The sequence below is a fragment of the Eisenbergiella tayi genome (genome assembly GCF_001881565.1).
GTDB lineage: Bacteria > Bacillota > Clostridia > Lachnospirales > Lachnospiraceae > Eisenbergiella > Eisenbergiella tayi.
Window position 1 is genome coordinate 115,344 of the sequence record NZ_MPDJ01000010.1, and the last position, 57,671, is coordinate 173,014.

Annotated in this window: 51 protein-coding genes, 2 pseudogenes and 2 riboswitches (2 of these 55 cut by a window edge); of the genes and pseudogenes, 8 read left to right on the forward strand and 45 right to left on the reverse strand. The window is 43.9% G+C overall.

Annotated features, from left to right (window positions below; all coding sequences use genetic code 11):
* The 3 genes from BLA28_RS27720 to BLA28_RS27730 form a co-directional block, all read right to left on the reverse strand.
* On the reverse strand, nucleotides 1-763 hold the 5' portion of the coding sequence (locus BLA28_RS27720; RefSeq protein WP_050018784.1) for an LCP family protein. It extends 350 nt beyond the left edge of the window; 763 of the gene's 1,113 nt are visible here — the first part of the coding sequence; its start codon is at nucleotides 761-763; the stop codon falls past the left edge of the window.
* 118 nt (nucleotides 764-881) lie between these two features.
* Complete coding sequence (locus tag BLA28_RS27725; protein ID WP_069424385.1) at nucleotides 882-2,294, reverse strand: sugar transferase; 1,413 nt, start codon at nucleotides 2,292-2,294, stop codon at nucleotides 882-884.
* Nucleotides 2,295-2,319: 25 nt separating this feature from the next.
* Nucleotides 2,320-2,826: a VanZ family protein gene (locus BLA28_RS27730; protein WP_069159569.1), complete on the reverse strand. Its 507-nt coding sequence runs from the start codon at nucleotides 2,824-2,826 to the stop codon at nucleotides 2,320-2,322.
* 388 nt (nucleotides 2,827-3,214) lie between these two features.
* Here BLA28_RS27730 and BLA28_RS34330 point away from each other — a divergent pair, with 388 nt between their 5' ends.
* Both BLA28_RS34330 and BLA28_RS34335 read left to right on the forward strand, forming a co-directional pair.
* Nucleotides 3,215-3,721 carry an AAA family ATPase gene (locus BLA28_RS34330; protein ID WP_242880668.1) on the forward strand — a complete coding sequence of 169 codons (507 nt, stop codon included), beginning with the start codon at nucleotides 3,215-3,217 and terminating at the stop codon, nucleotides 3,719-3,721.
* Between the two features lie 90 nt (nucleotides 3,722-3,811).
* Nucleotides 3,812-4,369: an ATP-binding protein gene (locus BLA28_RS34335; protein ID WP_242880667.1), complete on the forward strand. Its 558-nt coding sequence runs from the start codon at nucleotides 3,812-3,814 to the stop codon at nucleotides 4,367-4,369.
* Nucleotides 4,370-4,711: 342 nt separating this feature from the next.
* Here the strand turns inward: BLA28_RS34335 and BLA28_RS27740 are convergent, their stop codons facing one another.
* From BLA28_RS27740 to BLA28_RS27870, 27 genes and pseudogenes are all read right to left on the reverse strand, one after another.
* Nucleotides 4,712-5,047, reverse strand: coding sequence for an ATP-binding protein (locus BLA28_RS27740; RefSeq protein WP_069159568.1), 336 nt, complete (start codon nucleotides 5,045-5,047; stop codon nucleotides 4,712-4,714).
* A 74-nt stretch (nucleotides 5,048-5,121) separates the two neighbouring features.
* The gene (locus tag BLA28_RS27745) at nucleotides 5,122-5,337 is read right to left on the reverse strand and encodes a defense against restriction DarA-related protein (protein WP_069159567.1); all 216 of its coding nucleotides are present in this window, start codon (nucleotides 5,335-5,337) and stop codon (nucleotides 5,122-5,124) included.
* Between the two features lie 349 nt (nucleotides 5,338-5,686).
* The gene (locus BLA28_RS27750) at nucleotides 5,687-5,977 is read right to left on the reverse strand and encodes a hypothetical protein (RefSeq protein ID WP_069159566.1); all 291 of its coding nucleotides are present in this window, start codon (nucleotides 5,975-5,977) and stop codon (nucleotides 5,687-5,689) included.
* Between the two features lie 23 nt (nucleotides 5,978-6,000).
* Nucleotides 6,001-7,112, reverse strand: a pseudogene (gene glf / locus BLA28_RS34735) (UDP-galactopyranose mutase).
* 29 nt (nucleotides 7,113-7,141) lie between these two features.
* Nucleotides 7,142-8,140, reverse strand: coding sequence for an acyltransferase family protein (locus tag BLA28_RS27760; protein ID WP_069159565.1), 999 nt, complete (start codon nucleotides 8,138-8,140; stop codon nucleotides 7,142-7,144).
* Between the two features lie 15 nt (nucleotides 8,141-8,155).
* Complete coding sequence (locus BLA28_RS27765; RefSeq protein WP_141703006.1) at nucleotides 8,156-9,340, reverse strand: hypothetical protein; 1,185 nt, start codon at nucleotides 9,338-9,340, stop codon at nucleotides 8,156-8,158.
* 77 nt (nucleotides 9,341-9,417) lie between these two features.
* Complete coding sequence (locus tag BLA28_RS27770; RefSeq protein WP_069159590.1) at nucleotides 9,418-10,890, reverse strand: flippase; 1,473 nt, start codon at nucleotides 10,888-10,890, stop codon at nucleotides 9,418-9,420.
* Between the two features lie 7 nt (nucleotides 10,891-10,897).
* The gene (glf, locus tag BLA28_RS27775; protein WP_069159563.1) at nucleotides 10,898-11,995 is read right to left on the reverse strand and encodes a UDP-galactopyranose mutase; all 1,098 of its coding nucleotides are present in this window, start codon (nucleotides 11,993-11,995) and stop codon (nucleotides 10,898-10,900) included.
* 13 nt (nucleotides 11,996-12,008) lie between these two features.
* Nucleotides 12,009-13,193, reverse strand: coding sequence for a hypothetical protein (locus BLA28_RS27780; RefSeq protein ID WP_069159562.1), 1,185 nt, complete (start codon nucleotides 13,191-13,193; stop codon nucleotides 12,009-12,011).
* A 26-nt stretch (nucleotides 13,194-13,219) separates the two neighbouring features.
* On the reverse strand, nucleotides 13,220-14,272 hold the full coding sequence (locus BLA28_RS27785; protein WP_069159561.1) for a glycosyltransferase family 2 protein: 1,053 nt from the start codon (nucleotides 14,270-14,272) through the stop codon (nucleotides 13,220-13,222).
* The gene (locus BLA28_RS27790; protein ID WP_069159560.1) at nucleotides 14,272-15,531 is read right to left on the reverse strand and encodes a hypothetical protein; all 1,260 of its coding nucleotides are present in this window, start codon (nucleotides 15,529-15,531) and stop codon (nucleotides 14,272-14,274) included. Before BLA28_RS27790 ends, BLA28_RS27785 begins: the two co-directional genes overlap by 1 nt.
* Before the next feature lie 21 nt (nucleotides 15,532-15,552).
* Nucleotides 15,553-16,701 (reverse strand): glycosyltransferase family 2 protein, encoded by a 1,149-nt coding sequence (locus tag BLA28_RS27795; RefSeq protein ID WP_069159559.1) that lies wholly within the window; start codon nucleotides 16,699-16,701, stop codon nucleotides 15,553-15,555.
* A gap of 29 nt (nucleotides 16,702-16,730) precedes the next feature.
* The gene (locus tag BLA28_RS27800; protein WP_069159558.1) at nucleotides 16,731-17,786 is read right to left on the reverse strand and encodes a glycosyltransferase; all 1,056 of its coding nucleotides are present in this window, start codon (nucleotides 17,784-17,786) and stop codon (nucleotides 16,731-16,733) included.
* A 50-nt stretch (nucleotides 17,787-17,836) separates the two neighbouring features.
* On the reverse strand, nucleotides 17,837-18,949 hold the full coding sequence (locus BLA28_RS27805) for a glycosyltransferase (RefSeq protein ID WP_069159557.1): 1,113 nt from the start codon (nucleotides 18,947-18,949) through the stop codon (nucleotides 17,837-17,839).
* Nucleotides 18,946-20,226: a hypothetical protein gene (locus BLA28_RS27810; RefSeq protein WP_069159556.1), complete on the reverse strand. Its 1,281-nt coding sequence runs from the start codon at nucleotides 20,224-20,226 to the stop codon at nucleotides 18,946-18,948. Before BLA28_RS27810 ends, BLA28_RS27805 begins: the two co-directional genes overlap by 4 nt.
* Before the next feature lie 17 nt (nucleotides 20,227-20,243).
* Nucleotides 20,244-21,311 carry an acyltransferase family protein gene (locus BLA28_RS27815; RefSeq protein WP_069159555.1) on the reverse strand — a complete coding sequence of 356 codons (1,068 nt, stop codon included), beginning with the start codon at nucleotides 21,309-21,311 and terminating at the stop codon, nucleotides 20,244-20,246.
* A 32-nt stretch (nucleotides 21,312-21,343) separates the two neighbouring features.
* Nucleotides 21,344-21,544 (reverse strand): acyltransferase, encoded by a 201-nt coding sequence (locus BLA28_RS33260; RefSeq protein ID WP_141703004.1) that lies wholly within the window; start codon nucleotides 21,542-21,544, stop codon nucleotides 21,344-21,346.
* Between the two features lie 832 nt (nucleotides 21,545-22,376).
* Entirely contained in the window at nucleotides 22,377-22,871 is a 495-nt protein-coding gene (locus BLA28_RS27825; RefSeq protein ID WP_069159554.1) for an acyltransferase family protein, read from the reverse strand.
* Nucleotides 22,871-23,374 carry a glycosyltransferase gene (locus BLA28_RS27830; RefSeq protein WP_242880666.1) on the reverse strand — a complete coding sequence of 168 codons (504 nt, stop codon included), beginning with the start codon at nucleotides 23,372-23,374 and terminating at the stop codon, nucleotides 22,871-22,873. The genes BLA28_RS27825 and BLA28_RS27830 overlap by 1 nt, the downstream gene beginning before the upstream one ends.
* Nucleotides 23,362-23,829: a PssD/Cps14F family polysaccharide biosynthesis glycosyltransferase gene (gene pssD, locus BLA28_RS27835; RefSeq protein WP_069159552.1), complete on the reverse strand. Its 468-nt coding sequence runs from the start codon at nucleotides 23,827-23,829 to the stop codon at nucleotides 23,362-23,364. The genes BLA28_RS27830 and pssD overlap by 13 nt, the downstream gene beginning before the upstream one ends.
* An 18-nt stretch (nucleotides 23,830-23,847) precedes the next feature.
* Complete coding sequence (locus BLA28_RS27840; RefSeq protein WP_069159551.1) at nucleotides 23,848-25,086, reverse strand: nucleotide sugar dehydrogenase; 1,239 nt, start codon at nucleotides 25,084-25,086, stop codon at nucleotides 23,848-23,850.
* A 106-nt stretch (nucleotides 25,087-25,192) separates the two neighbouring features.
* On the reverse strand, nucleotides 25,193-26,242 hold the full coding sequence (locus BLA28_RS27845) for an NAD-dependent epimerase/dehydratase family protein (RefSeq protein WP_069159550.1): 1,050 nt from the start codon (nucleotides 26,240-26,242) through the stop codon (nucleotides 25,193-25,195).
* 441 nt (nucleotides 26,243-26,683) lie between these two features.
* Nucleotides 26,684-27,046 (reverse strand): annotated as a pseudogene (locus tag BLA28_RS27850) (UDP-glucose 6-dehydrogenase); the annotation flags it as partial.
* A gap of 17 nt (nucleotides 27,047-27,063) precedes the next feature.
* Complete coding sequence (locus BLA28_RS27855) at nucleotides 27,064-27,861, reverse strand: hypothetical protein (protein WP_069159548.1); 798 nt, start codon at nucleotides 27,859-27,861, stop codon at nucleotides 27,064-27,066.
* 14 nt (nucleotides 27,862-27,875) lie between these two features.
* The gene (locus tag BLA28_RS27860) at nucleotides 27,876-28,802 is read right to left on the reverse strand and encodes a CpsD/CapB family tyrosine-protein kinase (protein ID WP_069159547.1); all 927 of its coding nucleotides are present in this window, start codon (nucleotides 28,800-28,802) and stop codon (nucleotides 27,876-27,878) included.
* A gap of 130 nt (nucleotides 28,803-28,932) precedes the next feature.
* Nucleotides 28,933-29,670 carry a YveK family protein gene (locus tag BLA28_RS27865; RefSeq protein WP_044971989.1) on the reverse strand — a complete coding sequence of 246 codons (738 nt, stop codon included), beginning with the start codon at nucleotides 29,668-29,670 and terminating at the stop codon, nucleotides 28,933-28,935.
* Nucleotides 29,671-29,747: 77 nt separating this feature from the next.
* Entirely contained in the window at nucleotides 29,748-30,476 is a 729-nt protein-coding gene (locus BLA28_RS27870) for a CpsB/CapC family capsule biosynthesis tyrosine phosphatase (protein WP_069159546.1), read from the reverse strand.
* Nucleotides 30,477-30,821: 345 nt separating this feature from the next.
* Between BLA28_RS27870 and BLA28_RS27875 the strand changes: the two genes are divergently transcribed.
* Nucleotides 30,822-31,172, forward strand: coding sequence for a helix-turn-helix domain-containing protein (locus BLA28_RS27875; protein WP_009256382.1), 351 nt, complete (start codon nucleotides 30,822-30,824; stop codon nucleotides 31,170-31,172).
* A 258-nt stretch (nucleotides 31,173-31,430) separates the two neighbouring features.
* On the opposite strand, the gene queA is transcribed toward BLA28_RS27875, so the two are convergent.
* From queA to pheS, 5 genes are all read right to left on the reverse strand, one after another.
* The gene (gene queA, locus BLA28_RS27880) at nucleotides 31,431-32,465 is read right to left on the reverse strand and encodes a tRNA preQ1(34) S-adenosylmethionine ribosyltransferase-isomerase QueA (protein ID WP_009256383.1); all 1,035 of its coding nucleotides are present in this window, start codon (nucleotides 32,463-32,465) and stop codon (nucleotides 31,431-31,433) included.
* 30 nt (nucleotides 32,466-32,495) lie between these two features.
* Nucleotides 32,496-33,887 carry an aminopeptidase gene (locus BLA28_RS27885; RefSeq protein WP_069159545.1) on the reverse strand — a complete coding sequence of 464 codons (1,392 nt, stop codon included), beginning with the start codon at nucleotides 33,885-33,887 and terminating at the stop codon, nucleotides 32,496-32,498.
* Nucleotides 33,887-34,159, reverse strand: a complete 273-nt coding sequence (locus tag BLA28_RS27890) for a hypothetical protein (RefSeq protein ID WP_009256385.1) — start codon at nucleotides 34,157-34,159, stop codon at nucleotides 33,887-33,889. Before BLA28_RS27890 ends, BLA28_RS27885 begins: the two co-directional genes overlap by 1 nt.
* Before the next feature lie 130 nt (nucleotides 34,160-34,289).
* Nucleotides 34,290-36,710 carry a phenylalanine--tRNA ligase subunit beta gene (pheT, locus tag BLA28_RS27895; RefSeq protein WP_069159544.1) on the reverse strand — a complete coding sequence of 807 codons (2,421 nt, stop codon included), beginning with the start codon at nucleotides 36,708-36,710 and terminating at the stop codon, nucleotides 34,290-34,292.
* A gap of 48 nt (nucleotides 36,711-36,758) precedes the next feature.
* Nucleotides 36,759-37,778: a phenylalanine--tRNA ligase subunit alpha gene (pheS, locus tag BLA28_RS27900; protein ID WP_009256387.1), complete on the reverse strand. Its 1,020-nt coding sequence runs from the start codon at nucleotides 37,776-37,778 to the stop codon at nucleotides 36,759-36,761.
* A gap of 586 nt (nucleotides 37,779-38,364) precedes the next feature.
* Between pheS and BLA28_RS27910 the strand changes: the two genes are divergently transcribed.
* A complete protein-coding gene (locus tag BLA28_RS27910; protein WP_069159542.1) occupies nucleotides 38,365-39,771 on the forward strand; it encodes an amidophosphoribosyltransferase in 1,407 nt (468 codons plus the stop codon).
* 94 nt (nucleotides 39,772-39,865) lie between these two features.
* Here the strand turns inward: BLA28_RS27910 and BLA28_RS27915 are convergent, their stop codons facing one another.
* Complete coding sequence (locus tag BLA28_RS27915; protein ID WP_009251034.1) at nucleotides 39,866-40,375, reverse strand: CAP domain-containing protein; 510 nt, start codon at nucleotides 40,373-40,375, stop codon at nucleotides 39,866-39,868.
* A gap of 114 nt (nucleotides 40,376-40,489) precedes the next feature.
* Nucleotides 40,490-40,574, reverse strand: a riboswitch (cyclic di-GMP riboswitch).
* A 103-nt stretch (nucleotides 40,575-40,677) separates the two neighbouring features.
* A riboswitch (cyclic di-GMP riboswitch) is annotated at nucleotides 40,678-40,761 on the reverse strand.
* 249 nt (nucleotides 40,762-41,010) lie between these two features.
* On the reverse strand, nucleotides 41,011-42,321 hold the full coding sequence (gene aroA / locus BLA28_RS27920) for a 3-phosphoshikimate 1-carboxyvinyltransferase (RefSeq protein ID WP_081365675.1): 1,311 nt from the start codon (nucleotides 42,319-42,321) through the stop codon (nucleotides 41,011-41,013).
* Nucleotides 42,322-42,449: 128 nt separating this feature from the next.
* Between aroA and metF the strand changes: the two genes are divergently transcribed.
* Nucleotides 42,450-43,307, forward strand: a complete 858-nt coding sequence (metF, locus tag BLA28_RS27925; RefSeq protein ID WP_069159541.1) for a methylenetetrahydrofolate reductase [NAD(P)H] — start codon at nucleotides 42,450-42,452, stop codon at nucleotides 43,305-43,307.
* A gap of 122 nt (nucleotides 43,308-43,429) precedes the next feature.
* Here metF and bglX read toward each other — a convergent pair whose 3' ends face one another.
* Genes bglX through BLA28_RS27950 form a run of 5 tightly spaced genes read right to left on the reverse strand, consistent with a single transcriptional unit; the run spans nucleotide 43,430 to nucleotide 50,137 of the window.
* Nucleotides 43,430-45,688 (reverse strand): beta-glucosidase BglX, encoded by a 2,259-nt coding sequence (bglX, locus tag BLA28_RS27930; protein WP_069159540.1) that lies wholly within the window; start codon nucleotides 45,686-45,688, stop codon nucleotides 43,430-43,432.
* Between the two features lie 47 nt (nucleotides 45,689-45,735).
* Nucleotides 45,736-46,749: an NAD(P)H-dependent glycerol-3-phosphate dehydrogenase gene (locus BLA28_RS27935; protein ID WP_069159539.1), complete on the reverse strand. Its 1,014-nt coding sequence runs from the start codon at nucleotides 46,747-46,749 to the stop codon at nucleotides 45,736-45,738.
* 43 nt (nucleotides 46,750-46,792) lie between these two features.
* The gene (gene plsY / locus BLA28_RS27940; RefSeq protein WP_044971980.1) at nucleotides 46,793-47,452 is read right to left on the reverse strand and encodes a glycerol-3-phosphate 1-O-acyltransferase PlsY; all 660 of its coding nucleotides are present in this window, start codon (nucleotides 47,450-47,452) and stop codon (nucleotides 46,793-46,795) included.
* Nucleotide 47,453: 1 nt separating this feature from the next.
* The gene (gene der / locus BLA28_RS27945) at nucleotides 47,454-48,791 is read right to left on the reverse strand and encodes a ribosome biogenesis GTPase Der (RefSeq protein ID WP_009256396.1); all 1,338 of its coding nucleotides are present in this window, start codon (nucleotides 48,789-48,791) and stop codon (nucleotides 47,454-47,456) included.
* Nucleotides 48,788-50,137, reverse strand: coding sequence for a DUF512 domain-containing protein (locus BLA28_RS27950; protein ID WP_069159588.1), 1,350 nt, complete (start codon nucleotides 50,135-50,137; stop codon nucleotides 48,788-48,790). Before BLA28_RS27950 ends, der begins: the two co-directional genes overlap by 4 nt.
* A 222-nt stretch (nucleotides 50,138-50,359) precedes the next feature.
* On the opposite strand from BLA28_RS27950, the gene BLA28_RS27955 reads away from it, so the two are divergent.
* On the forward strand, nucleotides 50,360-51,547 hold the full coding sequence (locus tag BLA28_RS27955; RefSeq protein WP_009256398.1) for a ribose-phosphate pyrophosphokinase: 1,188 nt from the start codon (nucleotides 50,360-50,362) through the stop codon (nucleotides 51,545-51,547).
* 114 nt (nucleotides 51,548-51,661) lie between these two features.
* Here BLA28_RS27955 and BLA28_RS27960 read toward each other — a convergent pair whose 3' ends face one another.
* Nucleotides 51,662-54,256, reverse strand: a complete 2,595-nt coding sequence (locus tag BLA28_RS27960) for a histidine kinase dimerization/phospho-acceptor domain-containing protein (protein WP_009256399.1) — start codon at nucleotides 54,254-54,256, stop codon at nucleotides 51,662-51,664.
* Between the two features lie 54 nt (nucleotides 54,257-54,310).
* On the reverse strand, nucleotides 54,311-55,003 hold the full coding sequence (locus BLA28_RS27965; protein ID WP_009256400.1) for a response regulator transcription factor: 693 nt from the start codon (nucleotides 55,001-55,003) through the stop codon (nucleotides 54,311-54,313).
* Between the two features lie 279 nt (nucleotides 55,004-55,282).
* Between BLA28_RS27965 and BLA28_RS27970 the strand changes: the two genes are divergently transcribed.
* Both BLA28_RS27970 and BLA28_RS27975 read left to right on the forward strand, forming a co-directional pair.
* The gene (locus BLA28_RS27970; protein WP_069159538.1) at nucleotides 55,283-56,098 is read left to right on the forward strand and encodes an AAA family ATPase; all 816 of its coding nucleotides are present in this window, start codon (nucleotides 55,283-55,285) and stop codon (nucleotides 56,096-56,098) included.
* A gap of 12 nt (nucleotides 56,099-56,110) precedes the next feature.
* On the forward strand, nucleotides 56,111-57,328 hold the full coding sequence (locus BLA28_RS27975) for a VWA domain-containing protein (RefSeq protein ID WP_069159537.1): 1,218 nt from the start codon (nucleotides 56,111-56,113) through the stop codon (nucleotides 57,326-57,328).
* 13 nt (nucleotides 57,329-57,341) lie between these two features.
* On the opposite strand, the gene BLA28_RS27980 is transcribed toward BLA28_RS27975, so the two are convergent.
* On the reverse strand, nucleotides 57,342-57,671 hold the end of the coding sequence (locus tag BLA28_RS27980; RefSeq protein WP_069159536.1) for a DUF2087 domain-containing protein. Its footprint extends 444 nt past the window's final position; the window shows 330 of its 774 coding nt (coding positions 445-774); its start codon lies off the right edge, out of view; the stop codon is at nucleotides 57,342-57,344.

A 57,671-nucleotide genomic window follows, 5' to 3' on the forward strand; every position in this document is an offset into this window, starting at 1 on the left:
AAAAAGCTGTCTCTCCCTCCAGCCTCACGTTCTCTCCCGCGCCAAGGGCAGGATCCGCCGCCGTCAAATCCTCGATACATTCCACCTCAACGCCGCCTATGGTGTCATTGATCGTGGGGATTCCATCCATATTGACCGCCAAATAGCCATGAATGGGAAGCTGATACATAAGCGCGGAAACCGCTTTCTCCATCAGTTTGGCACTTTTATCTTTTCCGTCTCCATAAGCATGCTGCAGGGCAATCTGGGCCTTTACCGTGCCCGAATAGGCGCCTGACTGGCCATAGACCTCCACATCCGCCATCGTATCCCTGTTAATCGCTATCAAATCCACCTTTTTATCATGAGGATTCATAACAACAAGAAAAATGGCATCTGCCTGTCCTTTTTGCCCCCCGTTCTCCACGGTTTCCAGCCTGTCCTTTTTATCAATTCCCATAATCAGGAAGGTCATGATATCATCGTTGTACTCATAGATCTTATCCTTGTACCCGATCCACCCCTCCTGCCATTGCTCCACCTTATCCATTACATTTATGTCTGTGGAAATCGCAGGCTCCTGACCGCCGCCCTTACTCATAATGCTGCTTTTTCCCATGGCCCGGACTACCATAAAACCAGTCGTACAGACCACACAAAAAACACACAATACGGTTATAACTGCCATCAAACGCGCCCTGCGCCTCATTTGTTTTCTTTTTTCTGCTTTTTCCGGATTTAATATCGCTTCCTTTTCCAAATCCGCCTTGCTTAATTTTTCCATCCTGTATTTCCTGCTTTCTTTTATCCTGTTTTGTTAATGATAGTTCCTTATTACTTTATCGGCTTTTTTAAAAGTAAATTAATATACGTTTAAAACAGGAATTTTGGGCATAAAAAAATCACCTGGCACCGCTTTCCGAAAAAACAGCCAGAAATGTTTTAATTAAAATTTTAAGATCAAGGCTGACCGACCAGTTATCAATATACTCCACGTCCAGCCTGACAATTTCCTCAAAATCCGTAATATCGCTTCTGCCGCTCACCTGCCACATACCGGTAAGACCCGGACGGAAGCTAAGCCTCTTTTTGTGATAAGACTTGTAATGCTCGAATTCATCTAATGTGGGCGGCCTGGTACCAACCAGACTCATATCCCCCTTCAGGATATTTATAAACTGAGGGAACTCGTCCAAACTCGTTTTACGCAGGAATTTCCCCACCCTGGTGATGCGGGGATCATCTTCCATTTTAAACATCAGCCCATCCATTTCATTCTGGGCCATCAGCTCTTTTTTCCGCTCTTCCGCATCTATATACATGGAACGGAACTTATACATCTTGAATATGCGGCCGTTCCGCCCTACACGCTTCTGCGCAAAGAACACAGGGCCGGGAGAATCCAGCTTAATGACAGGCGCCAGGAATATGGTAAGAATGAAAAGAATCAGACTACCGACAACAGCACCTGCTATATCGATAAGGCGCTTCAGCATCAGCTGGCCGAAGGGCGCCACTTTATTTGCATAAGTAATGGTATGGAACTGTCCAAACTGAGACAAAATACGCTGAGGAGCTTCCGTGAGTTCCAGGACAGGAACCTCCAAATGGATAGTCAGGCCCATAGCAGCCAGATTTTCCAAATCATCTTTTCTGTCTTCCTGCGTCTGCCTGTCCGTACAGAAAATCACTTCATCCAGAGGCGCTGAGAGGCAATACTCAATCAGATCCTTTCCCGAAGCCACTACCGGGATTCCTCCCACCTCTTTTTCATCGCCATCCAACAGGATGATGCCTTTTATCTGATAGCTGTAATCCTTAATGTTCTTCATCTCAGTTACCAGAGCAGGCGCTTCCTTTGCAGTGGCCACAAGAAGCAGCTGACGGGCATTTCCTGCAACCCGGTAAAATACCGGAAGGTACTTTTTATACAGCTGATGGACAAGGAACATCAGTAAAACATCTATGAATACAAAATAAAGGAGCACTTTTCTGGAATATTCGTCGATTACCCTTGTAAAGTATAAAGCAAAGGTAGCGCCGGCCAGAGTCACCAGATTCATCTTGATGATTTCCAGCAGTTCCTGAAAGGGTCCCCGGAGCAGCATTTGCTTGTACCAGTTCTTAAACAGGTTGATTACAAGAAACACCACCAAAAAAATAGCAATCAGAACTTTCATATCAGTAGGATTATTCAATCCTTTGAAGAACTTCTGATGCCTGAGGTAGTTAGCGATACCGAGACTGAGAATAAGGACAAGGCAGTCTAACGATATGATTATTAAATTTTGCAGATTAGACTTCTTCTGGTACATATTCCTCCGGTAAAGCAGAAAACCATTACGCTTCTGCTCCTGCGTTTTTCTTGATTCTGTCTTTATGATGTGCAGTCAGGTACAGTATCATACCGATACACAGATATCCCAGCATGCCGAAGAAAAAGCCTTCCAGGCATTGGGGGAAGGAATAGTGTCTTCCTTCTATAAAGAGCTTCATAAATTCTGTAAAAAAGGCTATGACGAACAGCATGGATGCTGTGGATAGTATGCGAATCTTTGTTGTGACTTTACGGAAGGTGAGGATGATTGCCCAGCTTCCGGTGAATCCTAATGCGAAGAAAAGGATGGCCCTGCCGGCTTGGCGCAGATAGTAGGTGATGGTTAGTATCTGTTCCTGGGTAGGGGTGTTTTTCAGGGTGCCTGTTACCTGGGTTACCAAGGGCTTTTCAAGGGCTTTGGTGGCTGGGCCGCTTTGGAAGGACAGGTATAGGGTTATTAGTAGTATGAATGCAAACATGGTCCATAAGATATATGGAAGCCATGGTTTGGGGCGAGGCGATTGATTCATTTATGAAATCCTTATGTAGTTGAGCTAGTGAACCGGGGTATCTGTATTTTTTAAGTATAATATGTTAAATTCCGTTATGTCAATAGCTTTAGCAGATATTAAGTGGCTGGCTTTATTGAAGATGATATTCGGCGATGTTACTGATCGAGTTATTTAGGTTTTTAAAACTGGTATCTTATCTACGTTTAATGCTCCACCTTGCATACTATAGCATAAATGACTGGATTTTTCTAGTGGTATTTGGAAAATTGTGAAAATTCTTCCGCATAGGCTTGCTCATAATAAAGCATTTTTGAAAAGGAACACCTTGACAAATTACAGCTTTCTTTTATAACAAACTCATAAGTTACCAACTTATAAGTTTGTATTTTTCAAAGGTGGGCATATTATGTTCTATTGCAGAGAAAAAGAGCTGGAAACCATGGAAAAGCATTATCAAAAAGCAGACTTTGAATGCATCGTCATTTATGGTCGCCGCCGCGTAGGAAAAACAGCCCTCATCAACGAATTTTGCAAGGGCAAGCCTGTCATTTACTTCTCAGCGCTGAATTCTTCCGCAGGGGAAAATCTAGAAGCTCTGTCCAAGGCGATTTATTTATACCAAAATCCTACCGGAACAAATGCCCCTGCTTTCCGTAACTTTGAGGACGCTCTGGAAGCGATTACTATCCTTGCCAAAGAACAGCGCATTGTATTTGTTATTGACGAATACCCATACCTTGCAAAAGCGGATAAATCCATATCTTCCCATTTGCAGCACCTAATCGACCATATTGGGCAGAGCAGCCAGCTTTTCTTGATTCTTTGCGGCTCTTCTATGAGTTTTATGGAGTATCAGGTACTGGGATATGAGAGCCCACTCTATGGCAGGCGTACCGCCCAGCTGAAAATATAGGCCTTATCCTACCGTGACATCCGTGCCTTCCATCTGGCGCTGCTCTACGGCATCACGGGCGGAGTCCCGCACTATATCAATAAGCTGGATGTGAATGCTGATTTGAATGAAGCGCTCATGGAGAACCTGTTTGCCCCCTTCAGTTATCTGTTCGAGGAGCCGGAAAATCTGATAAAGCAGGAACTACGTGAGCCGTCAATCTACAATTCCGTGATCACAGCGATTGCCAACGGCGCTTCCCGCTCCAATGAAATCTCCACAAAGGTTTCTCTGGAATCCGGGTTCTGTGCAAAATATCTGCGTGTTCTTCTGGAACTTGGGATTTTGAAACGCGAAACCCCGATTACCGAAAAGCCCGGAAAGAAAACGATCTACCTGATAGACGATAATTTCTTCCAGTTCTGGTATCGGTTCGTTCCTCAGAATATGTCAGTCATCAACGCCGGGCAATTCTCAAGTATATATGACAGGGCCGTAAAACAATATTTTCCTGATTACATGGGGCTGGTGTTTGAGAAAATGTGTCAGGATTATCTGCTCCGCCATGCCGGTGATTTGCCTGTTCTGTGCAGTGAAATCGGCCAGTGGTGGAGCACTCCCAAAGACCCGCAAGCAGGTGCATATCGATATTGTAGGAGCTCCAGTTGAAGGAGATGAATATCTGATCGGCTCCTGCAAGTACAGGAATGATTCTGTCGGTGTGGATGAACTGGAACTGATCCGTTCCTATGCGAAAGCTTTTGGAAAAGGCAGCAAATATCATTACATGATTTTTTCAGGGGCGGCTTCACAGAAGGCCTGAAAGATCTTGCAAAGAAAGGCGAAGTGCGGCTATTCACATTAGATGACCTGTATCTGAAATAATGTCCTCCATCATCTTGTACATGATCTCGGCCCCTTTGGTCATGCCAAAGTATACTTAATGCTTCTTACGCTGCCCTCTGCCTTCAGCTTACCAGTCTCACAAAGTTCTTTCAGCAACCGAAACGCTTATGTTATCCCTACCTCCAACAAGTCTTCTGCTTCTTTTTGAGTGATACTGTTGTTTTCAGTCACATACTGAACATGCAGTCTTTTCTCATAGTCTATGGATTTTTCATTTTCTACTGCTTCCACGAGCTCTATTTCAGGAAGTTTTTGTGCCACCGCTGTCTCGTTCACATTCGGCAATGTCACACGGAACATCCCAGGCGCCGTTTCTAATACGGGCCGCTTGTTAACACCAGCATAATTTCTCTGAATTTTTCCCACGCCTGTACCGTAGCTTTCAGTCAAATGCATACGGAAAAATAGTTGCACCAGATTCGGATTCCTGGATGCAGACATTCTAAAGAAAATCTTCGTTGGATCGTCTTCCGATCTCTTGCCTATGGTTGTTCTCTTGGGATTTGTTTTCTGGATCAGCTTGTCATAAATACGGTTGTATTCATAATAAATATAGTCAACACTGCCTTTTTTCCTATATGTGATTTTTCCATTTTCCTGTTAATGCTTTCCACGTAGAGTCTCTCATCAAAATTGTAAATCTCCCTGACCTTGTGGACGGATGGATATGTCCCCAGTCTGACCGGCCGCTGTGTGCTGTAATTTCTTATTGCTCCATTGTTCTTGCTCATTCTGCTCATCCTTCCGCAGACTGCATCGTCTGCTCAAAAATCTCTTTTACACAATCCCCACAAAGGCAAATTACAGATGCATTCACCTACTTGGTTCTTCGGATTGCCACATCCACAAGGTTCTTTGTTCTTCCTCAGGCAAGGCAGGATTCATCCCTGCGCCTGTTCTTTCTTACTCCAATCATGCCGTCTCCTCCAATCTCTTCATTCCCCAAAGAACCACATGTCCGCTGTCCTTGAAAGTCTGGTCGGCAAGCTTGATCAGGCGCATCCGGTTCTAACAGATTCCAAAGCTTGAATCGTCCGGTTTGCCGATGAACTCGTAAATCGCCACGAGGATTTTCCTGTCCTAATTCTTCGTCGCAAAAATCACATGGTCACCGTAGCGTACCAATGCGCCGTAGCAATCTGCGCTCTGATTGAGGTACTCCAATGTCGTGGTGGCTTCAAAACGCGCGTCTCCGAAAAGCATGTACTGTGCAAGGATGTCAGTGATGATGTTCATCTTCTCCCTTGGTATTGCTTTGCCTGTGTTCCTGAATACCCACAGGCTCCAGCTGTTTGACCGCCGATTTATTTTTATCGGTTTGATAACGGCGCCAATACCGGTTGCCATGATAAGTAGTGTTGTTAATTTCATATAACTCTTTTGTTCTCCCTAAATCATCTCAATTCTTCTTCGCACTTTTCCAGCACAGCCGCGATAACTTGATCCATAACGTAGTACTTGTATTCACCAAGGCGCCCACCAAAGATGACATTAGGTTCTTGATTCGCAAGAGCCTTATACTGCTGATATAGCTTACTGTTCTTTTCATCATTAACCGGATAGTACGGCTCGTCACCAGGCTTCCACTCGGAGCTGTACTCACGGCTGATCACCGTCTTAGACAGGTCATTGCCTTCTGCGTCCTTACCGAACTCAAACCACTTGTGCTCTATAATTCTCGTCCATTGGGTCTCCCGATCTGTGTAGTTCACAGCCGCATTGCCTTGGAAATTCGGTGTGTCCAGTAGTTCTGTCTCGAAGCGGACGGAACGGTACTCAAGATAACCGAGGGAATAATTGAAGTACGCATCAATCGGACCTGTGTACACAACCTTATCTGACAAGGCATCCAGCTCTGTCTTATGCTCCAAGTAATCTGTGTTCAGCCTGACTTCAATGCCATCGAGTAGGTTTTCAATCAGCCGCGTATACCCACCGATCGGAATGCCCTGATAAAGAGCATTGAAGTAGTTGTTATCGAAGGTCAACCAAACTGGCAGGCGCTTGATGATAAACACAGGAAGGTCTTTGCAATCTCGTCCCCATTACTTCTCTGTATAGCCCTTGATCAGTTTTTCAAAGATGTCTCTCCCCACTAAGAAGACGGCTTGTTCTTCAAGATTCTGCGGTTCGTGCGTTATCTCTGTCCGCTGCTCATTGATTTTTCTTCAGCCTTAGCAGGGGTAACTACTCCCCACATCTTATTGAAGGTATACATGTTGAAAGGCATAGAGAAAAGTTTGCCCCTGTAGTTTGCCACGGGGGATTTTGTGAAGTGGTTGAATTCGGCAAACTGAGTGATGTAATTCCAAACCTTCTTATTGTTTGTATGGAATATATGAGTACCGTACTTGTGAACATTGATGCCTTCAATATTCTCTGTGTAGATATTACCTCCGATGTTTGGACACTTATCGATCACAAGAACTGTTTGTCCTTTTTCTTTAGCTTCATGTGCGAAGATGGCTCCGTATAAACCAGAGCCTACTATTAAATAATCATACATAAATATTCCTCCTAAGATATTTTATATTCTTACTTTGCTACTCTGCCACCAATAATGAGTTGAAGAAACCGTGGGAAGAACTTAGTTAAAAAATAATAAGCTCCTATTCCAACACTAAAGGCAAATAAAGGCTTTATTAAATAAACTGAAAACGCGGCAATATCACCGTTGGTATGAAAAACTATGTCAAACAATGTATAAATAAACTTGTGAGTCAAATAAATAAAAAATGTTGTCGGAGCAATTTTGTCAACTAGCTTTCTTCCTATTATATTATCGAGTTTCCCCGATAAATAGACATAAAACAACAATGATATAATAATGAATATCCTGTGCAACGGAGTTACATCCACTATACAATCCAATATGGCACTGAGTACATATATCAAAGTAACTGCGGCCATTTTCAGTCTGTTGTCAAATATAGCAAGCTTTGTACTATACTTCACTAAGTAATAACCTATGGTAAAGAATACCATAACATATGTGTGAATTACAAAGCTCGGCACTCCACTGATCCAAATGAATATGGTTAGCAAAAAAACAATGCGTGGAAATTTATCTATCAGTTTTTTTATTGGAACAGCAAAAAGATTACAAATAAACAAATCACGAACATACCATAATACTGTTAAGGCGGGTTTCCAGCTGGTAGATGGGTAAAGGCCAAAAAAAGCATCTAACCAATCCAAAATGTTATACTCTGAATAATTTGCCTCGCCACCCATGTGCAAAGCATAGACCTTCACGCAGTCTAATAGAATCCATAGTGTCACAAAAATAAAATACGGAACAAGTAACGATCTTGTTTTTTTCTTAACATTTTTCCACCAGTTAAAATCTCCTCTACAATAAAGCAGATATGATGATATGATAGAAAATCCAGGGACAGCACAATCAGCGATTACATTGCTAATAAAAGAAGGTATGAATGCGTAGTTCCCAATATTATTTCTATATGCATGTATATATAAAACAAAAATGCAGAAAATTATTTTTAATATGTCAATTCTTCTTGTTCTCTTCATAACACAAATATCGCCTTACTCAGTAACCTGAGTTGTTGATTTCATAGGTACTGAATACTCCATTGCCAAAATAAATATAATAGAAAGAAAATAAGGAATATTCGATGTGAACATAACCAAAATAAGGATGATTTCAAAAGATATCATAGGAAATTTATATTGAGTGTTTTTTATGGCATGGACAAATGCTAATGCATAAAACAGTACAAGATAAATTCCACCTTCTCCCAAAAGTACAGGTAAACCCATTGCAAACCCCTGCCATTCTAGTACAATTGATACATAATTCGCTAGCGCAGTTTCGTTACCAACCCCAACTCCGAACAACTTATGAGACATAAATGCTTGGAAACAAGCATTTATATTATCCATCCGAACAATGTAAGAACCGCTATCTGTTTTTTGATCGAATATAGCAAATCCAATAATTCCAATAACAATCAAAATAATCGGAAGGAACAATTTTAATACGCTTCGCAAATTAGAACTATACGCAGTTCTTCTACCATATGCATAATTAATAAGGTAAAGACCACTTGCTACCAGTGCAATTATTAAAGCTTTTGTTGAAAAGCTCGTCAATATTGCTAATAGTAATACTCCTATTCTAAATACTGATACTTTTTTAGGAACATGCAACTCGTAAGACAAACTAAATAGCAAAGGAACTGCATAACTTGGCGCCTCACAGAATATCCCGCAGTTTCTAATAAATTCTATTCCAAAAAATTCTTGCGTTTGAGCTTCATACATTAAATGAAAATAGTTTGCAGATTCTGTTGTAACGCCTTTCCATGAATATGAATCTATTGATTGTGGAAGAAAATGAATACAAGTTCCGAGAATATATAATATAATAGAAATCAATGTAAAAAAGATAGTGATATCAGCAAACTTCCTCAAAAAGAATTTCATACGTCCGTTCAACCACTGGTTTGAGCAGTAAAGTACGCAGAGAAAAAACGGAATACACATCTGATAAATAACAACTTGCCACCCCACCTTAGAAAACATCAAATAAACTAAAAGGGTTACAAGAAGCAAAATGCCCCTCTTTAAAGCACTTATAGAAACATTGCGCTCCAGCAGAATTAGCAACCCCATAACTATAGATGCCGCCCATGCAAAATAAATATATCTACTCGCGGAATCAATCATTCTAATATACACAGACTGCCCAAAAAGGAATACAATCAGCATAAACACGTATTCCAGAACATCTCTTATTGAAATTTTCAAACAAACCTGACACTTACTGGGCTGAGTTATCATTTCATTCACCTTGCATGTATTTTTGTTTTTACTTTATAAATAATCATCTTTATGTTCTCAAAAAGAAATTTATCTCGCAAAAGACATAAAATTATTCCATATAACACAGCGCCGTTAATAATCTGCAATACTAAAATCACAAAACTTTTTCCGGGTAAAGTACCCATATACGAAACGAAACAACCCATTACAAGACCAGCAATGGCATACTTCCATCCTAGCTTTATCATAGTCTTAAACTTAAAGAAATCTCGTATCAAATACAAATATCCAATAAGTATCAATGTTTCAGCTAGTACAGAGGCGCATGCTGCTCCAACTGCGCCATAAGTAGGGATTGCCATCAAATTAAATATAAAATTCACTGCGGCTCCTGCTATTAGAACATAATTATTCTTTCCCTGCCTACCACTTGGACCAAGATAATGTGTATTGAGGCAGTTGCTAAGTCCGATAACAATTAATAAAAGAGAAAAGATTTGCAAAAGTATGATGCTTTCCTCAAAACCCTCTCCCAGAAATAGCGGTATAAAGTTAGGCGCAATGCCAATCAATCCTGCTGCCATTGGAATGGAAATCAATAGGATAAAACTAATGGATCGATTAAGTCGCGCTCGCATTTCATCTATTTGCCCATGCTGAAATAAGAAAGACATTCTTGATCTCATAATAGTGTTCAATGAGGTTATTGCGACCAAGAGTATTTGTTCAATTTTATGTGCCTGCTCATAATAACCATTCTGAGCTGTTCCTTCAGTCAACATGCCAAGCATTGTTTTATCTAGGAGCGTATATACTGACGTAGCTATTGTTGGTATAAAAAACACCAAACACTGCTTTGTATGCCGCAAAATATTCAAACTCTTAAGTTCAACTCTGCAAAGAACATTTCTCATCGAGAAAAGAAATGTAATATTACCTAACAATGTGGATAATGCAATAAGGAGAATATAGATATTCACATCATCCTTAGTTTTTACAAAGATGAAAACTGCGACTATCATTACTATCTTGACAATGAAATTTCTTATTACAACCTTTGAGAAGTCTTCTATTCCCCTAAAAAGCCATGTCATATCAAAGATAGACGCAAAAATGATAACACCAAATATTAAGCGCGCTTCTCTGTACTCAGTAGCTGTAAAGGACACAACCATATAGATACCAAGGCTTATTGCCATTGTTAAAGCTCTGAGAATCCATAATTCATAAAACACTCTGGATGTTTCCTTACGCTCTTCTCTGCAAGCCGCAATCTGCATCTGTCCATAGGTAGCAATACCAAGGTTTCCAAACAAAATGAAATACTGAGCAATTGAGTTTGTATAACTATATATTCCAACTCCGTCTGCCCCCAACACACGAGATACGTATGGGGTTGTTATCAATGGGGTCAAAAGAGCGAACACTTCATAAGCCAGATTGAAAATATAATTTACCTTGATACTCTTTGGTTTTATTGCATTATTTTCATCCATCACAAATTCATCTTCCTTGTTCAATCTCCTTAAAAACATCAAGAGCCCTGCGAATTACATCATCCATGTCGTAATACTTATATTCAGCCAGCCTACCAAGGAAAATTACATTTTTCTCCTGCGCCGCCTTGTCACGATACTGTTGTGCAAGAGCTTTCCATTCCGCAGTAGGGAATGTGTAAAAAGGTTCCTCCCCATCACATGGAATTTCCTTCAGGATTGTTGTCTTGTCACTCTTCTGCCCTGTTAGTTTCTTGAACTCCGTAATACGAGTATAATCATAATCCATTGGCCAACGTGTACTCGCTACAGGTTGATAGGATTCACAGTCGTGTGTTTCAAAAATGAACTTAATACTACGCCACTTGAGCTTGCCAAGTTCGTTGTCGAAATAATAATCAAGAGGTCCCGTGTAAATCAACTTCTCATATTCGATAGAATCAATTACTTCCTTGTAATCAGTGTTAAGCATGATTTTGATTTCCGGATGGTTTACCATGTTGCGACACATCTGCGCAAATCCACCCTGTGGATTGCCTTGGTACTTGTCAGTGAAATAGCGGGTATCTCTATTCTTGCGGAACGGAATTCTGCTGATGACGGACTTGTCAAGTTCTGCAGGAGAGACACCCCATTGTTTTATGGTGAAGTACTTAAAGAACTTCTCATAGATATCCTGCCCGCCTTGACTAAGTACAACATCTTCGCTAGTCTTAATCTCATCAATCTTTTTCTTACGACTCTCGATAAAAGCGTCCATCTCATCCTCAGATAAGTTCATGTTGTAAAGTTGATTGATGGTTTCCAAAGAAATCGGCATCGGCACGAAATTACCATTTACATAGGACATAACACGATGCTGATATTCATGCCATTTCGTATACTGACAGATGTAATCAAACACTTCCTTATCATTCGTATGAAAAGTGTGAGGACCATACATTTGAACTAATATGCCAGCCTCGTTATACTCATCATATACATTACCACCAATTTGCGGCCGTTTCTCTATCATCAGAACCTTTTCATGCCGCTGAGTGGCAATTCTATCTGCAATAGTAATTCCAGCAAGCCCAGCGCCCACGACAACATATTTAAACTTCATAGCATATCTCCTCTTATTCTAAGTTGAAAATTGTTTTCAGATAATCCTCATAACATGGTGTATAGTAAACAAAATCTTCATTAAGCATATTGGGCAACTCAGCAAATGAATTGTAAACAAATCCACATTTATTTTCTGTGAACATGCGTTCCAGAACAATGTTTTTTCCTCTTTCGATTATAGGTGTTACATGTGCGGCTTCATATGCAAAAAAACGATGCGGCACATTGATTCTGTCAAATTCTGATACGCTAGACTCATCGACTATGTTGTGTAACAGTCCAGCATTGTACTGGCTTATTATTTCACACGAGTCCACCCATTCTTCCGCCGTAGAATCGTGTTTCATGCTCAAAGGTTTCTCCATAAAAAACATATCGGAATTTTCATCTTGCAACTCTTTGTATCTATTTATACCGTTATCATCGTTATACTGCTCACAATGTAGATGAACAACGATGTCTGCATTTATTAATTCACGAATAACATCGATATAATAATACCTTCCTTGGTCACGTTGTCTATTGGGTGCGGAATCAACTCTAAAAGTCAAAATAACTAAGTGCAATTTTCCATCCCTATCTGACAGCTTACCTCGATATTTAATATTGTCAAGTATACAAGACGGCAGAGAATTTTCATCGTAACCAATTAACAGCTTCTTCCCTTTAAAAAGATTCTCCCCATATTTTCGTTCAAGAAACTTCTTTAATTCAACATCATATAGAACCACAGTATCCGAGGCTTGTATTGCCTTAAACTCCCTAAAACTATATTCTGGACGCGATTCTTTATAAGACCTAACAATGGGTTTTGTAATCACGGGTTTTGCTATAAGACAAGTAATATCTGACTTGTCATAATCCCCATAGCTGCAAAGTATATAATCCGGATCAATAGTCTTAATATTTTGCATCCATTCTCTGTTTGCTGCTCTCATTAGTACGATAGAAATCCAACTAAGCCAATTCAATTGTTTGATGTTATTTGTTTTATTGAGTAATCCTAAGCATTTCGAAGTCAAAAATTTATGAGGGATCTCAAAGGTTTTCACCTTGTTACTGTTTATTTCCCAGCTTGGCTCCGTAAAAAAGCGAGTTGCATACACTTCATCAAACAGAGTCAGCGCACCCACCCAGCGTTCCTCACCTAAGTGTTTTCTTCCTCCAAGCTTTAATAAAACGGTTTTATTCTGCATTGTCTTATCTCCTAAAAAATTTACCATCAGATTTTTCCTAATTTTCCCTTGATAAAATACAGTATCCACAATCCCAAAGCACATTTCTTGTTCATAAGTGTGACAATCCTTTTCTGATGGGATAGTAGCTTTTCTCTTTCTACATTCCCAGCCGCTGAAGCATAAGGCTCTTGATACATTGTATCTTTAAGTTCCTTTAGCCTTTCTTTCATCTTCTTCGGATTCTTCTTACTAAAGAAGTAAAGCCTTAAAGCCTCCTCGAATCTCCGTATCACCATGGCATCATATGGTCTATCCAAGTTACCATTAGGTGCATACTTATCTTTAAAATCTTCAAAAGCATTAAAGATACGTCTATTTATATCGAGCGTATTGGCCTTATAGCTTTTTGTTATAGATGTAGGCACTACCACATAATTATACACAGGCTTTTGGATATATGCGGCACTCGCTGCATTCGCATATATATATGCAGTATAAAAAATATCATCGAAAATTCCTAAAAGGTTTATATCGAAACAAATGTTATTCTCTATGAGAAACGCTCTCTTTACAAGCTTATTCCACGGCCCTCCATAACCTATGGTCGGGGTTGACGGGGGATTTGAGCAGTAATTCTGATAAATATCAGCAGCAACTAGTTTATCAATCATTTCTCGCTCACGATATACAAACTCATCAGCAAAAAATCTGTTGTGGATTATCTCGTTTCCCTTTATACGATTAATTTCTCCAATAACGACATCAACATCGTTTTCAACACCCGCTTCATATAATTCCTTACAAGCGTCTAACTCCATCCAATCATCTGAGTCACAGAATATAACCCAGTCACCAGTCGCAGCTAATAATCCGTCATTCCTTGCAGCACTTACGCCACCATTTTCCTTGTGAATAACCTTAATTCGCTCATCTTGTCTTGCATACCTGTCACAAATATCAGGACAAGCATCCGGGCTCCCATCATCCACAAGTAAAATTTCTATGTCTCGTAGTGTCTGATTTATCAGACTATCTACACACCGAACCAAATACTTCTCCACATTATATATGGGCACAATAATGCTAATCTTAGGCATTATATATTCCTCCAGTTTTTTATAAGAATCTCTTGCTTACACCCTTCCTCACAAGTTGTATCAATTGTAATGTATTTCTCGCTCTGACTAACTCTTGGATGCAAATCACATCTTTTTTCTTCGAATAACCGTGCATCCGAATAAAGATGAATTAGCGGTCTGTACACACAACTTTTAAGGTCATACTCAAATACTGTCTGCATACCATGTAATAAAGGATAAGTATCCGAAATAAAATACCTTTCCTTTCCAAAAATCGAAGGATGCCCGTCGTGATTCAAGTACTTATTTTCAAGAATAGTCTTATTCTTATTTTCAGTATTATAGATACAATAATACTGGTCTTTCTTTTCGTCCCAGCATGTCACTAGCAACTCATCATTATTTTTCCAATCATAATGTGAAACTCGAGCCTTATTTTCTAATACATCAACTTTACCATCAACAAAACTATAAACACAGAGGCGTGTTCTCCAATGTGAATCGCCTTTTAAAGTCCAGATATGAAAAAACATAAATCTTTTTCCATCAGGTGATATTGATATATGGTTGATATAGTGCTGGTCAACATTTGGATCGGAGACATCCGAAGCCAAATCTGCAAGGCTAACGAGTATTTTTTTTTCGTTGTTATGAATATCTATATAAAAAATTCCATCGTCATTTGGTGCCACATCTTTGACAGTTTTGTCTGGCAGCACACTATAGCCGTAACCAGGACGAAGCCGCTGAAGTCTTGAAAAATTCAAGCTTAGAGCATAGGAAAAATCGGGTGATACATCGTAAAAGGCATCGCAATATGTAGAAACTGTCCTGTTTTCAGCCAAATTATAGAGCCTGGCAACGTAACTATTTTTGTCCACATCATTATAAAGAACATAATCTTTCTCAAATGGATGCCATCTCAATCGAGCCCCCTGCTGCCAACACCACGCTTGAGTAGATGCGAATCGAGTATACTCACCACTACCAACTTTATAATAGCCTAAATCTGCCATATCCCTGTGTGCATCTGCTTTCTTATCTAAACAATGCACAAGCATACGTTCTTCTTCTACATCAAACTGTGAGATATCATAATAGCCAAAGAAAACATGCTTTCCTTTCTGTGAATATTTTTGGTAAAGCACCGTATCTTCTCCAACCTTAATTCTTGGGTTAGAATGAAGATATTGAATATCCTTAACGTATTTAATAACTTGCTTCATTGCGGTTATTCTCTTCTGGCCTATGACAGTTTTAATTATCTTCTTTACCATATGTCTGTCTCCCCTTTCATATTACGCACACACTTTCATGCATGGCTCTATTGGTAATCCAAGAGAAGCACAGACAATATTCAATTTTACATCTACTTTCTGAGTAAGTTGAGTACCCCCCCCCCGCACCTGTTTAAACTTGTAAAGGGTGCATAACCCATTTGCAGATTGCATTTTCAAGAGCTTTGCTACTCTTTTATGCTGGGCTTGCAAAATGTTTACATCAACTAAGTTAGACGCAGAATAATAAGGTTCAGATTTCATAACTAATTTCAATTCTTTTAACCTTTCTGGTAATTCTAAATCATTCTTCTTATTGAAAAAATAAAATCTCAACATTTCCTCAAAGCGACGAATGACGAATGCAGCATAAGCGGTTTCAAACTGTTCATCTTCATTACAGCACTTCAAGTAATTCTCAAAAGCATTAAAAATTCGTTGATTAATATTAACCATATTTGCTTTGTGGGTCTGTGTGATTGATGCTGAAAACATCATATAATTATAGATTGGCTCGCTAATATAAGCCAAGCTTTCACAACTTGAAAGAACGTATGCGGAAAAGAGCATATCATCACACACCCCCAATAACTCTACGTCAAATAAGATCGAATTCTCCATAAGCAACTTTCTTCGAATGGCCTTATTCCACGGTCCACCATAAAAACCCGTTGCAGGATTGTTTTTCGATGGATTTTTACAATAAGAGGGATATAGTATTGCTTCGACAATTGATTGAATGTACTTACTATCATGAGTAATAAAATCACTATCAAAAAACTGGACATAGCTGATGTTTCCGTCATTCACTCTGTTAATGTCCGCCATCACTACATCTACACTATTTTGATTTCCACATGAAACGAGTAATTGACAAGCATCTAATTCCATCCAGTCATCTGAGTCGCAGAATATAACCCAGTCACCAATTGCAATTGCCAACCCATCATTCCTTGCAGCACTTACACCACCATTCTTTTTATGAATCACTTTAATACGCTTATCTTGCCTTGCATAATTATCGCATATCGCAGGGCACTCATCAGGGCTTCCATCATCAACAAGTATTATTTCTATGTCCTGCAATGTCTGGTTTATAAGGCTATCTACACACCTCGTCAAATCCTTTTCAACCTTGTATACAGGAACAATTACGCTAATCTGTGGCATTACGCATTTCTCCGTTTACTATTCTGTAATTACTTCTTTAAAAGGACAAACATCTTATATACAAGATGCAAGCCGTTTGCTGATCCAGCTTTAGCCATCATCCAAACCGCCAAGTCATATTGATTAATCAACCTGTGTGGATCGACTTTCTTGATCGCGCTTAGATAAGGCTCACTTTTCAACAGCGCCTTCAACTGCTTTTTTTGTTCTTTCAATCCTACAGGGTTCTTTTCATTAAAGAAATACGTTCCAAGCATACCCTTTAATCTTCTAATTACAAGCGCTTCATATGCCTGATCAAATCTCCCATCGTATCCATACTTCTTTAAGAATTTATCCCATGCAGCAAATATAGCTTCGTTAATTTCTAACATTGCCGCCTTGTAGCTATGTGTCACAGAACCATCAAGAATACGATAATCGTATACTGGTTCCGTTATGTATACCACTTTTTTTGCTTCAGCATAAAGATACGCTGTGTAAAGGATATCGTCAAAAATACCTTTCAAACTTGTGTCGAAAGAGATACCGGTTCTGTCAAGCAAATCTTTCTTGACTGCTTTATTCCAAGGACCTCCGTATCCAAAAGCGGGACCATCAGCAGGAGCATCATGGCAGTATTTTCGGCTAAAATCCACACGAACCAAATCATCCAAGATATTTCTGTCATCCGTGCAAAATGGTTTTGCAAAAAACTGGGCGTACTTCTTTTCTCCATCTATGATTCTATAAACATCTCCAATAACAACGTCAGCATCACTATCGATGCCAGCTTTATAAAGCTTTTCACAAGCGTCAATTTCCATCATGTCATCAGAATCACAAAACAGCACATACTCGCCGGTTGCAACTTTTAGTCCATCATTTCTTGCAGCACTTACTCCTCCGTTGGCCTTATGAATCACCTTGATCCTTTCATCTTTAGAAGCATAGTCATCGATGATACTTCCTGAATTATCAGGACTACCATCATCTACCAGAATTATTTCAATCTCCTTTAATGTTTGATTTTGCAGGCTCTCTACACAATCCTTTATGTATGCTTCCACATTATAAATTGGAACAACCACGCTAAACTTTGGCATCTTGTTTCTCTCCTATATTATTACTTTCTATATCTGGCTAACCTCATCGTCTAATCACAAAGCTTTGACCTTACATTCTTTCTTTGCGAAAGTTTATATCTCCAATTTCTTGAACCAACAATTCCTTTTACTATCACATACAACACAACATACGCTTTTCTGCGCAGCAGAATAACGCACAACTTTACCCTTCCAGCCTGACCCTTCAAATCAATGTTTTGAATAATATCACTGAATTGCGAATTGGAAAAATCACTCTTCATATCTTTAATTCTTGCTGAAAACTTAGCAGGATTGTTTGGATTGGCATGTTTCAACTCAATAATCTTCAGGAATATCCTTGAAAACCTAGTGTAGATTCTCTGTTTGAACTCTTCTCCCTTCCCTGTCTGTATAGCAAAATCTATCATTTGCGCATATACGGCCGACATGCTATCACAGATATCTTTTGCATATTTTTTTGTCGCTGCATCCTCATTAAAATTATAATGATATAGGTGCTTGCACTTGTAGTAAATTTTACTAGCCTTTTCAAAAACCCAAAGTGTGAAAACATTATCTTGCATTCTCTTTAAACCAGGGACATTGTATAAATTGTTTCCTTGCAGAAAATCCACATTATACACTCTTGCGTGACAATTTCCTATATCAGCAAATACTTTGGAGTTTTTCTCATACTTCACTGGAATAATTAAATCTAGGAGTTTTTCTTTTTTATCACTCGTGAAAACCAATGTACCCTTTGTTTCATCTCCAAGAAAATAATTTCTATATCGAGCATTAGGCATGTCGTAATATTCATCCCAAATCAGCACATCACCATCTGAACAATCTTTTATATACTGTTCAGCAAACGCTACCGTATCGCTTTCGATCCAATCATCGCCATCCACAAAGCAGACCCATTCTCCTCTTGCATTGCGTATTCCTGTATTCCGTGCTACTGAAAGTCCCCCGTTTTCCTGATGAAGCACTCGGAAATTAGAATATTCCTTGGCGTAAGTATCACATATATCCCCACAATCATCTGGAGAGCCATCATCCACAAGCAAAGCTTCATAATTATTCGAGGTTTGTGCTACAATGCTGTTCAGGCATTTGTGCAACATATCTTTTGGCACCTTGTGAACTGGCACAACAATAGTTATAAGTGGCTCATTCATTTGATTTTCCTCTCCAGAGAAATAACATATAGCGCACGTTTTCCCTCATGAACAGAATCAATACATATTTTATTACCTGTTCGGTTCCATCTCGGATGGAGATCACACCTACAATCGTTGTCATAACGAAACGGAGCACGAACTCTGGCTACTCTTTCAATAAGTCCTGTTGCATTTCCGCTTTCCGTGCATAGGTAAACAGACGCAATACGTTTTCTATTGGGGTATGTGTCTGTAATAATATACCTTGTGTCAGGAGAATAGCTACAATGACCATCTGTATTCAATTTAGGCCAATACATATTATATTCCTGTGTCTTGTCCTTCATCAAATAATAATGGTCACCAGTCTCCTTCTTACGAAGGAAAGACAGAATCTCCTCATCATTCTTCCAGTAGCAGTGAGACACAAAAACATCATCGCTGAGGTTATACATTTCCGTCTTGTCCACATTTACCGTAACCAGCCTTGTATGTTTGCGCCCCTTTTGGATCCAACGGTGCAGTACCATGAAGCGTTTTCCGTTCGGGCTGATCATCAGGTGGTTCACTTTGTGTTCAGCTCCAACCATGCTCTCGTCCGGCTCAAACGCCACCATATCTGTGTACTTGAATAATTCTGTAACTTCGCCAGTTTCGATATCCATTTTCCAGATGCATGGCTTGTCAGGGCATAATTCACCCTTGGTGCTTTCAGGCAAGTTAGAATAACCATATCCAGGGCGCATCCTGTGGAGTCTGGAAAAATCCAAACTAAGCGCAAAGCTGCCGTCCCGCGCCACATCATACACAGGCAGCGGAAGCACTTTTTCTTCACTTTTCGTCTTCAAACTATAGATCACAGAGCAGTACTTGCCATCGCGGAAGTCATTGTATATAATCCTACTCTTGAAATCCGGTCCCATCCACTGCGCCATGCAACTCTGCTGCACATTCCAAGAGAGTGTCGTTCCGATTTTATAGAATTTATTTCCATTCGCAGTGTCAATCAGACCTACTATACCCGGCTCTTTCGGAGCAACCGACTTATATGCCTGTTTTACCTTTATGGCAATCATATAGCGGTCGGTAGCATCCCAAGGAGACTTATCATAATAACCATAAAAATATTCATAGCCATCATCTGGAGAAAGCCGTACAATATCTCCTTCTGACTTAAACTTATCACTCGATGTGGCTACACTTGCGAGCTGATACACACGTTTCGCTGATCTTTTTATAACTGGGAACTGCTCAAACATCTGCTTTCCCGCTTTTTCAATTTCTGTGAATCCCATATTTTCTTCCTCACAATTCACCTGCCAAGCATGATTTTTGACAGGAGATTAAATCGTTTGATTACAAACTTACTAACTATCATTGGGATGGCTATACCTGCTACTGTCGCTACAATAATTGTAACCAAAGGATTCAGTCCCAAGATAGAACTTAAGACTGTGCATCCCAAAGCAACTATATACGGATTGTGCATTAAATAAATATCATAGGAATAGTCGCCAATATTTTTGACAAAATCAGCAACCCTGCTCCACTTTCTTTCTAAGAATGTTAATGCAAGGTATAACAGCAACACACCGAAAAATCCAATTGTATATTTAACTACCTGTTTCAAAAGTCTCAAAATGTACGGAGAAATTCCATAACTAGAGAAAGACAAAACTAATCGGATTGCCGACAGTAAAACAAATCCTAATAAAATATATATCAAGCAGCTATGTGCCTTATTTTCAAGCCAACTTTTAACTTCTCCCTGATCTGCTATATACCGCCCAGCTACAAAGAACACAAACCATATAAAAAACCTTTCAACTATGTTTGGCATTTGAATATAGCAAGTTAGAAGCCCACCTAATATCCCAATAACCATGCAAGTTCTCGTACTTCCTGCATTTCCCAAAAAACTATGTACAAGGAAGTACAAAAACAACACATACAAGAACCAAAGATGCTCTGTATAGTATTCTTCATACGTAAGCAGACCTACAAATAAGCCCTTTATACTCATTGGGACGAAGCCAATGCTTATCATTTTTTGACTTATCGAAGAATTCAAACTGTTTGCGATTTGAACTCCGCACCAAAGCAAAACAGTCCAGAACACATATGGGACAAGTAAGTGTTTTGCTTTGGCAAGAAGGAATCTACCTTTTTTCATGCTCTCATATTTGTTAATTTTATTTTGATACAAGTAGCCAGCAATTATAAAAAATACGGGCATATGAAAACAAATCAGGATATCATCTATACTTTGCAACACCAACCCTACATTAGTTCTGGATATGGAGTGATGAATAAGGACAACAATGATAGCTAATCCTCTTAAAACCTGTAGCGTATTATTCTTATTTTGAGTCGTTTCCATCAAGTTCTATCCTTCCTCTCATTCTACAATGATTACTTCTTGTACTGTAATCTCTTCTCCGCCACAACCGAATAATGTCCAATAACTCTGGCTGGATTTCCACCAACAACTGCCCCTTCAGGAACGTCCTTCGTTACCACACAGTTTGCCGTGACAATTGCATTGGGTTCAACTTTCACGCCGTACATAATTGTGGATTTTACTCCGATAAATACATTATCAAATATTTCAATCGGCTCAGAATAACACTTGTCCCCCTCAAATCAGGGTCATCATAAAACAAATTGTGAAGCACATCGTGAGTACAAAAATATACATCCGTAGCTATTTTAACATTGTCATGAATACTTACCATCTCAGGATCGGCTGGTATGATTTTGGGGAACCAGTAATTATTATCTCCGAATGCTTTAAACACTTTTTCTGCTTTAGATACTCAGCTTTTTTATAACCATTCCTACAGAATGTTAACTTTATTGCAATTAATATTTTGCGAAATCGCTTTTGCTTTTAATTTATATCGAACTCGCATTTATCAAAATCTGATGCATTTCCCAAGGTAAAACAAGTCGTCCAGTTTCCAAATTTTCGTTGTTATCCCATATACTATAAGAGGAATCATTACCCCTGCAACTGGTACAAATCAGCATTGGTACAATACCGATGCCATCATTAAGTCTGACACGAGTGATGACTAATCTTGTCGCAGCAATCTCAAATCCTTGGAGGACATATATCGGAAGCGTCTACTTTCCACAATAAGAGAGCCACCTCTGTCCTCCTATAAGCATCCCAGCCGTAATCACAAAGTCGTTACCGACTAAAGCAATAAAAAACTATATATTACATTGCTTATCTCTGTATTATTAAACGAGACAATATTACCTAAAGCCTAAATTGCTCCAGTTACAATCAGCAGCATCGTCTTACTTATTGACTCTATCTTGTTCAACACATACTCAAGGCAATATGCGCCAAGCACAAAGAATACATAAAACTTCAAAAAATCATTCAAGATACATTCTGAGAACCGGACAGAAGTAAATGCGTTTACGAGTAACGGTCTTATACAATCCCCCCACACGCTGCAATCAAATGACCTGCTTTAAAGGCTCTTGATTTTTCTCCAATCAGAATCTGTATAACCTGCATAATAAGCAAAGCATATATAAACCACATGAAACTTATCGGATATATAGGTATTTCAATCAAATCTTTTAACGAAACAGCACTGTTCGTTACTGATGACATCAGCATTTTCATCAATACCCATAATGCCGGAAATAAAATATAAGGAATCCCATAGCAGACTAATTTACGGAGAATCTTTTTCCCTTTTGCGGTATTATTTTTGCTTTTCTTTAGTGTACATAAATACCCACTTATCAACATGAAAAGTGCCATGTGGAAGCTATATATGAAATGACTTATAAAATTGTAAAATGTATTGGACTCGTATAATCCTGCTTCGTGATACGAGGAAACCACATACCACATTACAACTAAGATAATTGCAATCCCTCTGGCATTATCAATCCAATCAAGTCTTTTCTCTGCCATCACCAATTCTCCTGAATAAACTTATCTATCAAATTTACAATTGCCATCGGGTCTTTATTCTCCCAAGGCACAAGACCATCTGTCCCGTCATAAATCTTCTTGAAGCATTCTCCCAGATTCTCTAATTCCAAATCCGCCATCAATACATAACCGTTACTGCTGAATGCTTCATTGTTCTGAATTTGATGGTCATTGATATGCTCGCCATACTTCTCTAGGCGGGTCACAACAATGACTTTTTTACCGTCATTCAGAGCTTTCATAATAGAACCAGAAGCTCCGTGACTTACGACAATATCAGCCTTTTCAATCTTTTCTGTGAACTCGTCCGGAGGAATAAAATCCTTATACTTATAATGCTTTGGCTTATATGCGGATGTCCCGACCTGTGCGAACATCTCATCCATCAGCGTTCCGTTTTCATATAGCTCATCTAGCTTTTTAAACAAACGGTCGAAGGGGTAGTTCCTTGACCCTACTGTTACGAAGATCAATACAGACACCCCCCGTAAACCGCTTTTTTATAATACTTCTTCTGACTCTCCCACTGGACGATGAACAAATCGGCGTGCTTCTCCATTTTCTTACCAGCCACAGTTGCCATATTAGCTCTGCCAAATGTCTCTATGTACACAATCTTCTTATGGAATAGGACTGCGAGAAGGTAAAAAGGATAGGCTACCATCGTTCCTGTAGTTATCACAAAGTCTGGCCGTTCCTTAATCCAGATACCAACTGTGTAAATACTGTTCCACAGCATTTTTAGAGGCATCAGCTTATCTTTGAGGTCAGTTTGGAGCATGAAATACTTTCCCAGTGGCTCGTCAAACTGTGTTTTTTCAGTTACAAAAAATCCTTCGTACTTCTCCGCCAGCGGATCCAACTTCTGAAGTTGCTCCCAATGCCCACCAGAAGAAGATACAAAACAAAGTCTTGGTTTTCTGTCATGCTTCCTCATTATTGGTAACTACTCTCCTCAATCTCGTCTAAACAAATCTCTTGTATAGACCTTATCCTGCACATCATCCAAACAGTTGTCATACCTATTCGCAATAATCGCCTGTGACTGCTCTTTAAACTTATCTAAATCATTAACGACCTTACTTCCGAAGAAAGAACTGCCTTCTTCGAGAGTTGGTTCGTAAATAATTACCGTAGCTCCCTTTGCTTTGATACGTTTCATAACGCCCTGAATAGAACTCTGACGGAAGTTATCAGAATTGCTCTTCATAGTCAGGCGATAAACACCGACAATGACTTCCCTCTCCTTCGCTTCGCTCCAGCTCTCGTTTGCACTGTACCCACCGGCAATTTCCATAACACGGTCAGCGATGAAATCTTTTCTTGTACGGTTGCTATCTACAATCGCCTGGATTAGATTCTCCGGTACATCCGCATAATTTGCCAACAGCTGCTTAGTGTCCTTCGGCAGACAGTACCCACCGTAACCGAAACTTGGATTGTTATAATGACTACCGATACGAGGATCGAGGCACACACCCTCGATGATCTGCTGTGTGTTCAACCCCTTCATCTCGGCATATGTGTCAAGCTCGTTGAAATAACTCACTCGCAAAGCTAAATATGTGTTTGTAAATAATTTTACAGCTTCAGCTTCTGCGAAGCCCATGATGAGGGTATCTATGTTCTCTTTGATTGCACTTTCCTGAAGCAATCCCGCGAATGTATTCGCCGCTTTGACTAACCTAGCGTTCTCCACATCCGTGCCGACAATGATGCGGGATGGGTAGAGGTTGTCATAAAGAGCCTTGGACTCTCTTAAAAACTCCGGACTGAAAATAATATTGTCGCAGTGGTACTTCTCGCATACCGATGCCGTATATCCGACAGGAATAGTGCTCTTAATAACCATAATCGCGTCAGGGTTGTATTTAATAACCAACTCGATCACGCTCTCAACTGCGCTCGTATCAAAGAAGTTCTTCTTAGAATCGTAATTTGTCGGAGCAGCAATAACCACGAAATCAGCGTTTGTGTATGCCACCTCCGCATCCAATGTGGCCGTCAAATCCAATTCTTTTTCCGTCAGATACTTTTCTATGTACTCGTCCTGAATTTGGCTCTTTCTCTGATTAATCAACTCCACCTTTTCAGGAATGATGTCCACAGCCATTACATGATTATGCTGTGCAAGCAGTGTTGCGATTGAAAGACCAACATATCCAGTTCCAGCTACCGCAATATTTAAACCCATTGTTCTAACTCCTCATATCTTTATTTTCTATAGTAGTCGTGCTACTCTATAACTCGTATAACCTTCCAGAGCTTCATTTTCCACAGAGCATCAGTTCATACAGCCTTCAGTTCATATAAAACTCTTTGTACCACTCAGCGAACTTCCGCAGTCCAGTCCTCAGCGAAGTGCTCGGCTTGTATCCGAAGTCTCTCTCCAAAGCACTTGTGTCTGCATAAGTCACTGGCACATCACCCGGTTGCATCGGGACAAGCTCCTTGTGGCTCTCAAAATCATAAGTCTCCGGAAGCACCCCGGCACGGATCAGTTCCTGCTGAAGGATGTCCACAAAATCCAGAAGATTTTCCGGGCTATTGTTTCCGATGTTGTAGAGTGCATACGGCGGGATTGGCAATCCATCCTCACCTGTGGCTCTGTCTGGAGCCTTCTGCATTACTCTCACAACACCCTCAACAATGTCATCTATGTACGTGAAGTCACGCTTACAGTTTCCATAGTTGAATATTTGGATGGTCTTCCCGGCACGAAGTTTGTCCGTGAATCCAAAGTAGGCCATGTCTGGTCTTCCTGCAGGTCCATACACAGTAAAGAAACGTAAGCCTGTGGTCGGGATGTCATAAAGCTTGCTGTATGCATGAGCCATCAGCTCATTGCTTTTCTTGGTAGTAGCATAGAGCGATACCGGGTTATCCACCTTGTCATCCGTGCTGTAAGGCACCTTTTTATTACTTCCATACACAGAGGATGAAGAAGCGTAAACGAGATGCTCCACCGGATAATTGCGACAGGCCTCCAGAATATGAAAAAAGCCGACCAGGTTTGATTCAACATACGCATCAGGATTTGTGATGGAATACCTCACACCAGCCTGTGCCGCCAGGTTCACAACAATTTCTGGCTTGTACTTTTCAAATACAGATGTGACCAATTCCTTGTCAGCAATATTCTCTTTAATGAATGTAAATGTGGAATAGCCGGACAGCTGTTTTAATCTATATTCCTTGATTGACACATCATAATAGTCGTTCACACTATCGAGCCCGATCACTTTCACGTCTTCCACTTCGTTCAATAAACGCTGTGAAAGGTTTGCTCCGATAAATCCGGCCGCGCCGGTTACCAATATTGTCTTATGCGCTAAATCAATGTTGCTCATTAGTTAGTTCTCCCTCATAAAATTTCTTCTATATAAGTGGCACTGTGATTTTCATAGTTCTATCTACCTTCTACATGGTGAAACTCTCAACTAGGCTTACCCTACGGCAAAAGTTTTCAGTTTTTCTTGCCCTCAACACGGCACATAACTTCCAACAGGTCTACAATACTAAAAAGGGAACATTAACTTTTTTGTTCCCTTATTACAAAAATCCACTACTATCCTCAATCCGCTTTTGTAACACTTCAACAAACTATTGATAACTCCATAATCCTATGTCTACCCTACGTTTCGTTTTTTATAGCCATTGAAACACTCATTCCCATAGGTCTACCCTACGATTCGCCTACCATAGAAATCTCTCCATCACCCTGTCATCACCCGCCAAATTTATGTATTATTTACTGGCGGTGACGCTGGAATTTAAAACTTTTTTGTTGGGTAAACATTGGCAAAGAGTTTCACAGCTTCAGTAAAACCCATGATGAGTGTGTCGATATTCTCTTTAATCGCCCCTTCCTGCAATAACCCTGCGAAAATATTAGCGGCTTTCATGAGCCTTGTGTTCTCCACATCTGTACTGACAATAATTTTGCTCGGATATAGGTTGTCATAAAGGGCTTTGCTCACCCGTAAAAACTCCAGACTGAGGATGATGTTGTCGCAGTGCATCTTCTCTCTGATTGAAGCCGTGTATCCAACCGAGATGGTGGACTTGATGACCATGACCGCATCCGGATTATACTGTATGACCAGCTTAATCACATTTTCAACTGTACTCATGTCAAAGAAATCCTTTTCTGAAATCACACTCCATCCTCTCACTCCTCCACCTTCACCACCAAGTCCCTAACCTCCGACCGATTCCCATCCGAATCCACCGTATACAACGTCACCGGATACTCCCCCGCCGCATTCAAATCCACATGGCCTTCCAACTTCAAATTATTATAAAGCGTATTATAGTCATCCTTATCATCCGACATCGCCGCGATCACCTGCCCCCAATTCGGAGCTGTACCAATTTTCGTACTTATCGTATCCCCGCTCATCACCAGCACCGGATTAGGCCCGGCCTGCGGCTCTTCTCCCTGTTCATCCTGCCTTGCGTCATCTCCGGCATTCTCCCTGTTCGCTTCTGCCTCCTCCTCATTTCCGTCTCTATCTTCTTCTGCATCAGAACTGCTTTCCGTCTCACTCTCTGTCTCAGACTCAGTCATTCCGCTTTCCTCTGTTTCATTTCCCTCTTCCAGCCCTTCTCCCGCAGCAGGCATCACATCTACCCCCTGATTATTCCCCACCGTCGAAAACATCCGTGAAGCCTTCCCAACATTATTGGCACTATCCCGTGCTACATAAGTCACAATCACTTCTTTCCCATTCGTCCCCGCAATTTTTTCCACAAGCAGGCTGTCACTCACGTCCCCGTCCTTATCATCCATAGCGGTTACTCCCTGCAGCAGGAGTTCCTCATCCATCCCCTCTTCATAGCTCGCCAGATTCTCCCCGAACGAAATCACCGGCGCCGTCCTGTCTTTCCCCAGATACAGAAATAAGCATACTGCCAGAAGTACGATATCTATTCCTCCGATTATAAATACCAGCTTTTTTATATCCATCTCCTCGCCTCCCTCTATTTCAGTTCTTCTATCGTTTCTGTATCTTCAACCAGCTGCACCATATCGATATCCAGCTGAATCATATCGTCTTCCGGATACCCGTTTTCCTCCAGCCCCTTCTCTTTCCCGGAGCCCGAACCATTTTTCCCCTCATGGGAACGTTCGCCGGTATCCCCTTTTACCGCCTTTGCGGCCTTTGTCCCTTTCTGAACCACTGCCGCATGTAGTCCGCCTTCATCATCATTTCCGTAATACTTTCCATAATATTTCCCGTAATACTTCCCATAATAAGCGCCATAATACCCTTTACCGCTCATATTCACCTTGTTCAGTATCACGCCCAGGATCCGGCAGTCCACCTTTTCCAGCTGCTCCTTTACCTTCTGGGCAAATTTATAGCTGATAGCCCCGCTCTCAATCACAATAACCGTCCCGTCACAATGCTGGGCGGCCACCGCACCGTCAATGACACTTCCCAAGGGCGGCGTATCCACAATCACATAGTCATATTCTTTCCGCAGATATTCCAGCAGAAGCTCAAACGCATCATTTCCAAGCAATTCACTGGGATTCGGCGGTACCGGCCCGGAAAAAATCACATAGAAGTTGGGAATATTCGTCTTACAGCAAATTTCAGAAATTGACGCCTGTCCGCTCAGATAATGGGATAATCCATACCGTGACGCATTGCTTTTATAGCGTCCCTTCAATACAGATTTACGAAGATCTGCATCCACCAGGATAACCTTTTTCCCGCCTTCCGCAATGGATATGGCAAGTTGGAAGGAAACGCTCGTCTTTCCTTCATTAGGAGTGCTGCTGGTCACAGATATCACTCTTCTGTCCTTGCCGGAAAATTCCAGGTTGGTCCGAAGGGTTTTATAACTTTCTTTGGTTCGAAAATCAAGTTTTTCAATCGCATTAAATGTAACTGTCTGCATGTTTTTTACCTTATTCCTTTATCTGTTGATCCTCTGTCCGTATATTTCGCAGGTTTGTCATTTTTATTTCCATACATGATAACAGCAGAAAAGTAACCGCTCCCCCGGTACTCTTTTCTGCCTCCCCCAACTAGCTTCTTTTCACTTTTTTCTTTTTCTTCTTTGCGTCCGTTTCCCCTTCATTTAAGGGAATCACCGCCAGGGTGGAAAGCTGCAGATATTTCTCCACATCCTCCGGTGTTTTCACGGTATCGTCCATCAAGAAACGTACCAGTACAATCGCAATCATAAGGAAAACACCGAGTACGCCTCCGATCAATGTATTCTTCAGCACACTGGGGCCAGCCTTGTCCATGGGCATATTTGCAGTTTCCGACACATTCACCGCTTGGATATCCATTACGTTCATAATATGTACCGCCGCGGCTTCCCTGATGGCATTGGCAAGCTGCATCGCCATCACCGGATCCGTATCCGTAACGGTAATCGCCAGGATTCGGGTATCCGTAGGTGTTGTTACCGAAACCTTTTTTTTCATTTCATCATAACTGAGATCCAGTCCCATTCCCTGTACCACTTCTTCCAGTACGAAACGGCTCTGAATCAATTCCGCATAATCCTTTGTCAGCTGTGTCCCCAGCTGAATATCTGAATAGGTCACGGCGTTATTTTCCTGTTTATTCAAAATATAAATCTTGGTGGTGGACTCATATTTGGGCACGCCAAAGATCTGGGTAACAAGAAAAGTCCCCAGCGCCACCATAATACCTACCGAAACAATTAATGCCAGATTATGTATCAAAACCAGGCAGATCTCCCATAAATCAATTTCTATCTCATCTGTCTGCCGTATCGTATTTTCTTCCATATAACTGCTTTCTCCTATGTAAATATTCCATTGCATTTTTGACTGCAATGGCCGTCTGTGTTCCTGTCATCCCTGCTTTACAGCAGCTTGTCTTCCAATATATAGCCCGGATTTTCCACCAGCAGCTTTCCTGCCGCTTCTGTACCAAGCTTCTTTTCCAGATATGCAGCGCATTTTTTCATCCGGGGCGCACGGTTTCCGTCGCTGTGGGCATCCGTCGCTGCAAAATCCACCATTTCCATTTTCAAAAGCTTCTTTACTACGTTTTTAACCGCAAGTCCCTGATCTCCGGCTACACTCGATGCATTTACCTGAAAATAACATCCAGTATCCTCCTTCAGCTCCGCAGCCTTGTCCATATCTTTTATTACATTGGTATACCGTTCCACATGAGCCAGGATGGGCCAATATCCAAAAGAAGCTGTCCTGGCAAGAGCATCCCGTATATAGGAGTAGTCTTCGCCCGGCAGGAATTCTATCAGTATGTAATGCGAATCTGCCATGGTTCTTATTTTTCCGGCCTCCAGTAACTCTGCAAGGCCGTGGCGGTAAAAAATTTCGTTTCCCGGATAGAGCTTAACAGGAATTTTTAAATTCTCCGCTTCTTCCTGCAGAATTTGCAGCCTTTTCGTTATCCCATCAGGTGTTACACACCTGCGATCTGCCTTTTGATGAGGGGTGGCAATCATGCCCGAAATTCCCTCAGATGCCGCAATTTCCAGCATTCTCAGCGATTGCTCCATAGAGCCGGCCCCGTCATCCACAAACGGAATTATGTGCGAATGTATATCGATAATTTCATTCATATTTGTAACTGTTTTTGTAATTTGCTTTTTCCCTTTCGTATTATTTTCTTCTTGATTCAGGAAATTTACACATGTACGTTTAAAACTATTATATTATATACGTTTTAAACAGGTGTTGTCAAACCCCATTTTCCAAAATAATTCCTTTACGGGTATTTTTTTTGTTAATATGCCAGATATTTCGAGGTTTTGTTACTGTAGCAATATTTATTTTTTTTTGCTATAATAAAGAAATTATTGTCATATTTGCATATTTATAGATGCATACGGTGACTTTCGTTAAACATCAGCCACAAAAAGGTACCCCGTAACTTAGAACCTGTATACTGTCAGGAGGAACATGCAATGTCTGATACCTACAATAGACTTGCGGCAGGCGAACGGCTACGTTTAAAACGTACCTTACTGGGGATGACACAGGAAGAAATGGCGGAACGGATTGGCCGTGTGCCAAAATACTATGCCGATATTGAACGAGGCAGCTGCGGAATGTCAGTAGAGACATTAATGGCCCTATCCCATTCATTGAACATGTCCCTGGATTATATTATTTTCGGTAATGAGTCCGATAATAATGTCCAGAAGCATCAGGATGAAATAAGTGCCATTCTTGATATACTCGATACTTGCCCGGACAAAAAAAGAGATTATGCACTCAGGCTGCTGAAGCTTTTTATTGCAGCGTGTAATAATTAATCTCAAAAAAAAATTATCTGAATTTTTAGTGTTTAGTTTTACCCCAACATACTACTTATTGATAGTAAACAAGCATTTCAGTCATCTTAGTAAGGAAATCACGTAAGTCTAAAAGTCTGTAAAAGGCAGAGCAGTTTTCTGCTCTGCCTGTCATCAACCAAAATTATTTCCATAATAAATAAAAAAACACAGCCTCCTTTACAGAAAGACTGTGTTCTATCATCACTTATTCTAAACTTTAAAAACTTCAAAACCGCATTATTTAATGAGCATTGCATCTCCAAAGGAAAAAAAACGGTACTTCTCCTTAACCGCCTCTTCATAAGCCGCCAGCACGTGTTCTCTGCCCGCGAGCGCGGATACCAGCATCACCAGAGTGGATTCCGGCAGATGGAAATTGGTTATGAGCGCATCCAGCACCTTAAACCGGTAACCGGGATAAATGAAAATTTCAGTATTGTCACAGCACTCTTCCATGTGTCCGTTTTCATCACAGGCGCTTTCTACGGTCCTGCAGCTGGTAGTTCCCACGCAGACTACTCTGTGTCCGTTCTCTTTGGCTTTATTTATCTTGTCCGCTGCCTCCCGGGTTACCTGATAATACTCGGAGTGCATATGGTGTTCCTTAAGGTTATCCACTTTCACCGGGCGAAAGGTCCCAAGGCCCACATGAAGGGTCACATAGGCTATATCCACGCCCTTCTGTTCCAGCTCCTGCAGAAGCTCTGTGGTAAAATGAAGCCCTGCCGTAGGCGCAGCCGCCGATCCTTCATACTTGGCATATACCGTCTGGTAACGGTTCTTATCCTGGAGCTTATGGGTAATATAAGGCGGCAGAGGCATTTCTCCCAGCTGATCCAGCACTTCCTCCCAGATACCCTGGTATTGAAACTGAATCAGGCGGTTTCCTTCCTCCACAACCTCCAGTACCCGGGCATGAAGCAGTCCGTTGCCGAATACCAGCTTTGTACCGGGCCTTGCTTTTTTACCCGGTTTTACCAGCGTTTCCCAAATATCATTTTCCCTGCGCTTCAGCAGCAGCACCTCCACGGCGCCGCCGGTTTCTTCCCTGATTCCCATCAGCCTGGCAGGTATTACCTTGGTATTATTCAGCACAAGGCAGTCTCCGGGTTCCAGATAATTCCCGATTTCCCGAAACACATGATGAGAAACCTCACCGGTTTCTTTATCCAGAACCATGAGCCTGGAGGACGAACGGTCCTCCAGGGGGTCCTGGGCAATCAGCTCAGGAGGTAAGTCATAATAAAAATCAGATGTTTTTAATTCTTCCATATTCCTTCTTCTTTTCCGAAGTATGGCTGCTTACAGGCCGGCCTTTTTCAGGAAAGCAACATAACCTCTCTTCGTTTCATAGACGTCGGCCTTGCTGGTGGCTTCCCAGGGTGCATGCATGTTAAGTACGGCTACACCGCAGTCAATCACGTTCATACCATATAATGCCATGATATAAGCGATGGTTCCGCCGCCGCCCACATCAACCTTGCCCAGCTCCGCCGTCTGGAATACCACATCCGAGCTGTCCATGATTTCTCTGATATGTGCCATGTATTCCGCATTGGCATCATTAGAGCCTGATTTCCCTCTGACACCGGTAAATTTGTTGAAGACCATACCGTCTCCCATGAACGCGGAATTTTTCTTTTCAAAGCAGGAGGCATAGGAAGGATCATAGCCTGCGCTCACATCAGAGGAAAGCATAGTGGAATTGGACAGACATCTTCTTAAATTCAGTTCACTGTATTCTCCCATAAGCTCCATCAGTTCCGCAGTCATATTTTCAAAGAAACGGGACTGCATACCGGTAGCTCCCACACTTCCAATTTCTTCCTTATCCACAAGGATACAGCATGCCGTACGGTCTGTTACCTCTCCGGCCACTTCCAGAACAGCCCTTGCAGAGGTATACGCGCATACTCGGTCATCCTGTCCGTATGCAAGGATCATGCTTCTGTCAAAGCCTGCTTCCCTCGCTTTGCCTGCCGGAACGATTTCCAGCTCTGCAGAAAGGAAATCCTGTTCTTCAATACCATAGGACTCCTTCAGGATATTCAATACGCCTGCAGTCACCGCGTCTTTATCCTTGTCCTTCACAGGTATGTTGCCGACAATCAGATCAAGGGCCTCTCCCTCAATCACTTTAGACGCTTTCTTTTCCATCTGTTCTCCGGCCAGATGGACCAGCAGGTCTGAAACGAAGAAAACAGGATCGTCTTCATTGTCACCCACATTAATCTCCACTGTGGTACCATCCTTCTTAACTACCACACCATGCAGGGAAAGGGGAATCGCCACCCACTGGTATTTCTTCACCCCGCCGTAATAATGGGTATCCAGATAAGCAATGCTGCTGTCCTCATAAACAGGATTCTGCTTAACATCCAGCCTGGGCGAATCAATATGGGCTCCCAGAATATTCATGCCTTCCTTCATAGGCTTTTTCCCAATCTGGTACATAACCAGGCATTTGTTCATATTGACGGCATAAATCTTATCCCCTGGCTTAATTTTACTTCCGCTTTCCAGTAAAGCGTTCAGTTCTACGTAGCCTTCCTTTTCAATCAGGTTAACAAGGGTGTCCACACACTCTCTTTCTGTCTTTCCTGCATCCAGAAAATCCATATATTCTCTGGCAAAGGCTTCCACTTCCTTCAGCTGTTCCTCTGAATAGCTGTTCCAAACATTTTTCTTTTCCATCAGTCGTTACCTCCGGTTCCCTTTATTTTTGAGCCAAGCACCGGTGCGAGCAGCTGTTTGGCTTTTGGGACCTCATCACTGTGGATACGGAAGATGCAGGCAGATTTTCCCCTTGGTTTCCGAAAAAAGAGCAGGCTGTTCAGCCCCTTCTCTTCCCACTCCACAAAATAGGAGATCCTGTTTTTTAAAAGGATCCGCTCGACCTTTTCTTTTGTTTCCATATCATACACTTTACAAAAATCCACTTCGTGATTTACCGTTCCAATATCCATATCTGCTCCCATCTGCGTGCCATGCACGCATACGATCAAAATCGTACTTAAATCAGGGAGGCTGCATACGGCAGAAGCCGTATGTTAAAACCTCGCCTCTTTTAAAAGGTGCTTCACAAATCTTATTGTACTACTGTCTCAGCTCAATGCCAAGACCCTGAAGGCCATTGAGGATTTTTTTCATTGCCGCACTGACATCGGCATCCTCCAGCGTCCTGTCTTTGGCACGGAAGGTGAGCGTATAAGCCACCGATTTGAAGCCTGCCTGAATCTGGCTTCCCTCATATATATCGAACAGGGAGTAGCTTTCCAGAATCTTTCCGCCTCTCTGGGCAATGACCGCTTCTATCTGGCCTACAAGTATTTCTCTGGGGACTACCATGCTGATATCCCTTGTAACCGCAGGATATTTGGCAATTCCTTCGTATTTTCTGTCAAATGTGGCGAACGGAATGATTTCCGGCATATCCAGCACAGCCACATATGCTTTGGTGCCGATGTCATAATTATCCAGCACTTCAGGATGAACCTCGCCCAGATAACCGATTACTTTTCCGCCATAGGAAATGTTTGCCTGACGGCCGGGATGAAGGAATTTCTTTCCGGCCTTCGGATCATATTCTTTTTTCCCGTTCATTCCGATGCTTTCCAGGAATTCTTCGATAACACCCTTCATGGTGTAGAAATCACCGTCTCCATAGAATCCCAGTGTAAACTGCATCCGCTCTTCCGGAAGCTCTGTTACCGGCACGCTGTGAGGCAGATAAACATTGCCCAGCTCATACAGCTTAACGGCCTTGTTTCTTCTATTATAATTGGTTCCCAGAGAGGTGAGGATGCCGTTCAGGGAAATCGTCCTCATGATGGAAAAATCCTCACCCAGAGGGTTCGCTATCGTAACCGCTTCACGAAGTTTATCCTCTTTATCCAGCAGCAGCCTGTCAAATACCTTCGGGCTTTCGAAGGAATAGCACATACCCTGTGAAAAACCACAGTATTCCGCGATATCCCTTGCTTTTTCTTCTATCCGGAGCTTGAAGGAAAGCTTTCCTGTAGTTGCTTCCCCGTTAGGTAGGGTTGTGGGGATTTTATCATAGCCGTAAAATCTTGCCACTTCCTCCGCCACATCTGCGAAGCCTTCAATATCCTGACGGAAGGAAGGGATAATCAGTTCTTTCTTTGCTTCGTCATATTCAAATTCCAGACGTCCGAAATAATCCAGCATTTCCGCTTCAGGAATCTGTGTACCCAGCAGTGCATTGATACGTTCCGGTTCAAAAGGAATGCGTACTCTTTCCTTCAGAGGCGCGCATACATCCACGATTCCTCCAACCACTTCACCGCAGCCCAGTTCCTGAATCAGCTGGCATGCTCTGTTAATGGCATCCACCGAATTATTGGGATCCAGGCCTTTCTCGAATTTGCCGGAAGCATCGGTACGAAGGCCGATACGCTTCGCGGATTTGCGGATGTTGGTGCCGTTGAAGCAGGCAGCTTCAAACAGGACTGTTTTCACGTCATCTGTGATTTTGGAATTCTCACCGCCCATAATACCGGCTATGCCGACTTCCTTCTCGGCATCACAGATCATTAATACTTCGCTATCCAGCTTTCTTACCTGTCCATCCAGTGTCTGGAATTCATCCCCGTCCTTTGCACGGCGTACGATGATCTGTCTGCCGGCAATGGTATCCAGGTCGTAGGCATGCATGGGCTGTCCATATTCTTCCATGACATAGTTGGTGATATCAACCAGGTTATTAATAGGACGGATACCGCTTGCAGCCAGTCGTCTCTGCATCCATTTGGGTGAAGGGGCAATTTTGATATTGGTGCATACCCTTGCACAATAACGGGGACATAAATCCGGATCCTTTACATCCACCTTTATATAATCATTAACATTTTCCGCATTTTCATGCACTTCCACTACAGGAGGGACAAAAGGCTTACGGAAGGTAACCGCAGCTTCTCTTGCAATGCCCAGGATACTGAAGCAATCAATCCTGTTGTTGGTAATCTCATATTCAAACACCGTATCGCGCAGGCCCAGAGCATCAATAGCATCCGTCCCCACTACAGCATCCTCATCAAAAATATAGATACCGTTTTCCGGCGCTTCCGGATACATTTCCCGGCTGGAGCCCAGTTCTTCGATGGAACACATCATTCCGCAGGAAGGCACTCCTCTCAATTTTCCGGCCTTGATAGTGATTCCATCCTCCGGAAGCGGGCCGCCGTCATGTCCGCCTGCTACCTTTCCGCCGTCAAGCACTACCGGTACCTTATCCCCTTCCTTAACATTGGGGGCTCCGGTAACGATCTGAACGGTTTCCGTTCCCACATTTACCTGACATACAATCAGCTTATCCGCATCCGGGTGCTTTTCAATTTTTTCAATCTGGCCCACAACAATCTTTTCCAGATTCTTATCCAGGGCTTCGAAGCTTTCCACCTTGGTCCCGCTCATTGTCATTGCATCGCAGTATTCCTGATCCGTGCAGGAAAGCTCCGGCACATATGCTTTTATCCATGATATCGTTGTATTCATAATCCCAAACCAGCCTTTCTTATTTCTAAATCTCGACTCTTATTTTTATCAGAACTGCTTCAGGAAACGAATATCGTTTTCATACAGCAGGCGCATATCATCTATCTCATATTTCAGAAGAGCGATTCTCTCCAGGCCGACACCGAATGCAAAGCCGGAGTATTCCTTGGGATCTATGCCGCTCATCTCAAGCACACGGGGATGTACCATACCGCAGCCCAGGATTTCAATCCAGCCTGATCCCTTACAGAAACGGCAGCCCTTTCCTCCGCATTTGAAGCAGCTCACATCCACTTCCGCGCTGGGCTCTGTGAACGGGAAATGATGGGGGCGGAATTTCACCTTTGTTTCTTCCCCGAAAAGCTCTTTTGCGAACTCAGCCAGTGTTCCCTTCAGATCGGCGAAGGTAATGTTTTTATCAATAACAAGGCCTTCTATCTGATGGAAGGAAGGGGAATGGGTGGCATCCACTTCATCGGAACGGAATACACGTCCAGGCGCAAGCATACGGATAGGCAGCTTTCCTTTTTCCATCTCCCGCACCTGAACCGGTGAGGTTTGGGTACGCAGTACGATATCCTCTGAAATATAAAAGGTATCCTGCTCATCCCTGGTAGGATGGTTCTTGGGAATATTTAATGCCTCGAAATTGTAGTAATCGTTCTCAACCTCAGGGCCTTCCACCACTTCGTAGCCCATACCGATAAAAATACGTTCCACCTCTTCTAACGCTATGGTATTAGGATGACGGTGGCCCACCAGATTTTTCTTAGCCGGGAGGGTAACGTCGATAACCTCCTCCTTCATTTTAGCCTCTCTGATGGCGCCTTCCATTTTCTTTTTGGTCACTTCCAGCATGGCTTCGATTTCTGCTCTTGTATCATTAACCATCTGGCCGATTTTAGGGCGTTCTTCTGCCGCCACATTTTTCATGCCCTTCAGCACTTCCGTAAGGGCGCCTTTCTTTCCAAGGGCATTCACCCTGACCTCATTGAGCTTATCAAGGGTTCCTGCGGCTTCCACCTGTTTCCTGACCTCTTCCTTGATTTGTTCCAATCTGTCCTTCATAACAAACTCCTTCCTGTTCTGAACCGCAGTGCGGCTGATAAACTTTGGGGATTCGTACTCTTTTGCGGATTTACAGACACAAAAAAATCCCCAGCATAAATACTAGGGACGAAATAATAATGGAAGTCTCTCTTCCATTTCCGCGGTACCACCCACATTCCTGCTTCCGTTTCCGGCTTATGCCGTTCTGCTTTTGCAGGCTCTCTTACGGCGTAACGTGCCATACGTTCCTTCCTATTATAATATACCGCAGTCAGCCGCTCATATTTTCATAAAGCGCATGTTCTCAGTTAACCTTCAGCAGCATATTACCAATAAACCCTTCAGAAGGACAGCTCCGGCGTGAAAATCAAGCTGCATTTGAACCCGGGGAAGCTTACAGCCGGTGACTTCCTCTCTCTGTTGGAAAATACATCTCTTTATGCGCCATCTTTGCCTTTATATTTATAAAATATATCTGTTACCTATTCTATTGCCTGTTTTCGGAAAAGTCAATAATTTTTTATGTACTTTTAATTTCTATCGTGATATGATTTTAATGTGTCTGCACATTTATCGGACTATCACTATACAAGAGGAGAAAAACATGGGTGGATTTTTTGGAGTAGCATCAAAAGAGGATTGTGTATTTGATCTTTTCTTTGGAACGGATTACCATTCTCATTTGGGAACAAGACGGGCCGGTTTGGCTGTCTATGAAAAGGGACGTGGGTTTGACCGTTCCATCCACAATATTGAAAATGCACCTTTCCGTACCAAATTTGACAAAGAGGTCACGGAAATGAAAGGGAACCTGGGGATCGGCAGTATTTCCGACTACGAACCCCAGCCGTTAATCGTACGTTCCCATCACGGAACTTATTCCATCGCCACAGTGGGCAAAATAAACAATACCGAGGAGATCCTGTCCAATCTTCTTGCATCTTCCCACATTCATTTTCTGGAAATGAGCGGAGGCAGCATCAACGCCACCGAGCTTGTTGCCACCATTATCAATCAAAAGGAAAATATAATCGAAGGGATTCAATACGCTCAGGATCTGATCGAGGGTTCCATGACCATTCTCATCATGACCCCTAAGGGCATCTATGCTGCAAGGGACAGGATGGGCCGTACCCCTGTCGCTATCGGCAAAAAGGACGACGCTTACTGTATATCCTTCGAAAGCTTTGCTTACCTTAACCTCGGATATATCAATGAAAGGGAATTAGGCCCCGGAGAAATCGTAATCGTAACGCCGGAAGGCGTACAAACGCTGGCGGCTCCCGGGAAAGAAATGAAAATATGTACCTTCCTGTGGGTTTATTACGGCTATCCCTCTTCTTCCTACGAAGGAATCAGCGTGGAAAAAATGCGCTACAACTGCGGTGCGTCCATGGCGAAGAGGGACGATGCTTCCCCGGATATCGTGGCAGGCGTTCCTGATTCCGGCACAGCTCATGCCATTGGATATTCCAATACCTCAGGGATTCCGTTTTCCCGCCCTTTTATTAAATATACTCCTACATGGCCCCGTTCCTTTATGCCCACTATCCAAAGCCAGCGGAATCTGATCGCCAAAATGAAGCTTATCCCTGTCCGTGATCTGATTCAGGGCCGCAGCATGCTGCTGATTGATGATTCCATCGTGCGCGGTACCCAGCTTAGGGAAACCACAGAATTCCTTTATCAAAGCGGCGCTCGTGAGGTACATATCCGTCCCGCCTGCCCTCCGCTGCTCTACGGCTGCAAATACCTGAATTTCTCACGCTCCACCTCGGAAATGGATCTGATTACCCGACGGGTTATACAGCAAATGGAAGGCGATCGCAAATATATTAACCTGGATGCTTATTCCAATCCTGAAACACCGGAATTCCAGGCCATGGTATCCCAAATAGGCCAGCAGCTTAATTTTACATCCCTGCGCTATAACCGTCTGGATGATATGATTGATTCTGTAGGAATTGATCGCTGCAAACTTTGTACCTACTGCTGGGACGGAAAAGAATAAAGAAAAAAAGGAAAGCATTTAAAAACCCCAACAGCGGATTAAACTGTTGGGGTTTTTCATTATCATTTTATCCTCCAAAATCAAGGTATTCTTCTTAGTTAGAGAACATATAAGCGGTACAAAGCTTAACACCGGAACCGGTATTGGCTACATATGTATAAATACCAATCTTTGTGTAATTTCCGCTTACCATGTTGCTGTAATGGGAAGGGCTTGCCTTCAGGCTTGCGAATACGCTGTCTGCTGCGTTGTTCTGCTCGGAATCTGAAAATCCGAAGCTTCCGTATGTAATATAGGAAAGATTTTCTCCACGCCATTTGGTTGAGCTAATCATATCTGCTCCGCTTGTTCCGTTAGGACGGGTGTGGCTCCAAACTGTATTGATTTCTTCGCTTCTTACTGCTGCATAGCTGTTTAATTCACTGTCAAGGGTCAGTGCGGGAAGTCCCTGCTCTGCTCTTAAGTTGTTGATGTCTGCCAGAAGTCTTGCATTCATGGTAGAAGTCTGGTCTGCTGCTGCCTTTGCATCCATTTTTGCTGCGGGTGCCATTGCTGTTACGATGATTGTTAATACTGCTAATACGGTGATGATTGCTTTCTTCATTTTCCTTCATCCTTTCAAATCGTGTCGATTGAAAAATGATGGAAAACTACTCAGGCTTTTCAGTTATTTAAAAGTAGTGACAGTCTTATGACTATCGATACAGTACCGTGTGGTACCGGCAGCTGGCTGCCATCCTTTTTAAGGGGAAGGCCCTGTAGCTTTGCGTCCTTACTTTTCAATAAGTTTGCCGAATGTAGTTTTCACGCCTTTTTCAAGTTCAAAGGCCTGACAAGTAAAAAAAATAGTCTTGTGTCATAAGGCGACCAAGGCTACTTTGCAAATACATACGTTTTTACTATGTATCAGGCAACTGGCTGCCATCCTCTTTGAGGGAAGGCCCTGTAGCTTTGCGTCCTTGCTTTTCAGCAAGTTTGCCAAGTGTTAAATTAAATAATATGATGGTTAGTGATGTATGATGATTTCTTTGATAGTTATATAATACACGACATCTATGAAAAAATCAAGTACTTTTTCCTATTTTTTCATAGATTGTAACTATTTTCATAACAGCCTGGACGAATTTACGTATTTACTGTGCAGTTTATACGAATATTCAGCGAAAACAGGTCTCAGATCCGTTCCTGCGCGCCGGACCTGAAACCGAAGCAGTTCAGAAAGCCGAACTGTAAGCTGTTTTAGGAAAGCAGTTCTTCCACCGCATGATCCAAAACCTGGAAGTAATCTTCGAATGTTTTACGGCAGCAGCCCGGATCCTTGATTATGATGCCTTCCGCTCTTAGTCCGATGAGGGAAAAGCCCATCGCCATCCTGTGATCCTCATAGGTTTCCACACATCCCGGAGCCGGCTTCCCCGGCCGGATAAGAATACTGTCCTCCGCTGTCATGCATGATATTCCCAGTCTGCCAAGTTCCGCGGCAATCGCCCCCATCCGGTCACTTTCCTGATAACGGATATGCCCTATCCCGGTTATTTTTACCGGAGCATCCGCAAAAGGGGCTATGGCCGCAAGGGTAATCGCCTGATCCGAACAGGCGTGCATATCCGCTTCTACACCATGTATCCGTCCATTTTCCGGCCCCTTCATCCAAATGCCCTCTTCCCTTTCCTGAAGCCGGCATCCCATTTTTTCCAAAATACGCAGGAACTGTACATCTCCCTGCAGGGAAGCAAAATGTACTCCGGGCACTAAAACTTCCGTTCCCAGAACGGCCGCCATAGCATAAAAGTAACAGGCCGCCGAGACATCCGGCTCAATGGCATAATCCTGATGCCGGTAAACCTGTCCCGTACTGATATGGAAACAATCGGTTCCCTTTCTTTGTACAAATACTCCGAACTGCCCCATCATGCGCAGAGTCATATCAATATAAGCCATACCATGCGTCCCTTTTACATGAATATCCAGGCTTCTGTCCCCGCAGCAGGCCGCGATCAGCAGCGCGCTCAGGAACTGGCTGCTGTGTTCGATATCCACGGAAATCTCCTGCTTTCCGTTTTCCCCCGGATACAGGGTAAAAGGGAAATGGCCTTCTTTTTCCCCATATTCCACCCGGGTTCCCAGCTCCTGAAGTGACTGCAGCAGGGGCAGCATGGGCCTGCGCTTCATCTGCTCCGAGGAATCCAGATGCCAGACGCCCGTCTTCAGCCCCAGCAGCGCCGTCAGGAAACGGGCTGCCGTACCTGCACTCCCCACATAAACAGAAGCTTCCTTCACCGGCAGCCTGCCTCCGAGTCCCCCTACCCGGATAAGGGCTTTCTCTTCCTCCGCTTTTATATCGATTCCCAAATCTGCGATGCACTGCTGCAGATAACGGGAATCATCACTGAATAAGGCTCCCGTCAGAGTACAGGGGCCATCCGCCAGCATGGACAGAAGAAGCGCCCTGTTCGTGATGCTTTTAGAGCCGGGAACCCATACCTTAATTTTCCTGTCCTGTCCTGTTTTCCCATAAATATGTGGTACATAATAACTTCTGCTTTCCATTATATACGTCCTCCATATGCCTGTTCACAGACAATCATTCCTTGAATTTCACTCAATAACATGTTACGATACTATCTGTTACGAGTCAAATCTTATATCGTAAAATTAAATCGAACGAGGAAAAACAAATGATAAAAGATCTCTTTGCCGAAAAAAAGCAATTACTTTCCTTTGAGGTTTTTCCGCCCAAAAAGGAAGACGAATTCGCCAATGCCTTTGCCGTGCTGGATTCCCTTGCCGGCCTTCAGCCCGATTTCATCAGTGTTACCTACGGCGCCGGTGGCAGTAAATCTAAAAAAACCGTGGAAATTGCCTCCTATATACAAAACCAGCTTCATATCATGGCACTGGCTCACATGACCTGCGTGGGCTCCAAAAAAGAAGATATTGATGCGGTAACCGCCCAGCTGAAAGAAGTTCATGTAAATCATGTGCTGGCCCTTCGGGGAGACAGGCCTTCTTATATGAGCGATGAACAGTTTGACAGCCGTCATTTTTCCCATGCTGCAGATTTAATTACCTATCTGAAAGGGGAAACGGATCTGCATATCGCCGGGGCCTGCTATCCGGAGAAGCATTATGAAGCCGCCGATTTGGAAAGTGATCTTCTTCATTTAAAGGAAAAATGTGATGCAGGTGCCGAGTTCCTAATCACGCAGCTGTTTTTTGATAATGAAGCTTTCTATAAATTCCTGGAAAAAAGCAGGAATGCCGGAATCACGCTTCCCGTCTGTGCCGGAATCATGCCCATTACTTCCGCCAAACAGCTGGGAACCACGGTTTCCCTGTCCGGCTCAGCCGTTCCCAAACAGCTGGCGGATATCATTGCCACCTATGGTGATGATCCTGCGGATATGAGAAAGGCCGGCATTGATTATGCCATCCGTCAGATTTTGGATCTGAAAGCGCATCATGCGGATGGTATCCACATTTATACAATGAATAAGCCTAAGGTGGCACAGGAAATCGTATCCGCCATCCAATAGACCAATCCGATATATAAGGGCTCCGCTCTGCGGGCCATCCTTTTGTTTCATAAAAAAATCCCCGCCTTTCCTGCTTGAAAGGACGGGGATTTTATATATACACTTTTCTTACAGCCTTCCGATCATTCCAGAATAAATTCTGCCTGCATCTCACAGCCGCTGTGGGGAGCAACCATCACCTGGAACTTACCTGCCTCCGAACGATATTCCATATCTTTTCCATAAAAACGCAGCATGTCTTCTGTAATAACAAATTCCACAGTCTTTGTCTCCCCTGCCTCCAGAGAAACCAGCTGTACGCCTTTCAGCTCCTTCACCGGACGCACCACGCTGCCGGCCACATCACGGATATACAGCTGTACCGCTTCCACGCCCGCCATATCACCAGTATTGGTAATATCCGCTTTTACGGTCAGAGGGCTTTCCCTGTGCATAATATGGCTGCTCAGAGTAACCGGGCTGTATTCCGCCCTGTGATAGGAAAGACCATATCCATAAGGATATAATGGCTCGTTATCACAATCTGTATAACGGGAGAAAAAGCGGTTCGGCGTTGTCCCGTCATAGGGTCTTCCCGTCCGGAAATGATTATAGTACAAAGGCATCTGTCCCACCCTGCGGGGCATACTCATGGACAGCCTTCCGGAAGGATTCTCTTTTCCAAACAGAACATCGGCGATCGCATGCCCTCCTTCGGTCCCCGGGAACCAAACTTCAAGCAGGGCATCCGATAACCTGCCAACCTCATCCAGAACAAGCGGACGTCCGCCAAACAGCACAACAACTACTTTCGCCGCCTTTTCCCGGACTCTGCGGAGAAGCTCAAGCTGATCGCCGGGCAAATCCAGGCAGGTACGGCTTCCGCCCTCTCCACCCTGCGCCACGGCTTCTCCCAGGGCCAATACTGCTATATCGGCCTGCTGCGCAAGCTTTTCGGCCCTTTCCATTTCCTGCTGACGTTTTTCTGTACTCCATGCTTCCATTCCCATCTGTTCCATCATAAACGGAAGGTCACGGTAATCCTTCTCCAGCAAGGTTTCACAGCCGGGAGCGCTCGTCACGTTTTCTTTTCCGACTGCTTCTTCCAATGCCGCCTTTAAGGTAACGACATTCTCTTTGTTTCCATGAATGGCCCACATACCCAGGGCATCCTGGTTATCCGCATAAGGCCCTATGACAGCAATCCTGCCGCCATTTTTTAATGGAAGGGTTTTCTCCTGAGCATAAGTGCCGCCCGCAGAACGCGGCATCCCTTGTTTATTTTCCAGCAGAACCATGGTTTTCACTGCCGCTTCTCTGGCCAGCCTGCGGTTTTCTTCACAGAGGAAAAGACGGGCTTCTTCCGCTTCATCGGCTCCGCGGTAAGGATCTTCAAATAAGCCCAGCTTATTCTTCAGCCTGAGGATACGCATTACCGCCTTATCCAGCATGCCTTCATCAATTTTGCCTTCCTTCAGGAGTTCCTCCAGGTAATTGGCATAACAGCCGGTACACATGTCAATATCCACACCGGCTTCCATAGCCAGGCGGGCCGCTTCCTTCTGATCCTCTGCCGCTCCGTGAAGCACCAGCTCAGCTATAGCCGCATAATCGGTGATTACCACGCCGTCAAAGCCCCACTCCTCCCGGAGAACATCGTTCATCAGCCACTTATTTCCTGTCGAAGGGATTCCGTCCACAGTATTAAAGGAAGTCATGATCATTTCACAGCCTGCATCCACACCGGCTTTATAGGAAGGAAGATATTCCTGGCGCAGCCTGCGCTCAGACATGTCCACCGTGTTATAATCTCTGCCGCCCTCCGGCGCGCCATAGGCGGCAAAATGCTTCACACAGGAGGCCATGCCCGCCGGCTTCGCTTCTCCAAGGCCCTTCTGGAAGCCTTTTACCATAGCCGCGGCATAAAGGCTGTTCATATAAGGATCTTCCCCTGTGGACTCCAGACACCGCCCCCATCTTGCATCCCTTACCAGATCCACCATGGGCGAAAAGGTAACATGGGCTCCAGCCGCCACACTTTCTTCCGAGGTCACTTCACACAGCCTTTCCAGAAGCTGCGGATCGAAGGAGCATCCCAGGGCCAGCGGAATAGGAAATACCGTTCGGAAACCATAAATAATGTCCGCCATGAACAGCAGGGGGATTTTATGTCTGCTCCGTTCCAGATAGGCCTTCTGTACCGCCCTGACCCGCTGCGCTCCCACCACATTAAGGGTGGAACCCACATTACGGGCCAGTTCTTCACTGAGCCCCAAATCCTCCCTGACACCCAGCTCCTGTCCCTCCGCATTCAGTACCTCGCCAGGCACCTGCACCAGCTGTCCGATTTTTTCCGTCAAAGATAAGGAATCCAACAATTCCTGAAGCTTATTCTCCTGCATTTCTTATCATTCCCTCCCTAAAACAGGGTGAAAGCCATATTCTGTTTTCACGCCCACATGGTATCGTCCGAAATTTCTATTTTTTTATCCCGAAGCATCAGATCGCTCACAGCCTGTGCCGCAGGCTTCCCGTGGAACAGCACTTCATTGACCTGCTCAATAATAGGAAGCTGTACCTGATATTTTTCTGCAAGAGCCATGGCAGCTTTGGCAGAATAAACGCCCTCCACCACCATCTTCACTTCTTTCATGGCCTCTTCCATCGTACAGCCCTGCCCGATAAGGATTCCGGCCCTGCGGTTTCTGGAATGCATGCTGGCGCAGGTAACGATTAAATCCCCGATTCCGGATAAGCCGCAGAAGGTTTCAAAATGGCCTCCCATCTGGATTCCCAGGCGGGCGATTTCCGTAATTCCGCGGGTAATAAGCGCCGCCTTCGTATTATCTCCGTAGCCCAGACCGTCGGCGATTCCTGCCGCAAGCGCCACCACATTTTTCAGTGCCGCGCCGATTTCAATTCCCAGTACATCAGGGCTTGCATACACACGGAACACTTCATTCATAAAAATATTCTGAATATATTCCGCTGTTTTCTTATTCCTTGCTCCCGCCACAATGACGGTGGGCAGCCCCTTGCCTACTTCTTCCGCGTGGGAAGGGCCGGAAAGTACGGCGACCTCAGCCTGGGGCACTTCTTCTTCAATGATCTGGGAAAGCGTCATCAGGGAGTTTTCTTCGATTCCTTTGGCAACATTGACAATAATCTGCCCTTTGTCCACAACGCTTTTCAGCTGAGCCGCCGTGCTTCTTGTAAAGGGCGAAGGTACTGCGAGCACCAGCAGATCCTTTCCTTCCACCGCAGCCTTTAAATCTGTGGTAAAAACAGTATCCTCCGAAAGGATTACGCAGGGAAGCTTATCCTTCTGCTCCCTTTTCTCCCGCAGCATCTCAATTTCCGTCTCAAGTGCGGACCATACCGTCACATGATGCCCGTTATTTGTAAGAAGCCAGGTGAGCGCTGTTCCCCAGCTGCCCGCTCCTATCATTCCTATTTCAGCCATTACCGATCCCTTCCGCCTGTCGCCAGACTCTGCTTTTTATCTTTCATTCTTTCACTGCTTCTTTATTCTTTTTGAACAGATAGGTTTTTCTCTCATTTCCATGAAGCAGCCGTTTGATATTTTCTCTATGCTTCCAATACGCCATAACGGTGAGAAATGCGCCGACTATGTAAAGCTCAATGAGAGCCGCCTGGCTCATTCCGAAAATACCCATCTGGCCCAATACTACCAGTTCAATCATGAATCCCGCATAAACGAGAAGGGAGCCCAGAGATACATAATGAGTGGTGAGGAACGCACCGAAAAACAAAACCACGCCTACAGGTATAAAATAAGGATGGAAAGAAAGGATAAGACCGGCTGTTGCCGCAATTCCCTTTCCTCCTTTGAAATTAAGATAAAAAGGAAAATTGTGGCCCAGGATTGCACCGGCTCCCGCATACAGCATATACAGATATTTCATATCCGGATGGCTGTTTCCAAACAGAAGCCTTACAACAAGCACCGCCAGGATACACTTAATAACATCCCCTCCAAAAACAATCAGTCCCGCCTTAGTGCCCAGTACACGAAGAGCGTTCGTGGTACCGGCATTTCCGCTTCCGTAATTACGGATATCGATGCCATGCATCTTTCCATAAAGAAATGAAGTCTGAAACAGGCCAAAAACATAGCCTATCAAAAGGCAAACTACTCGAATCATCTTATCTTGTCTCCTTCCGTTCCCTGATAATAAATTTCAGGGGGGTTCCTCTGAATCCAAAGGCTTCCCTTATTTTATTTTCTATATAACGAGTATAGGAAAAATGCATCAATTCCTTATCGTTCACAAAAATAACAAAGGTAGGCGGTTTCACGGCCGCCTGTGTAATATAATAGAGACGGAGCCTCTTTCCCTTATCGGACGGCGGCTGCTGCATCGCCACAGCCTCGGCCATAATCTCATTAAGCACACCGGTAGCAATCCGGAGCGCATGGTTTTCAATAACCGCATCAATCGTTTCAAAAAGCTTGGGCAGGCGCTGTCCAGTTTTCGCTGATATAAAAATGATTTCCGCATAAGGCATGAAGGCCAGCGTATTCCTCACCTTCTCCTGAAAACGGTATATGGTTTTATCATCTTTTTCAATGGCATCCCATTTATTCACCGCTATGATCATGCCCTTGCCTCGTTCATGGGCTATTCCTGCAATCTTGGCATCCTGTTCGGTAACGCCCTCCTGGGCGTCGATTACAAGCACTACCACGTCGGCACGCTCCACAGCTCCCACAGTACGGACGATCATATACCGTTCCAGCTCTTCTTTGATTTTATTTTTCCTGCGCAGTCCTGCCGTATCGATAAAGATATATTCTTTTCCGTTATGCACCACCTCCGTGTCTATGGCATCCCTGGTAGTGCCGGCAATATCGGATACGATTACCCGGTTTTCTCCGATAAGCTTATTAATAATAGAAGATTTCCCGACATTCGGTTTCCCGACGATGGCGATTCTGGGCCTGTCGTCCTCATCCTCCGCCTCGGACCTGTCAGGGAAATGCCTGATGACCTCATCCAGCAGATCGCCGATCCCCATCCGGTTCGCCGCTGAAATAGGATTGGGATCTCCGATGCCCAGATTATAAAATTCATAGACATCCGCCATGAACTTGTCAAAGCTGTCCACCTTATTTACCACCAAAACCACAGGCTTATGGGAACGCCGCAGCATATCCGCCACCTTGGAATCCGAATCTACAAGCCCCTGCTTTACATCCACCATGAAGAGGATAACATCTGCGGTATCAATAGCTATCTGAGCCTGTTCCCGCATCTGCGACAGGATAATGTCACTGCTGTCCGGCTCTATTCCGCCGGTATCTATCAGGGTAAAGGCCCGATCCAGCCAGGTCACATCCGCATAAATACGATCCCTGGTAATCCCGGGAGAATCCTTTACGATGGAGATCATCTCTCCTGCCAGAGCGTTAAAAAGGGTGGATTTTCCCACGTTAGGTCTTCCCACCACCGCTACAATTGGTTTTCTCGTTGTATCACTCATATATTTTTTCCATCCATTCTTCTGATAAAAGCGTTAACAAAGTCATATCCGCTTGATTTTACAATATCTGTCTTCACTTGTAAAGCCCCTGACAGGTCCCGGACTGTAATATCATCCAGCAAAACCTGTTCACCGCTCCTTAATATATTTTCCGGTAAATACAGGATTTCACCTAATTCCTGCCCCTTAAGCTGCGCGATAATATCCTGTCCTGTGAGCAGCCCTGTGACCGTGATTTTTTCCCCGAAAAAATCATTCCTTACAGGATAAACATGGATTGATATCTCCGGAAACCGTTCCATGATACGATCCGCCATTCTGCGGATATAGGGATAAGCGATCTTTCCTGTGACGGAGGAATACGTCCCTTCCAGGATTCTGCCTTCCAGCGCTCCCGGTTCTTCCAGCTGACGGAGGGCATCTTCAAATTCCTCCAGCATAAGCCTTATCATACCCACGCCGTTTTCCAACTGGAGATAACCGTCGTAGGTTTCCTCCGGCGGCATTTTCTCTCCCGCAAGGATGTACCATTCGTCGCTGGCATGTACAAAATGAAGCCCGTATTCCGGGAAAATCTTTTCCTGCCAGCCGTGAATCTGCTCCAGCACATATTTAGCATCCTCCTGAGTAAACGGTTCCAGCGGCTCCAGACCCTCCCGGAATTTGGACAATCCCACGGGAACGACGGAAACGCTCTGCAGATGCGGCAGGTACCTTGTCAGGTCCCTGATGGAGCGGTCCAGCTCCTCTCCGTCATTAAAGCCCTTGCAAAGGACAATCTGTCCGTTCATCTGAATACCCGCTTCAAAAAAACGATCCGCCTTTTTCAAAGCTTCCCCCGCAAACCGGTTATGCAGCATCCGGCACCGGAGTTCGGGATTCGTTGTCTGAAAAGATATATTAATGGGGGACAGGTGATATTTAATAATCCTCTCCACATCCCTTTCGGACATATTGGTAAGCGTCACATAATTACCCTGAAGGAAGGAAAGTCTGGAATCATCATCCTTAAAATATAAGGTTTCCCGCATTCCCTTCGGCATCTGATCGATAAAGCAGAAAATACATTTATTGCTGCAGGAACGGTATTCATCCATCAGTCCGTTTTCAAAGGTAATTCCCAAATCCTCTTCATAATCCTTATCTATTTCCAGGAGCCATTCTTCACCGGAGGGCTTTGCCACCAGTACCTCCACATATTCCTCTTCAATCATATACTGGTAGTCAAAAACGTCTTCCACCGTTTCCCCATTAATTTCCAGAAGCCTGTCTCCCGGCTCAATCCCCATTTCACAGGCAATCCCGTCTTCACTGACAGCCTGGATTAAATGGCCTTTTCTTTTCATGTAAACTCCCATCCGTGCACCAGGTACACTTTTGTCTTTCTCGCCTGAACGGCTTTTCCTTTCCTTATTCTACTAGAATTTCCTTGACGTGTCACTAGCATAATGTTATAAAATAAATTAGCTATGTGTTTTTCAAAATAATACTTACATAGTTTTGCAGCAGTAAATGCTTCGCTGCAAATAAAGAAAGGTCTGCTGCCGGCAGACAGACAGGAGAAGGATATGCCAAATGTACGCGAACTGGAAAATGCACTTCCTGTAGCCCCTCTGAAGGTTCTGGCCATGGAATCCGCCTCGGCCATCGGGAAACGTGTCAACAATTATCTTGTTGAATTCCGGAAAAATATGAAAAATACCAAACATGATGATCCTGCTTTTCGGGGATACATCGAAGACAGCTACCTGGTGGACGCCTCCAATCCCCGCTTCGGAAGCGGTGAAGGGAAAGGAATTGTCCGGGAGTCCGTCAGAGGAAAGGATCTTTTCATAATCGTGGATGTATGTAACCATAGTCTGACCTATTCCATCAACGGATATACGAACCACCGATCCCCGGATGATAATTACCAGGATCTGAAGAGAATGATTTCTTCTGCCGCAGGAAAGGCCCATCGGATAAATGTGGTAATGCCCTTCCTCTATGAAGGCAGACAGCATAAAAGAACCAGCCGGGAATCTCTGGACTGCGCTTATATGCTCACCGAGCTGGCCGATATGGGTGTCAATAATTTCATAACCTTCGATGCCCATGACCCGAGAGTGCAGAACGCCACGCCACTAAACGGCTTTGACAATTTCACCCCTCCCTATCAGTTCATGCGTGCCCTGCTTGATACGGAGGATGACCTGATAATTGACCAGGAGCACACCATCGTCATCAGCCCTGATGAAGGCGCGCTGGATCGTGCCGTATACTTCGGCAACGTTCTCGGCGTCAATACCGGTATGTTCTATAAACGCAGGGATTATTCCACCATCGTAAACGGCAAGAATCCCATTGTCGCTCATGAATTCCTGGGGGACAATATTGACGGCAAGGATGTTATCATCATCGATGATATGATCTCCACCGGTGAAAGCATGCTTGATACCGCCCGTCAGCTGAAGGAAATGAATGCAAAACGCGTCTTCATCTGCTGTACCTTCGGCCTGTTCACCAACGGACTGGAATCCTTTGACAAGGCGTATGAAAACTGCTGGTTCGACCGGGTAATCACCACAAATCTCACCTACCAGCCTCCGGAGATATACACTAGGCCTTATTATACGGAAGCGGATATGAGTAAATTCCTGGCTTCGATCATCGACTTCATGAACCATGATGTTTCCATGTCCCACGTAATGACGCCTACGGAAAAAATCAATGAAATCCTGGCCAGATACAATAACCGGGAAGAATATCACATTTAACAGCTGAGGGAATGCATTCTTCTCTTCCCTCTCATACAAAAACGGACAAAGGATTGTGCTCCGGCACATCTCCTTTGCCCGTTTTCTTTTCTCTGATAAACGACGGCTCAGCCCTTAATCATCCATACAGGGGAAGGTCAGAATCACCTTAAACAGATCACCGTCCAGATAAATCTCAAATTTACCGTTCTGCAGTTCCGTCAGGTTTCTGGCTATGGACAAGCCCAGGCCGCTGCCTTCCGTACTTCTGGAAACATCTCCCCGTATAAAACGCTCCGTAAGCTCATCCGCGCTGATATTCAGGGACTGGGCCGAAATATTTTTCATGGAAAAGGCTGCCGTCTTTTTCCCGTCTTTTTCCTTCACGGAAAGATCCAGATAAACCCGGGTTCCCTCCAGCGCATATTTATATACATTTCCGAACAGATTCTCCACCACACGCCAGATACGCCTGCTGTCCGCTTCAATATATACCGGCTTTTCAGGCATGGCCGCAACCATAATCAGGCATTTCTCATTCATTTTTTCCGAGAATTCCCCCATGGTCTGGTTGATCAGCTCAACAAAATTAATTTTTTCCATCTGCAGGGATATATTTCCGGAGGAAATTTTGGAGGCCTCCACCAAATCGTCGGTCAGCTGCTTGAGCCTCTGGGATTTACTGTCCAGCACCTGGATATACCCTTTGATCTTCTCGTCCTGGATATCCTCTCTTTTCAGCAGATTGACAAAATTGATTATGGATGTCAGGGGCGTCTTAATATCATGGGAAACGTTGGTGATCAGATCCGCCTTCAGCTTTTCATCCTTCATACTGGTAGCCACCGCTTCTTGTATCCCGTCGCCGATACTGTTCACTGTTTCCGCAAGAATCTTATTTTCCCCATGCATCCTGCTGTCGTCTATTTTAAACCCGAAATCGCCTTCGCCGATGGTCTGTGTCCCTTCCACGATTTTCTGAAGGTCCTTACGTTCCTGATAAAGAAGCGCCGCCACACACACATCAATAACACCCGCAGCCAGAATCCCCGGCACGCCAAGCATTCCGAAAAAGAGATTCAGGGCTGTTATGAAGAAAAACGGAATCAAAAGCCGGCTCACTATATGGCTGTTATCATACAAACGGAAAAACAGCTTTCGGATGAGACGTCCCAGCTGCCAAAGCAGGGAATCCCTCCAGAACCGGTGCACTTTGAGCCGGCGTACCAGCCCCAGATAAAAGGATGTGGCTATCCAGTCAAACAGAAACGCCGCCAAAACCGCACCTGCGGTCATCATAAACGGGCTTATGTCTCCTTCCAGCGCATAGCTGAAGGCAATATCATAGGCTGCGGCGCAAAGTACGCAGAAGCCTGCCGTAACGGAAAAGCCCAGTGTCAGGAAAATCTCTGTCGGGAACCGATCTCCCTTTTTTGTCTCCACCACATAGCCGTCCTCATTCTCCGCTTCCTTCCTGCCTTCATAAACCGTAAGCACGCCCAGAAGCCACAGGGAAAGGATCAGCGCCAGAATTCCCAGCACCGCCGTCTGCCAGTAATAAGGCATGAAGCTGACAAACGTATTCCTCGCCTGAGCCAGGCTGTCAACCACCCCATAGGATGTGTCCACACCGATCCAGACTCTGGAATTCTCCGCAAATACATACTCATAGGGGCTCAGTATCCCCCGCATTTCCTCCGTAGTCATCTGTGTATTGGTCTTGATTTCCACCCGATCCGGATTATAGTACAGATATCTGCCGTATCCGCTGAATTCCTCTGTAATCTCCTGTTCACTCTTTCCGTTAAAATTCTGTGGTATATTCGTAAAATAACGCGGCTCACCGTCCACCGTCATCTGATAGCAATACCGGATGTTTGTCTTATCTTCCCCGTAGAATTTTTTAAAGCTGCTGTACTCCGTAAAATTATGGTACAGCTGGTTGCAGGCTGCCACCAGATTGTCACGCAGCACCAGATATTCATCCAAATCGGAGGCATAATCGGCCAAATCCTGGCCCTCTGCAGAATAATAGCGGGGCACCAGAATATCCAGGGCGATCACTTCATCCGTATCCACTTCTATTTCCCCTTTTTCAGACGCCCTCTCCAGATATCCCTCCAGGCTGTCGGGAAGCTCGGCGATCATACGCATGCTGAGGGAATCCGATTCCGCCGCCTGGGCGGAAAATTTAATGGCCTGCTTGGACAGATCCTGCTGCAGTTTGAAATCCCCGACACTCAGCTCCCCGGGAATCTCCGTATCACTTTTCCCCAGGCCGAAATAAATGGAAAAATCATTTTCCGTACCATAGACGGTTTCATAATTGAAACCATAATTCCCCCATTTAATCAAATCATCCAGATAATATTCCGCCGTCACCTCCGATTCGGAAAGCATGCTGGTTCTGTTTACATAAGCGGTGATGTCTATCTTCTTTTTCCCTTCATATTCCCCGTTGGTTTCCAGCTGGCTCTTGATAACGGACATCCGGGTAATATCCTGGACATCATTCCGGAGGATATCATCAAAAATTTCCGAATCCTCGAACAGTTCCTTTTGGGAAAAGGGGGATATGAAATAACGGCTTTTTCCGTTTGTCCCCTCCACAGTTATGAATGAATTGGATATAATGGCGATCACACAGCCTGCCGCTGCCGCCGTCAATATTCTTTTGGTAAACAGAAGAAATATCCGCTTTCCTCTCCCGCAAACATTCGACTTCTTCATAACTTTCCTCCCGGAGCTGTCATTTTTCCTGCTTCCTTTTGTGCTGTTCCGTCTTTACTGCTTTTCAATCTTATATCCCACTCCCCACACTACCTTCAGATATCTGGGTTCTTTGGGGTTTATCTCTATTTTTTCCCGGATATGACGGATATGGACTGCCACCGTATTATCTGCGCCGATAGCTTCCTCTTCCCAAATACTTTCGTAAATCTGGTCGATAGAAAAAACCCTGCCCTGGTTTTTTACAAGAAGCAGCAGGATATTGTATTCAATGGGAGTGAGCTTGACCGGTTCATCATCCACGGTCACTTCCTTCGTCTCGTCATTGATCACAAGGCCTCCCGCACGGAAAATCGCGTTGTTTTCCGAATTCAGGTTGCCCAGCTGGGTATATCTGCGAAGATGGGATTTCACCCTTGCCACCAGCTCCAGCGGATTAAAGGGCTTGGTCACATAGTCATCCGCTCCGATGTTCAGCCCGAGGATCTTATCCGCATCCTCCGATTTGGCCGACAATATAATGATGGGAATGCTGCTGTATTCCCTGATTTTCAGTGTGGCATGTATTCCGTCCAGCCTCGGCATCATGACATCGATAATGAGCAGATGGACTTCATTGGTCTTAAGCGCCCGGATCGCCTGCTCCCCGTCATAAGCTTTAATCACATGATAGCCCTCCTGCGCAAGATAAATCTCTATCGCTTCCACTATCTCTTTATCGTCATCGCATACCAGAATATTCGTCATCTTCAGTCGCTCCTTCCGCAAAGCTTTTCCGCAGCATTCCTGCGATTTTAAGCACGCTTTGCCTTTTTGCATCAGTATACCACATAATGAACCAGGGTAACTATTATTTTATTAAATCATGAAAGATTTAATTTCCAATGGGATTATTGTTAAGTTTTTCTTAAAAATTTTTATCATCTGAGCGCATGTTTCTTGCATTTGCTGCCATTCTCCCTTACCATATAAGATACGGCCGCTTATGCAGCAGCCTGACAGTAAAGAGGAAAGGAATTCATACCCATGCAAAACTGCTTTCAGTCCACAGGAACCTATATAGCGGATCAAAGTCTGACAGACAGCGTCAATATAGCAGCCGCCCTGGAAAGGCCGCTGCTCATTAAAGGAGAACCCGGCACCGGAAAAACCATGCTCGCCCAGGCCGTAGCAGAAGCTCTGGGCATGGAGCTGATTACCTGGAATATCAAATCCACCACCAAGGCCCAGGACGGCCTGTACACCTATGATACCATTAAAAGACTCTATGACAGTCAGTTCGGGGAAGAGGGTGTGAACGACATTTCACGCTACATCCGGCTCGGCCGGCTGGGAGAGGCTTTTACCCGGGACAGCCGGACTGTTCTGCTCATTGATGAAATCGATAAAGCAGATCTGGAATTCCCCAACGACCTGCTTTGGGAACTGGATCGGATGGAATTCCATATCCCGGAAACCGGCGTTACCATACGGGCAAAAGAACGCCCTATCGTCATCATCACCTCCAACGCGGAAAAAGAACTGCCGGATGCATTTTTACGGCGCTGCATCTTTCATTACATTGATTTCCCTGACAAGGCCATGTTGACTCAAATAGTCAAAGTGCATTTTCCGCTGGTAGAGGCCCACTTGTTAGAGGCTGCCGTTTCCGCTTTTGAGGAAATACGTTCCATACGCAGTCTCCGCAAAAAGCCAGGCACCTCCGAATTGATTGACTGGGTCAACGCACTTTCCTTAAGCGGTATTTCTCCGGAAATCCTTGCAAAAGAGCTTCCTTTTCCCGGAATACTTATTAAAAAAGACGAAGATATGGATGCGGTAAAAAAACACCGTTATCTGTAAGGGGTGCCGGTTATGTTTGAAGCATTTTTTGTTATTCTTAAAAATCATGAAGTCCCTGTCACGCCGGGGGAATGGCTTTCCTTGCAGGAGGCTCTGGATAAAGGACTGTGCGGCAGCAGTCTTTCCTCCTTCTACTCTCTTTCCCGTATGCTCCTGGTGAAAAGAGAGACGGATTATGATAAATTCGACTCTGCCTTTGAAGAGTATTTTAATGGTATCCGCGGCAATACCCCTCTGACCGCCCGCCTGCTGGAGTGGCTGGATAAGCCGGACATGAATGAACTCCTTCCGCAATGGAAGGAAGAGAAAAAAATGCTTCCCGGCGAAAACCCGGAAAGCAAAGAAGGCGATTCTTCTAAAGAAGAAATCGAAGAACGCATGAGGAAACGGCTTGAAGAACAGACAAGCGAACACAACGGAGGGGATTACTGGATAGGGACCATGGGGAAATCCTCCTACGGAAATACAGGCGCTCATACAGGAGGTATCCGTGTGGGCGGCAAAAGCGGCCACCAGTCTGCCTTCGCCGTCATGGGCGAACACAGGTACAAAGATTTCCGGGATGATCGGATCATAGACAACCGTCAGTTCCAGCAGGCCCTCCGTCGTCTCAGACAGTATTCTTCCCGGCGCGATCTGCCCCGTACCCAATTGGATTTGGACGGCACAATCAGCAAGACCTGCCGGAACGGCGGGTTTCTACAAATCGTCATGGAGCCTCCCCGTAAAAATGCAGTGAAGCTGCTGCTGCTCATGGATTCCGGCGGAACCATGCTGCCCTATTCCAGCCTGATGAATGAGCTATTCCAGGCTGTGAGCAGGTCCAATCATTTTAAAGAAACAAGATTTTACTATTTTCATAACTGTATTTACGGAAAGCTGTATAATACCCCTGCGTGTGATTATGGAGACTGGATTGAAACGGAATGGCTGTTCCATAATCTCAAAGGCGATACGAAGGTGGTTATTGTCGGTGACGCCGCCATGGCCCCGGAAGAATTGTTCTCTCCTTCCGGAAATTACCGGGGTCCCAATGACGGACTGACCGGTTTTGAATGGATGCAGCTTCTCAAAGAATGTTTCAAAAAAAGTGTCTGGCTGAATCCCAAAATGGCAAAGGGAAACGCTCCCTGGCGCGAATCCGAAACTGCTGTCAAAGAAATATTTTCCATGTATCCTCTCACCGTCAAAGGTCTGAAAGAAGCCATGAAGGAGCTGATGCGGGGCTGACCGCCGCATCAGACTATTCCTTCAGCCAGTATTCGGAACCGTCCTTTGTCCGTTCCAGGAATCCATATTCAATCATAAGCCGCCTGATATAAGGAAAATCGTTGTGTATCCGCTTGAGGATCCGGTTGATTTCGATTTCCGTATATCTGTTTCCCGGCTTGAAATTATCCGCAATCTTCCGGAGAACCACAAGCTTTCTCTTTTCCCTTGCAGGGACTTCCTTAAGATGCCCATTCTCGTCAAAGAAGGTCTGTATTATCTGTTTTCTTTCCTCTTCCGTTATAATATATCTGTCATCCACCATCGCAGCCGTGCGGTGAGGCTCACACAGCTTATCCTCCGT

Coding starts and splice junctions, on each gene's coding strand:
- BLA28_RS27800 (WP_069159558.1), bottom strand. CDS start 17,786: ATGCCAAAGTTTAGCGTGGTTGTTCCAATTTATAATGTGGAAGCATAC.
- BLA28_RS27910 (WP_069159542.1), top strand. CDS start 38,365: ATGGGTGGATTTTTTGGAGTAGCATCAAAAGAGGATTGTGTATTTGAT.
- BLA28_RS27785 (WP_069159561.1), bottom strand. CDS start 14,272: ATGCCTAAGATTAGCATTATTGTGCCCATATATAATGTGGAGAAGTAT.
- BLA28_RS27855 (WP_069159548.1), bottom strand. CDS start 27,861: ATGGATATAAAAAAGCTGGTATTTATAATCGGAGGAATAGATATCGTA.
- pssD (WP_069159552.1), bottom strand. CDS start 23,829: ATGAGGAAGCATGACAGAAAACCAAGACTTTGTTTTGTATCTTCTTCT.
- BLA28_RS27780 (WP_069159562.1), bottom strand. CDS start 13,193: ATGCAGAATAAAACCGTTTTATTAAAGCTTGGAGGAAGAAAACACTTA.
- BLA28_RS27845 (WP_069159550.1), bottom strand. CDS start 26,242: ATGAGCAACATTGATTTAGCGCATAAGACAATATTGGTAACCGGCGCG.
- BLA28_RS27955 (WP_009256398.1), top strand. CDS start 50,360: ATGCCAAATGTACGCGAACTGGAAAATGCACTTCCTGTAGCCCCTCTG.
- BLA28_RS34330 (WP_242880668.1), top strand. CDS start 3,215: ATGTTCTATTGCAGAGAAAAAGAGCTGGAAACCATGGAAAAGCATTAT.
- queA (WP_009256383.1), bottom strand. CDS start 32,465: ATGGAAGAATTAAAAACATCTGATTTTTATTATGACTTACCTCCTGAG.
- BLA28_RS27970 (WP_069159538.1), top strand. CDS start 55,283: ATGCAAAACTGCTTTCAGTCCACAGGAACCTATATAGCGGATCAAAGT.
- BLA28_RS27890 (WP_009256385.1), bottom strand. CDS start 34,159: ATGGATATTGGAACGGTAAATCACGAAGTGGATTTTTGTAAAGTGTAT.
- BLA28_RS27840 (WP_069159551.1), bottom strand. CDS start 25,086: ATGGGTTTAAATATTGCGGTAGCTGGAACTGGATATGTTGGTCTTTCA.
- BLA28_RS27960 (WP_009256399.1), bottom strand. CDS start 54,256: ATGAAGAAGTCGAATGTTTGCGGGAGAGGAAAGCGGATATTTCTTCTG.
- BLA28_RS27915 (WP_009251034.1), bottom strand. CDS start 40,375: ATGAAGAAAGCAATCATCACCGTATTAGCAGTATTAACAATCATCGTA.
- BLA28_RS27965 (WP_009256400.1), bottom strand. CDS start 55,003: ATGACGAATATTCTGGTATGCGATGACGATAAAGAGATAGTGGAAGCG.
- BLA28_RS27950 (WP_069159588.1), bottom strand. CDS start 50,137: ATGAAAAGAAAAGGCCATTTAATCCAGGCTGTCAGTGAAGACGGGATT.
- BLA28_RS27765 (WP_141703006.1), bottom strand. CDS start 9,340: ATGCTGATTGTATTCCTTTTTGGGCAGTCTGTGTATATTAGAATGATT.
- pheS (WP_009256387.1), bottom strand. CDS start 37,778: ATGAAGGACAGATTGGAACAAATCAAGGAAGAGGTCAGGAAACAGGTG.
- BLA28_RS27730 (WP_069159569.1), bottom strand. CDS start 2,826: ATGAATCAATCGCCTCGCCCCAAACCATGGCTTCCATATATCTTATGG.
- BLA28_RS27825 (WP_069159554.1), bottom strand. CDS start 22,871: ATGGCAGAGAAAAGACTTGATTGGATTGATAATGCCAGAGGGATTGCA.
- BLA28_RS27760 (WP_069159565.1), bottom strand. CDS start 8,140: ATGAAGAGAACAAGAAGAATTGACATATTAAAAATAATTTTCTGCATT.
- glf (WP_069159563.1), bottom strand. CDS start 11,995: ATGAAGTTTAAATATGTTGTCGTGGGCGCTGGGCTTGCTGGAATTACT.
- BLA28_RS27805 (WP_069159557.1), bottom strand. CDS start 18,949: ATGAATGAGCCACTTATAACTATTGTTGTGCCAGTTCACAAGGTGCCA.
- BLA28_RS27750 (WP_069159566.1), bottom strand. CDS start 5,977: ATGAAATTAACAACACTACTTATCATGGCAACCGGTATTGGCGCCGTT.
- BLA28_RS27875 (WP_009256382.1), top strand. CDS start 30,822: ATGTCTGATACCTACAATAGACTTGCGGCAGGCGAACGGCTACGTTTA.
- BLA28_RS27870 (WP_069159546.1), bottom strand. CDS start 30,476: ATGAATGAAATTATCGATATACATTCGCACATAATTCCGTTTGTGGAT.
- bglX (WP_069159540.1), bottom strand. CDS start 45,688: ATGCAGGAGAATAAGCTTCAGGAATTGTTGGATTCCTTATCTTTGACG.
- BLA28_RS27885 (WP_069159545.1), bottom strand. CDS start 33,887: ATGGAAAAGAAAAATGTTTGGAACAGCTATTCAGAGGAACAGCTGAAG.
- der (WP_009256396.1), bottom strand. CDS start 48,791: ATGAGTGATACAACGAGAAAACCAATTGTAGCGGTGGTGGGAAGACCT.
- BLA28_RS27740 (WP_069159568.1), bottom strand. CDS start 5,047: ATGTCTGCATCCAGGAATCCGAATCTGGTGCAACTATTTTTCCGTATG.
- metF (WP_069159541.1), top strand. CDS start 42,450: ATGATAAAAGATCTCTTTGCCGAAAAAAAGCAATTACTTTCCTTTGAG.
- BLA28_RS27810 (WP_069159556.1), bottom strand. CDS start 20,226: ATGGGATTCACAGAAATTGAAAAAGCGGGAAAGCAGATGTTTGAGCAG.
- BLA28_RS27790 (WP_069159560.1), bottom strand. CDS start 15,531: ATGGTAAAGAAGATAATTAAAACTGTCATAGGCCAGAAGAGAATAACC.
- BLA28_RS27745 (WP_069159567.1), bottom strand. CDS start 5,337: ATGAGCAAGAACAATGGAGCAATAAGAAATTACAGCACACAGCGGCCG.
- BLA28_RS27815 (WP_069159555.1), bottom strand. CDS start 21,311: ATGGAAACGACTCAAAATAAGAATAATACGCTACAGGTTTTAAGAGGA.
- BLA28_RS27860 (WP_069159547.1), bottom strand. CDS start 28,802: ATGCAGACAGTTACATTTAATGCGATTGAAAAACTTGATTTTCGAACC.
- BLA28_RS27935 (WP_069159539.1), bottom strand. CDS start 46,749: ATGGCTGAAATAGGAATGATAGGAGCGGGCAGCTGGGGAACAGCGCTC.
- BLA28_RS27975 (WP_069159537.1), top strand. CDS start 56,111: ATGTTTGAAGCATTTTTTGTTATTCTTAAAAATCATGAAGTCCCTGTC.
- BLA28_RS27770 (WP_069159590.1), bottom strand. CDS start 10,890: ATGGATGAAAATAATGCAATAAAACCAAAGAGTATCAAGGTAAATTAT.
- plsY (WP_044971980.1), bottom strand. CDS start 47,452: ATGATTCGAGTAGTTTGCCTTTTGATAGGCTATGTTTTTGGCCTGTTT.
- pheT (WP_069159544.1), bottom strand. CDS start 36,710: ATGAATACAACGATATCATGGATAAAAGCATATGTGCCGGAGCTTTCC.
- BLA28_RS27725 (WP_069424385.1), bottom strand. CDS start 2,294: ATGTACCAGAAGAAGTCTAATCTGCAAAATTTAATAATCATATCGTTA.
- BLA28_RS27795 (WP_069159559.1), bottom strand. CDS start 16,701: ATGCCACAGATTAGCGTAATTGTTCCTGTATACAAGGTTGAAAAGGAT.
- aroA (WP_081365675.1), bottom strand. CDS start 42,321: ATGGAAAGCAGAAGTTATTATGTACCACATATTTATGGGAAAACAGGA.
- BLA28_RS27865 (WP_044971989.1), bottom strand. CDS start 29,670: ATGGAAGAAAATACGATACGGCAGACAGATGAGATAGAAATTGATTTA.